The sequence below is a fragment of the Corynebacterium efficiens YS-314 genome (assembly GCF_000011305.1).
GTDB classification, from domain to species: Bacteria; Actinomycetota; Actinomycetes; order Mycobacteriales; family Mycobacteriaceae; genus Corynebacterium; species Corynebacterium efficiens.
In genome coordinates this window covers 746,119-803,789 of sequence record NC_004369.1, presented here as the reverse complement: position 1 = coordinate 803,789, position 57,671 = coordinate 746,119, and the positions used below count along the sequence as shown (strand labels likewise).

47 protein-coding genes (2 of these 47 only partly in view) are annotated in these 57,671 nt (G+C 64.4%); 28 read left to right on the top strand and 19 right to left on the bottom strand.

Annotation, left to right across the window (positions count from 1 at the left end):
• From CE_RS03870 to CE_RS03845, 6 genes are all read left to right on the top strand, one after another.
• On the top strand, positions 1-514 hold the end of the coding sequence (locus CE_RS03870; RefSeq protein WP_006769566.1) for an ABC transporter substrate-binding protein. 791 nt of this gene lie to the left of the window's left edge; 514 of the gene's 1,305 nt are visible here — the last part of the coding sequence; the start codon falls outside the window, past its left edge; its stop codon occupies positions 512-514.
• A 163-nt stretch (positions 515-677) separates the two neighbouring features.
• Positions 678-1,163, top strand: coding sequence for an SRPBCC family protein (locus CE_RS03865; protein ID WP_006769567.1), 486 nt, complete (start codon positions 678-680; stop codon positions 1,161-1,163).
• A 148-nt stretch (positions 1,164-1,311) separates the two neighbouring features.
• The gene (locus CE_RS03860; RefSeq protein ID WP_006769568.1) at positions 1,312-2,358 is read left to right on the top strand and encodes a carbohydrate ABC transporter permease; all 1,047 of its coding nucleotides are present in this window, start codon (positions 1,312-1,314) and stop codon (positions 2,356-2,358) included.
• Complete coding sequence (locus tag CE_RS03855) at positions 2,355-3,191, top strand: carbohydrate ABC transporter permease (RefSeq protein WP_006769569.1); 837 nt, start codon at positions 2,355-2,357, stop codon at positions 3,189-3,191. Before CE_RS03860 ends, CE_RS03855 begins: the two co-directional genes overlap by 4 nt.
• A gap of 10 nt (positions 3,192-3,201) precedes the next feature.
• Positions 3,202-3,435, top strand: coding sequence for a hypothetical protein (locus CE_RS03850; protein ID WP_006769570.1), 234 nt, complete (start codon positions 3,202-3,204; stop codon positions 3,433-3,435).
• A gap of 6 nt (positions 3,436-3,441) precedes the next feature.
• Positions 3,442-3,987: a dihydrofolate reductase family protein gene (locus CE_RS03845; RefSeq protein ID WP_006769571.1), complete on the top strand. Its 546-nt coding sequence runs from the start codon at positions 3,442-3,444 to the stop codon at positions 3,985-3,987.
• Here the strand turns inward: CE_RS03845 and CE_RS03840 are convergent.
• From CE_RS03840 to CE_RS14790, 6 genes are all read right to left on the bottom strand, one after another.
• The gene (locus CE_RS03840) at positions 3,984-4,430 is read right to left on the bottom strand and encodes a YdcF family protein (RefSeq protein WP_006769572.1); all 447 of its coding nucleotides are present in this window, start codon (positions 4,428-4,430) and stop codon (positions 3,984-3,986) included. The two genes, CE_RS03845 and CE_RS03840, sit on opposite strands and share 4 nt — an antisense overlap.
• A 15-nt stretch (positions 4,431-4,445) precedes the next feature.
• A complete protein-coding gene (gene purE, locus CE_RS03835) occupies positions 4,446-4,946 on the bottom strand; it encodes a 5-(carboxyamino)imidazole ribonucleotide mutase (RefSeq protein WP_006769573.1) in 501 nt (166 codons plus the stop codon).
• A gap of 135 nt (positions 4,947-5,081) precedes the next feature.
• Positions 5,082-6,245 carry a 5-(carboxyamino)imidazole ribonucleotide synthase gene (locus CE_RS03830; protein ID WP_041628370.1) on the bottom strand — a complete coding sequence of 388 codons (1,164 nt, stop codon included), beginning with the start codon at positions 6,243-6,245 and terminating at the stop codon, positions 5,082-5,084.
• Positions 6,246-6,362: 117 nt separating this feature from the next.
• Positions 6,363-6,854 carry a hypothetical protein gene (locus tag CE_RS03825; protein ID WP_006769577.1) on the bottom strand — a complete coding sequence of 164 codons (492 nt, stop codon included), beginning with the start codon at positions 6,852-6,854 and terminating at the stop codon, positions 6,363-6,365.
• Between the two features lie 10 nt (positions 6,855-6,864).
• Entirely contained in the window at positions 6,865-7,683 is an 819-nt protein-coding gene (locus CE_RS03820; protein WP_006769578.1) for a biotin--[acetyl-CoA-carboxylase] ligase, read from the bottom strand.
• 5 nt (positions 7,684-7,688) lie between these two features.
• Positions 7,689-8,006, bottom strand: a complete 318-nt coding sequence (locus tag CE_RS14790; protein ID WP_006769579.1) for a hypothetical protein — start codon at positions 8,004-8,006, stop codon at positions 7,689-7,691.
• Positions 8,007-8,107: 101 nt separating this feature from the next.
• On the opposite strand from CE_RS14790, the gene CE_RS03815 reads away from it, so the two are divergent.
• The 5 genes from CE_RS03815 (at position 8,108) to CE_RS03795 (ending at position 13,683) form a co-directional block, all read left to right on the top strand.
• On the top strand, positions 8,108-9,739 hold the full coding sequence (locus CE_RS03815; protein WP_006769580.1) for an acyl-CoA carboxylase subunit beta: 1,632 nt from the start codon (positions 8,108-8,110) through the stop codon (positions 9,737-9,739).
• 491 nt (positions 9,740-10,230) lie between these two features.
• Positions 10,231-11,844: an acyl-CoA carboxylase subunit beta gene (locus CE_RS03810; protein WP_006769581.1), complete on the top strand. Its 1,614-nt coding sequence runs from the start codon at positions 10,231-10,233 to the stop codon at positions 11,842-11,844.
• 75 nt (positions 11,845-11,919) lie between these two features.
• The gene (locus tag CE_RS03805; RefSeq protein WP_006769582.1) at positions 11,920-12,159 is read left to right on the top strand and encodes an acyl-CoA carboxylase subunit epsilon; all 240 of its coding nucleotides are present in this window, start codon (positions 11,920-11,922) and stop codon (positions 12,157-12,159) included.
• A gap of 82 nt (positions 12,160-12,241) precedes the next feature.
• Positions 12,242-12,835, top strand: coding sequence for a Maf family protein (locus CE_RS03800; protein ID WP_006769583.1), 594 nt, complete (start codon positions 12,242-12,244; stop codon positions 12,833-12,835).
• Complete coding sequence (locus tag CE_RS03795) at positions 12,835-13,683, top strand: endonuclease/exonuclease/phosphatase family protein (protein WP_006769584.1); 849 nt, start codon at positions 12,835-12,837, stop codon at positions 13,681-13,683. Before CE_RS03800 ends, CE_RS03795 begins: the two co-directional genes overlap by 1 nt.
• Here the strand turns inward: CE_RS03795 and CE_RS03790 are convergent.
• Positions 13,680-15,791 (bottom strand): acyltransferase family protein, encoded by a 2,112-nt coding sequence (locus CE_RS03790; protein ID WP_006769585.1) that lies wholly within the window; start codon positions 15,789-15,791, stop codon positions 13,680-13,682. The two genes, CE_RS03795 and CE_RS03790, sit on opposite strands and share 4 nt — an antisense overlap.
• Positions 15,792-15,864: 73 nt before the next feature.
• Between CE_RS03790 and CE_RS03785 the strand changes: the two genes are divergently transcribed.
• Positions 15,865-16,281, top strand: a complete 417-nt coding sequence (locus CE_RS03785; protein WP_006769588.1) for a DUF3151 domain-containing protein — start codon at positions 15,865-15,867, stop codon at positions 16,279-16,281.
• 145 nt (positions 16,282-16,426) lie between these two features.
• On the top strand, positions 16,427-17,635 hold the full coding sequence (locus CE_RS03780) for an acetyl-CoA C-acetyltransferase (RefSeq protein WP_006769589.1): 1,209 nt from the start codon (positions 16,427-16,429) through the stop codon (positions 17,633-17,635).
• A gap of 60 nt (positions 17,636-17,695) precedes the next feature.
• On the opposite strand, the gene CE_RS03775 is transcribed toward CE_RS03780, so the two are convergent.
• On the bottom strand, positions 17,696-18,796 hold the full coding sequence (locus CE_RS03775) for an MFS transporter (RefSeq protein WP_006769590.1): 1,101 nt from the start codon (positions 18,794-18,796) through the stop codon (positions 17,696-17,698).
• A 40-nt stretch (positions 18,797-18,836) separates the two neighbouring features.
• Complete coding sequence (locus CE_RS03770) at positions 18,837-20,099, bottom strand: acyl-CoA dehydrogenase family protein (RefSeq protein ID WP_006769591.1); 1,263 nt, start codon at positions 20,097-20,099, stop codon at positions 18,837-18,839.
• Between the two features lie 311 nt (positions 20,100-20,410).
• On the opposite strand from CE_RS03770, the gene CE_RS03765 reads away from it, so the two are divergent.
• Together CE_RS03765 and CE_RS03760 are read left to right on the top strand one after the other, a co-directional pair.
• A complete protein-coding gene (locus CE_RS03765; protein ID WP_011075120.1) occupies positions 20,411-21,592 on the top strand; it encodes a TAXI family TRAP transporter solute-binding subunit in 1,182 nt (393 codons plus the stop codon).
• A gap of 17 nt (positions 21,593-21,609) precedes the next feature.
• Positions 21,610-23,763 carry a TRAP transporter permease gene (locus CE_RS03760; RefSeq protein WP_011075119.1) on the top strand — a complete coding sequence of 718 codons (2,154 nt, stop codon included), beginning with the start codon at positions 21,610-21,612 and terminating at the stop codon, positions 23,761-23,763.
• 30 nt (positions 23,764-23,793) lie between these two features.
• Here the strand turns inward: CE_RS03760 and CE_RS03755 are convergent, their stop codons facing one another.
• Positions 23,794-24,732, bottom strand: a complete 939-nt coding sequence (locus tag CE_RS03755; RefSeq protein ID WP_006769595.1) for a LysR substrate-binding domain-containing protein — start codon at positions 24,730-24,732, stop codon at positions 23,794-23,796.
• Positions 24,733-24,880: 148 nt separating this feature from the next.
• On the opposite strand from CE_RS03755, the gene CE_RS03750 reads away from it, so the two are divergent.
• The 4 genes from CE_RS03750 to CE_RS03735 are packed head-to-tail and all read left to right on the top strand — an operon-like array spanning position 24,881 to position 30,071.
• Complete coding sequence (locus CE_RS03750) at positions 24,881-26,095, top strand: CaiB/BaiF CoA transferase family protein (RefSeq protein ID WP_143758412.1); 1,215 nt, start codon at positions 24,881-24,883, stop codon at positions 26,093-26,095.
• Between the two features lie 7 nt (positions 26,096-26,102).
• Positions 26,103-26,519 carry an acyl-CoA thioesterase gene (locus CE_RS03745; protein ID WP_006769597.1) on the top strand — a complete coding sequence of 139 codons (417 nt, stop codon included), beginning with the start codon at positions 26,103-26,105 and terminating at the stop codon, positions 26,517-26,519.
• A gap of 39 nt (positions 26,520-26,558) precedes the next feature.
• Entirely contained in the window at positions 26,559-27,791 is a 1,233-nt protein-coding gene (locus CE_RS03740; protein WP_006769598.1) for an acyl-CoA dehydrogenase family protein, read from the top strand.
• 33 nt (positions 27,792-27,824) lie between these two features.
• Positions 27,825-30,071, top strand: coding sequence for a 3-hydroxyacyl-CoA dehydrogenase/enoyl-CoA hydratase family protein (locus tag CE_RS03735; protein WP_006769599.1), 2,247 nt, complete (start codon positions 27,825-27,827; stop codon positions 30,069-30,071).
• A gap of 86 nt (positions 30,072-30,157) precedes the next feature.
• Here the strand turns inward: CE_RS03735 and CE_RS03730 are convergent, their stop codons facing one another.
• Positions 30,158-31,219 (bottom strand): Cj0069 family protein, encoded by a 1,062-nt coding sequence (locus CE_RS03730; RefSeq protein WP_006769600.1) that lies wholly within the window; start codon positions 31,217-31,219, stop codon positions 30,158-30,160.
• Between the two features lie 339 nt (positions 31,220-31,558).
• Here CE_RS03730 and CE_RS03725 point away from each other — a divergent pair, with 339 nt between their 5' ends.
• The 3 genes from CE_RS03725 to CE_RS03715 all read left to right on the top strand — a co-directional run bounded on the left by CE_RS03725 (position 31,559) and on the right by CE_RS03715 (position 35,067).
• Positions 31,559-32,452: a sulfurtransferase gene (locus CE_RS03725; protein WP_006769601.1), complete on the top strand. Its 894-nt coding sequence runs from the start codon at positions 31,559-31,561 to the stop codon at positions 32,450-32,452.
• Positions 32,453-32,780: 328 nt separating this feature from the next.
• Positions 32,781-34,556 carry an acetyl/propionyl/methylcrotonyl-CoA carboxylase subunit alpha gene (locus CE_RS03720; RefSeq protein ID WP_035109694.1) on the top strand — a complete coding sequence of 592 codons (1,776 nt, stop codon included), beginning with the start codon at positions 32,781-32,783 and terminating at the stop codon, positions 34,554-34,556.
• Between the two features lie 124 nt (positions 34,557-34,680).
• Entirely contained in the window at positions 34,681-35,067 is a 387-nt protein-coding gene (locus CE_RS03715) for a hypothetical protein (RefSeq protein WP_006769603.1), read from the top strand.
• A gap of 17 nt (positions 35,068-35,084) precedes the next feature.
• Here CE_RS03715 and CE_RS03710 read toward each other — a convergent pair whose 3' ends face one another.
• From CE_RS03710 to prpD, 3 genes are read right to left on the bottom strand one after another with little or no spacing between them, the layout of a single operon-like run.
• Positions 35,085-36,233: a bifunctional 2-methylcitrate synthase/citrate synthase gene (locus CE_RS03710; protein ID WP_006769604.1), complete on the bottom strand. Its 1,149-nt coding sequence runs from the start codon at positions 36,231-36,233 to the stop codon at positions 35,085-35,087.
• 28 nt (positions 36,234-36,261) lie between these two features.
• Positions 36,262-37,170 carry a methylisocitrate lyase gene (gene prpB / locus CE_RS03705; protein ID WP_006769605.1) on the bottom strand — a complete coding sequence of 303 codons (909 nt, stop codon included), beginning with the start codon at positions 37,168-37,170 and terminating at the stop codon, positions 36,262-36,264.
• Complete coding sequence (gene prpD, locus CE_RS03700; protein WP_006769606.1) at positions 37,167-38,675, bottom strand: 2-methylcitrate dehydratase PrpD; 1,509 nt, start codon at positions 38,673-38,675, stop codon at positions 37,167-37,169. The genes prpB and prpD overlap by 4 nt, the downstream gene beginning before the upstream one ends.
• Positions 38,676-39,060: 385 nt before the next feature.
• Between prpD and CE_RS03695 the strand changes: the two genes are divergently transcribed.
• From CE_RS03695 to uca, 3 genes are read left to right on the top strand one after another with little or no spacing between them, the layout of a single operon-like run.
• Positions 39,061-39,939 carry an urea amidolyase associated protein UAAP1 gene (locus CE_RS03695; protein WP_006769607.1) on the top strand — a complete coding sequence of 293 codons (879 nt, stop codon included), beginning with the start codon at positions 39,061-39,063 and terminating at the stop codon, positions 39,937-39,939.
• Positions 39,940-39,942: 3 nt separating this feature from the next.
• Complete coding sequence (locus CE_RS03690; RefSeq protein WP_006769608.1) at positions 39,943-40,659, top strand: urea amidolyase associated protein UAAP2; 717 nt, start codon at positions 39,943-39,945, stop codon at positions 40,657-40,659.
• 34 nt (positions 40,660-40,693) lie between these two features.
• Positions 40,694-44,302, top strand: a complete 3,609-nt coding sequence (gene uca / locus CE_RS03685) for an urea carboxylase (protein WP_006769609.1) — start codon at positions 40,694-40,696, stop codon at positions 44,300-44,302.
• Positions 44,303-44,375: 73 nt separating this feature from the next.
• Here the strand turns inward: uca and CE_RS03680 are convergent, their stop codons facing one another.
• Positions 44,376-45,245, bottom strand: coding sequence for a putative nucleotidyltransferase substrate binding domain-containing protein (locus CE_RS03680; RefSeq protein WP_011075114.1), 870 nt, complete (start codon positions 45,243-45,245; stop codon positions 44,376-44,378).
• 286 nt (positions 45,246-45,531) lie between these two features.
• On the opposite strand from CE_RS03680, the gene CE_RS03675 reads away from it, so the two are divergent.
• On the top strand, positions 45,532-47,238 hold the full coding sequence (locus CE_RS03675) for an amino acid permease (RefSeq protein WP_006769611.1): 1,707 nt from the start codon (positions 45,532-45,534) through the stop codon (positions 47,236-47,238).
• Positions 47,239-47,277: 39 nt separating this feature from the next.
• Positions 47,278-49,065 carry an allophanate hydrolase gene (gene atzF, locus CE_RS03670; RefSeq protein ID WP_006769612.1) on the top strand — a complete coding sequence of 596 codons (1,788 nt, stop codon included), beginning with the start codon at positions 47,278-47,280 and terminating at the stop codon, positions 49,063-49,065.
• A gap of 82 nt (positions 49,066-49,147) precedes the next feature.
• Here the strand turns inward: atzF and CE_RS03665 are convergent, their stop codons facing one another.
• From CE_RS03665 to CE_RS03655, 3 genes are all read right to left on the bottom strand, one after another.
• Complete coding sequence (locus tag CE_RS03665) at positions 49,148-52,567, bottom strand: pyruvate carboxylase (protein WP_006769613.1); 3,420 nt, start codon at positions 52,565-52,567, stop codon at positions 49,148-49,150.
• A 435-nt stretch (positions 52,568-53,002) separates the two neighbouring features.
• Positions 53,003-54,415 carry an NAD(P)H-quinone dehydrogenase gene (locus CE_RS03660; protein ID WP_006769614.1) on the bottom strand — a complete coding sequence of 471 codons (1,413 nt, stop codon included), beginning with the start codon at positions 54,413-54,415 and terminating at the stop codon, positions 53,003-53,005.
• Positions 54,416-54,557: 142 nt separating this feature from the next.
• Complete coding sequence (locus tag CE_RS03655; protein WP_006769615.1) at positions 54,558-55,712, bottom strand: M20 family metallopeptidase; 1,155 nt, start codon at positions 55,710-55,712, stop codon at positions 54,558-54,560.
• 138 nt (positions 55,713-55,850) lie between these two features.
• Between CE_RS03655 and CE_RS03650 the strand changes: the two genes are divergently transcribed.
• Positions 55,851-57,443: a phospho-sugar mutase gene (locus CE_RS03650; protein ID WP_035109700.1), complete on the top strand. Its 1,593-nt coding sequence runs from the start codon at positions 55,851-55,853 to the stop codon at positions 57,441-57,443.
• On the opposite strand, the gene CE_RS03645 is transcribed toward CE_RS03650, so the two are convergent.
• On the bottom strand, positions 57,440-57,671 hold the 3' portion of the coding sequence (locus CE_RS03645) for a helix-turn-helix domain-containing protein (RefSeq protein WP_035109785.1). It continues 167 nt past the right edge of the window; 232 of the gene's 399 nt are visible here — the last part of the coding sequence; the start codon falls outside the window, past its right edge; it ends in the stop codon at positions 57,440-57,442. The genes CE_RS03650 and CE_RS03645 overlap by 4 nt on opposite strands.

The window sequence follows — 57,671 nt, the reverse complement described above, 5'->3', positions numbered from 1 at the left end:
GTCCACCGCAGCCACCGAGGAGGAGACCAACCTGGCCTTCACCGCCGGTGAGACCGCCTACGCCATCAACTGGCCGTACATGTACACCAACGCCGAGGACTCCGAGGCCACCGCCGGCAAGTTCGAGGTCCAGCCACTCGTGGGCAAGGACGGCGTGGGTGTGTCCACCCTCGGTGGCTACAACAACGCCATCAACATCAACTCGGAGAACAAGGCAACCGCCCGCGACTTCATCGAGTTCATCATCAACGAGGAGAACCAGACCTGGTTCGCCGACAACTCCTTCCCACCGGTGCTCGCCTCCATCTACGACGATGAGGAACTGATCGAGCAGTACCCATACCTGCCCGCGCTGAAGGAATCCCTGGAGAACGCGGCACCGCGTCCGGTCTCCCCGTTCTACACCGCCATCTCCAAGGCCATCCAGGACAACGCCTACGCAGCCATCAACGGCAACGTCGACGTCGACCAGGCCACCGCTGACATGAAGGCAGCAATCGAGAACGCCTCCTAGAGCGACAGGGACACCCCCACCCCATGACACTCCGGTCACCCACCAGGTGACCGGGGTTTTGTCATAGTCTGGGCGGGAACAGGTGTTGTCACCCAACTGCTTTCCCAGTGTCGGATCACGTGTCTGCTCAAGTGTCGGATCCAACGTCCCTGAGGAGGACCCCATGTCACACCAGCGCTCCCCCGAGACACCCGAGATGCTGTCCTACACCATCTCCGGATTCATCTCCCGGTGCCCCGTCCAGGTCTATGAGGCCATCGTCGATCACCGTCAACTCTCCCGACATTTCGCCACCGGCGGGGCACAGGGCAGGATGAGCGCCGGCGCGACGGTGACCTGGGACTTCGACGATGGGTCCGGCCCCTGCACCGTCGAGGTCCTCCAGGCGGCGCATTCCCGGTGTCTGATCCTGGAGTGGTCCAGCCCCGATGCGGGTGAACCCGCCGGGAGCACCACGGTGGAGTTCGCCTTCGAACCCGCCAATGACTTCACCCGCACCAAACTGACCATCACGGAATCAGGGTGGCCTCCCACCACCGCCGGCACCAGGAAAGCGCTGCGCGAATGCCACCGGTGGACCACCATGCTCACCGGTCTGAAGGCCTGGTTGGAACACGGGGTGGTCCTCGGCAGGGATCTACATCGCTAGGGAGCCTTGTTAACCGGAGGTAGAGGGTGGAACGGAGGTGGGGTTACTGTTCCCTCACTGACACCAGGGTTCTATGATCCAAGTAACACTTTTCCTGATTTCTCTTCTTTTCCCATCCATCCCCTCTACCCCAAGGAGCACTGGTGACATGGCCAAGATGAAACAGGCGCGATCAGCCGCATGGTTGATCGCGCCAGCCATGATTGTCCTGACGGTGGTGATCGGCTACCCCATCGTCCGTGCCGTCTGGTTGTCCTTCCAGGCGGACAAGGGTCTCGATCCCACCACCGGGTTGTTCACCGACGGTGGTTTCGCCGGTTTCGACAATTACCTGTACTGGCTCACCCAACGCTGCATGTCCCCCGACGGCACCGTGGGTACCTGTCCGCCCGGTACCCTGGCCACCGACTTCTGGCCGGCCCTGCGCATCACCCTGTTCTTCACCGTGGTCACCGTCACCCTGGAGACCATCCTGGGTATGGTCATGGCCCTGATCATGAGCAAGGAGTTCCGCGGCCGGGCCCTCGTCCGCGCCGCGGTCCTGATCCCGTGGGCGATCCCGACGGCGGTCACCGCGAAGCTGTGGCAGTTCCTGTTCGCCCCACGGGGCATCATCAATGAACTCTTCGGACTCAATATCAGCTGGACCACCGATCCGTGGGCGGCACGCGCCGCGGTCATCCTCGCCGATGTCTGGAAGACCACCCCGTTCATGGCGCTGCTCATCCTCGCCGGGCTGCAGATGATCCCCAAGGGCACCTATGAGGCCGCCCGTGTGGACGGGGCCAGCGCCTGGCAGCAGTTCACCAGGATCACCCTCCCCCTGGTCAAACCGGCCCTGATGGTCGCGGTGCTGTTCCGCACCCTGGATGCCCTGCGCATGTACGACCTGCCGGTGATCATGATCTCCGCCTCCTCGAACTCCCCCACCGCCGTGATCTCCCAGCTGGTGGTCGAGGACATGCGTCAGAACAACTTCAACTCGGCCTCCGCGCTGTCGACGTTGATCTTCCTGCTCATCTTCTTCGTGGCCTTCGTCATGATCCGGTTCCTCGGGGCGGATGTTTCCGGGCAGCGCGGAACGGAGAAGAACAGGCGGCGGTGGCGCAGGCCCGGCCGGAAGGGCGCGGCTGTTGCCGGGGCAGGCGTCGGCATCACCGGTGCCGCGGTGGCAAGTGAGGTGGCATCATCATGAAACGCAAGACCAAGAACCTAATCCTCAACTACGCAGGCGTGGTGTTCATCCTGTTCTGGGGGCTGGCGCCGTTCTACTGGATGGTGGTCACTGCACTGCGGGATTCCCGCCACACCTTCGACACCACCCCCTGGCCCACGCACGTGACCCTGCAGAACTTCCGGGATGCGCTGGCCACCGACAAGGGCAACAACTTCCTGGCGGCGATCGGCAACTCGCTGATCGTCAGTCTCACCACCACCGCCCTCGCGGTGATCGTGGGCGTGTTCACCGCCTATGCGCTGGCACGCCTGGACTTCCCCGGTAAGGGGATCATCACCGGCATCATCCTGGCGGCCTCGATGTTCCCGGGTATCGCCCTGGTGACCCCGCTGTTCCAGCTGTTCGGCAACATCGGCTGGATCGGCACCTACCAGGCGCTGATCATCCCGAACATCTCCTTCGCCCTGCCGCTGACCATCTACACCCTGGTGTCCTTCTTCCGCCAGCTGCCGTGGGAGCTCGAGGAGGCCGCCCGTGTGGACGGCGCGACCCGGGGGCAGGCCTTCCGCAAGATCCTGTTACCCCTGGCCGCCCCGGCGCTGTTCACCACCGCGATCCTGGCGTTCATCGCCTCGTGGAATGAGTTCATGCTGGCCCGTCAGCTGTCCACCACCGCCACCGAACCGGTCACCGTGGCCATCGCCCGCTTCTCCGGGCCGAGTTCCTTCGAGTACCCGTATGCCTCGGTGATGGCAGCCGGTGCCCTGGTCACCGTCCCACTGATCATCATGGTGCTCATCTTCCAGCGACGCATCGTCTCCGGCCTGACCGCGGGTGGTGTGAAGGCCTAGACTGTCGGTCATGAGCACGAACGAACCCAGGGACCAGTCCGAACACAAACGCCGAGCCCTCCAGCTCGATGCATTCATCGGGTTCCTGGGGTTCTTCGCCTTCCTGTCGGTGATCCAGGCCGTGATCAATGTGCTCCAGCCCGAACCGAAGGTCTGGCCGGCACTGCTGGCCCTGCTGCTGGTGCTGGCGACGGTGAGCCTGTGGCGGGCCCGGCGCGACCGATCTCCCCGGACGGGGGCTTAAGCACCCATGGCCATCGTCTACAACGCCGCCACCACGGTCAACGGCTTTCTCGCAGATGACCGTGATTCCCTGCAGTGGCTCTTCGACGTCCCCGGATCCGCCGAGACGGAAGCGGATATCACCACATTCCTCGATAGCGTCGGCGCTGTAGTCATGGGCTCCACCACCTATGAATGGTTGCTGGACGCCCTCGACTCCCCCACCCGGTTGAACGAGAGTTATGGTGACCGCCCGATCTGGGTGTTCTCCTCCAGGACACTGCCGACCCACCCGGACACCCACGTCCGCGTGGTCAACTCACCGGTGTCCGGGGTGCTACCCCGGATCCGGGAGACCCCGGGGGATATCTGGGTGATGGGTGGCGGTGATCTGGCGGGTCAGTTCCTGGACACCGGAGCCCTGGACCGGATCATCCTCACCATCGCGCCGGTGTTTCTGCCGTCCGGCAGGCCGACGCTGCCCAGACGCCTGGAAAGTGACCGTCTCACACTGGTGGGTACCCGCCCCCTGGGTCAGTTCGTTGAGGTGACCTACGACGTGACGGGTGGCTAACCCACGATCTTCCGCCACAGCACACGCAGGGCGGAATGCGGCAGGGCCAGGCATTCACGGAGGAACATCTGGGTACGCACGCTCAGGGGTGTGGGGGCGGTGACCACGGTGATGGGGATGCCCAGGTGCCAGGCCCACAGGTAGGTGCGCCAGGCGTGGAAGTCACTGGTGACCACGGTCCACCGCCGGGTGTCCGGCAGGAGTGCGTGGGCGTTTTCCAGGTTTTCATTGGTGCTGGTGGCGTGGGGTTCCTCGATGATGGTCTCCACCCCGAGGTCGCGCAGGTAGTCGGCCATCGCGGCGGCCTCACCCCGTCCACTGACCACCACCGCAACCGCCCCGGACGCGCCCGCCAGCTCGGCAGCGCGATCCAGCCGGGAGGCCAGGAGCGCATTGACGTGCCCGTTGACCACCCTGGAGCCGAGCACGAGAATCGGGTTCACGGTGTCGGGGGTGATCTATTCGCCCATGAGGCGCTGTTTGAGCGCCTCGTCCTTGGCCTCCACCTGGGCTGCCATGTCAGCCTGGTAGTCGGCCATCTTCTGCACCAGTGCGGGGTCACCCGCACCGAGGATCCGCACGGCGAGCAGGCCGGCGTTCTTGGCACCACCGATGGAGACGGTCGCCACGGGCACACCGGCGGGCATCTGCACGATGGACAGCAGGGAGTCCATGCCGTCGAGGTCCTTCAGTGCCCGCGGGATGCCGATGACGGGCAGCGGGGTGGCGGCAGCGACCATGCCGGGCAGGTGGGCGGCCCCGCCGGCGCAGGCGATGATGACCTTGAGGCCACGCTCGTGGGCTGACTTGGCGTAGGCCAGCATGCGTTCCGGGGTGCGGTGGGCGGAGAGCACGCCGACCTCGAAGGGGATGCCGAATTCGGCGAGGGCCTCGGCGGCCGGGGCGACGGTGTCCCAGTCCGAATCAGATCCCATGATGAGCCCGACGAGTGGTGTCATTGTGTTCTTCCTCCAGTTACGCCATGAAAGGTTTGTCACGGGAAAGTCTAACCGGCCCGCCGGGCCCACCGGCAACCGTGCCACCCGTGGCACGCCCGACCCCGTGGGTGGGGGTGGGCGTCGACAAGCGTGGTTCTACGCCCAGGTGGCGTTGACCAGGTAGTTGGCCGCGGCGCGGGCCTCGGCGCGCACGGTCGCCAGATCCTCACCGACCATGTTGACGTGTCCGATCTTGCGGCCCGGGCGGAACCCCTTGCCGTAGAGGTGGATCTTGGCATTCGGGTACCGCTTCCACACCTCGGCCATGCGGCGCGCCATCGGCTCGGCCGGATCCACGTCGGCGGCCAGGACATTGGCCATGACGGTGTAGGTGGCGAGCGTGTCGGTGGAGCCGAGCGGGTAATCGAGCACGGCGCGCAGGTGCTGCTCGAACTGGCTGGTCACACACCCGTCCTGGGTCCAGTGGCCGGTGTTGTGCGGGCGCATGGCCAGCTCATTGACAAAGATCTCCGGCTGGCCGTTGGCATCGCGGGTCTCGAACAGCTCGACGGCGAGGACACCGGTGACACCCAGTTCGGTGGCGATGCGCTCGGCCAGCCCGCGGGTGGAGTCCTGCAGCTGCGGCGACAGCTCCGGCGCGGGGGCCACGGCCTCGGCGCACACCCCACCGCGCTGCACCGATTCCACAACCGGCCACGCGGCCGTCTCCCCGGACGGGGTGCGCGCGACCATCGCGGACAGCTCCCGGGCCAGCGTGACCTTCTTCTCCGCCATCAGTGCGGTGCCGGCGTCCAGGAGCTTGACGACGAGTTCCTCCAACTCATCCCGCCCCTCCGGGAACCACACGCCGTGGCCGTCATAACCACCGCGACGGGCCTTGAGGCACACCTGCCCGTCCACGGCCTCGGAGAAGGCGAGTGCATCCTCGAGGCTGTCGATCGCGGCGAACGGTGGCACCGGTGCGCCCAGCTCACGCAGGCGTTTACGCATGACCAGCTTGTCCTGGGCGTTGACCAGGGCATCGGGGCCCGGCTGGACATTGACACCCTCGGAGATCAGCTGGCGCAGGTGCTCGGTGGGCACATGCTCGTGGTCGAAGGTCATGACATCGGCGACCTTGAGTGCACGACGCAGATCATCGATGTTGGTGTAGTCACCGATGACCACGTCGGCGGCGACCTGGGCAGCGGAGGCATCCGCCGCACCGGCGAGCAGGCGGACCGACTGGCCGAGTTCGATGGCCTCGGTGTGCATCATGCGGGCAAGCTGACCGTCGCCGATCACAGCCACGACGGGCATGCCCGGTGCGTGTGCCGCCGGGTTGCCGTCACCGTTGTCTGGACTGGTGTTCGTCTCGTTTAAAGTCACAGTGCCTAACTATAGCCAGCCGGGCACCACGATCCCTACCGGCAATGCCTACCAGCGCTGCAGACCCCTGAGCACCGATTCCACCTTGCGTGCCTTGGGCACATCCGCCATCACATACGGACGGGACTGGCCCCCGACCCCCAGGATGAGGGTGTTGCGTCGGCGCTGCACACCGCGGACATAGTTGATGGGGATGGAATCATAACGGGAGCGCAGGCCGGAGGGGCGGACCAGGAGTTTCCGGTCGGTGACGGTGACCCGGTAGCGACGCTGGCGCAGCAGGGGCAGGAGGAAACGCCACAGTGCGAGCACCGCCCAGATCCCCAGGACCACCTCGCGGGTGCCCTCCGGGAAATCGGTGGCGGGGACATAACCGAACCGGTCGGGCAGACGATCGAGATACCCGATGGCCATCCAGCACACACCGGTGATGAGAATCAGTTCCATCACAGGAAAGAGCATGGCCGACAGTGGGGACGTCAGATCCACATAGACATGTTCCTGATCGGTGATCCTCTTATTCATTACTTTCCCCGACATGTTTTCCACCCTACTGCAGACGCAGGTGGGTCACCTCCCCGGCACTGAGGGTGTGGATCGTCCCCTCCTCATCCCTGACCATCAGCTGTCCCCCCTCCGCGATCCCGACGGCCACGCCGAGCAGTTCCCGGTCGCCGGGCAGGATCACCCGGACATCCTGCCCGAGGCTGGAGCACACCGCACGGTAGTCATCCAGCCATACGGTCTCCCCGCGTTCCCAGTCACTGATCCGGGCGTGGATGTGCCCGAGCACCCTGATGAGCAGATCGGTGCGGTCGATGTCATAGCCCTCCAACGCCAGGGAGGTGGCATGGGGAACCGGCAGTTCCCCCGTGGTGAGGTTCAGGTTGATGCCGATGCCGATGACCACGGCGGGCGTGGTGTCCAGGGAGGTCGCCTCCACCAGGATGCCGCAGAGTTTACGTCCGTTGATGAGGACATCATTGGGCCATTTCAACCCCACCCCATCCACACCGAAAGACCGGAGGGTGTCGATGAGCGCCAACCCGCAGGCCAGTGGGACGGTGCCCAGGTGTTCGAGGAGGGAGGGACGGGGGCGGAACAGTACGGAGAAGATCGCCTGCGATCCCTCCGGCGCGGTCCACGGCCGGCCCAGACGCCCACGTCCGCGGTCCTGGTAATCGGTGGTGGCCACGGTCCAGTCCGGGGCCCCCTCCCGGTCCGCATCCAGGAGATCCCCATTCGTGGATCCCGTCGTCGGGGTGTAATCCACCCGGGTATAGGGACCGTGGTCCACCAGGGCCGCGCGGAGCCGGGTGATGTCGAGTGGCTGACGGGAGGGCGGAAAGTCGCCGGTGCTGGAAGTCATAGGGGTCAATCTAGTCCCGCAGCTGAGCGGTGTTCAATCGGGAGTCCATCAGCAGCGAACCGTGTCCCACATCCCCTGCCGCCGGGGCTGTCATTCCGACCACATTCGCCCCGGGATCCGGGCTCCACCACCTCCCGGACCCATGCCCCATACCTGCGGAAACCACGGGAAACACGGGAAAAACCGATCTCATTCAGACCGGCGGGATCCACCTGTGGAACAGGCAGCGGCGCGGCCATGGAGGGCAGCGACAGGTGACGTCCGAGCACCCGGTTCCCCACCGTGGACACGGCATTGCTCCGACACGGTGGGGATAGTTTCATGCTGAAAAACTATCGCTGTGCAGGGAGGATCCGGAATGTGACCTATTTCATGGAGAAATGATTGTGGACGATACCCCCGGGTACGGCTACCATTCCAAAACATGACCATTTCCTCACCTTTGATTGACGTCGCTAACCTGCCAGACATCAACACCACCGCCGGCAAGATCGCCGACCTGAAGGCCCGCCGGGCGGAAGCCCACTTCCCCATGGGTGAAAAGGCCGTAGAGAAGGTCCACGCGGCCAACCGCCTCACCGCGCGCGAACGACTTGACTACCTGCTCGATGAAGGCTCCTTCATCGAAACCGATCAGCTCGCACGCCACCGCACCACCGCGTTCGGCCTGGGCAACAAGCGACCGGCCACCGACGGCATCGTCACCGGCTGGGGCACCATCGACGGCCGCGAGGTCTGCATCTTCTCCCAGGACGGCACCGTCTTCGGTGGCGCACTCGGTGAGGTCTACGGCGAGAAGATGATCAAGATCATGGAGCTGGCCATCGACACCGGCCGCCCACTCATCGGCCTGTACGAGGGTGCAGGTGCCCGCATCCAGGACGGTGCGGTCTCCCTCGACTTCATCTCCCAGACCTTCTATCAGAACATCCAGGCCTCCGGCGTGATCCCGCAGATCTCCGTGATCATGGGTGCCTGCGCCGGTGGCAACGCCTACGGCCCGGCCCTGACCGACTTCGTGGTCATGGTGGACAAGACCTCGAAGATGTTCGTCACCGGCCCCGATGTGATCAAGACCGTCACCGGCGAGGAGATCACCCAGGAGGAGCTCGGCGGAGCAACCACCCACATGGTCACCGCCGGCAACTCCCACTACACCGCCGCCACCGATGAGGAGGCCCTCGACTGGGTCCAGGACCTCATCTCCTTCCTGCCCTCCAACAATCGCTCCTACGCCCCGGTGGAGGAGTTCGACGAGGAGGACGGTGGCATCGCCGAGAACATCACCGCCGATGACCTGAAGCTGGATGAGATCATCCCGGATTCCGCCACCGTGCCCTATGATGTCCGCGACGTCATCCAGTGCCTGACCGACGACGGTGAGTACCTGGAGATCCAGGCCGACCGAGCCGAGAATGTCGTCATCGCCTTCGGCCGCATCGAGGGCCAGTCCGTCGGTTTCGTCGCCAACCAGCCGACCCAGTTCGCCGGCTGCCTGGACATCGACTCCTCCGAGAAGGCAGCCCGCTTCGTCCGCACCTGCGATGCCTTCAACATCCCGATCGTCATGCTTGTCGACGTCCCCGGCTTCCTCCCCGGTGCCGGCCAGGAGTACGGCGGCATCCTGCGTCGTGGCGCCAAACTGCTCTACGCCTACGGTGAGGCCACCGTCCCGAAGATCACCGTGACCATGCGCAAGGCCTACGGCGGTGCGTACTGTGTCATGGGATCCAAGGGTCTGGGCGCAGACATCAACCTGGCCTGGCCGACCGCGCAGATCGCCGTCATGGGTGCCGCCGGCGCGGTCCAGTTCATCTACCGCAAGGAGCTCATGGCCGCTGATGCCAAGGGCCTGGACACCGTCGCCCTGGCCCAGTCCTTCGAGCGTGAGTACGAGGACCACATGCTCAACCCGTACCTGGCGGCCGAGCGTGGCCTCATCGACGCGGTGATCCTGCCGTCCGAGACCCGTGGCCAGATCGCACGCAACCTGCGTCTGCTCAAGCACAAGAATGTCTCCCGCCCTGCCCGCAAGCACGGCAACATGCCACTGTAAGCACCCGGGACCACCCCCTACGCCCGCACCCACGGCCCTTTGCTGGCAGGTGCGGGCGCTGTGCGTTTTCCGCGCCTGCCGACGCCCGGCCCCCTGCCCTGTGATGCGATCTGCGGATGTGATCTGCGCCCGCGCCAACTCCCCTGGTTGAACCCTGCCACATACCCTGAGTCGCACCTGGGTGGGGTCACTTTCCACCTCACGGGGGGGAGGAGGTCACATAGGCCATACGCTGCACTTTTGATGAAGTGTGGGCAGATCGACCGGGCAAATCTGGGAAATAAGGGGCCTGGTGAACTAGCATTCCCCTTAGCGAAGGGTGAGCATCGCGGACCCCGCGATGTCCCAACCGGTCGTAAATTCATGTGCCGCCACAGTCCCCTCACCAGGGGATCGGAACCAGCCCAGCCTGATTCCGGCGTGACGGACCTCACCGTGAACAAGTCCCCGCATTACTCACGAACTCACACCAGGATTTAGACTAAGAAACCATGACTGCAGCAACGACAGCACCTGATCTGACCACCACCGCCGGCAAACTCGCGGATCTCCGCGCCCGCCTTTCCGAGACCCAGGCCCCCATGGGTCAGGCCTCCGTGGAGAAGGTGCACGAGGCAGGGAAGAAGACCGCACGCGAGCGCATCGAGTACCTGCTCGATGAGGGCTCCTTCGTTGAGGTCGATGCCCTCGCCCGCCACCGTTCCAAGAACTTCGGCCTGGACTCCAAGCGCCCGGTCACCGACGGTGTGGTCACCGGTTACGGCACCATCGACGGACGCAAGGTCTGCGTCTTCTCCCAGGACGGCGCTATCTTCGGCGGTGCCCTCGGTGAGGTCTACGGCGAGAAGATCGTCAAGATCATGGACCTGGCCATCAAGACCGGTGTCCCCCTCATCGGCATCAACGAGGGCGCCGGCGCCCGCATCCAGGAAGGCGTTGTCTCCCTGGGCCTGTACTCCCAGATCTTCTACCGCAACACCCAGGCATCCGGTGTCATCCCACAGATCTCCCTCATCATGGGTGCCTGCGCCGGTGGCCATGTGTACTCCCCCGCCCTGACCGACTTCATCATCATGGTGGACAAGACCTCCAAGATGTTCATCACCGGCCCCGACGTGATCAAGACCGTCACCGGCGAGGAGGTCACCCAGGAGGAACTGGGTGGTGCCTACACCCACATGGCCCAGTCCGGCACCTCGCACTACACCGCAGCCGATGACTCCGATGCCCTCGACTGGGTCCGTGAGCTGGTCAGCTACCTGCCGTCCAACAACCGTGCGGAGACCCCACGCCAGGACGCCGACATCATGGTGGGCTCCATCAAGGAGAACATCACCGAGACCGACCTCGAACTCGACACCCTGATCCCGGATTCCCCGAACCAGCCGTACGACATGAAGGACGTCATCACCCGCATCGTCGATGATGCCGAGTTCTTCGAGATCCAGGAGGGTTACGCCGAGAACATCATCTGCGGTTTCGCCCGCGTCGAGGGTCGTGCCGTGGGTATCGTGGCCAACCAGCCGATGCAGTTCGCCGGCTGCCTGGACATCAAGGCATCCGAGAAGGCCGCCCGCTTCATCCGCACCTGTGACGCCTTCAACATCCCGATCATCGAGCTTGTCGACGTCCCAGGCTTCCTCCCGGGCACCAACCAGGAGTTCGACGGCATCATCCGTCGCGGCGCGAAGCTGCTCTACGCCTACGCCGAGGCCACCGTCGGCAAGATCACCGTGATCACCCGCAAGTCCTACGGCGGTGCCTACTGCGTGATGGGCTCCAAGGACATGGGTGCGGACCTCGTCTTCGCATGGCCCACCGCGCAGATCGCCGTCATGGGTGCCTCCGGTGCCGTCGGCTTCATCTACCGCAAGGAGCTCAAGCAGGCTGCAGCGGCCGGCGAGGATGTCACCGCGCTGATGAAGAAGTACGAGCAGGAGTACGAGGAGACCCTGGTCAACCCGTACATGGCTGCAGAGCGTGGCTACGTCGACGCCGTCATCCCACCATCCGAGACCCGTGGTCAGATCATCGAGGGTCTGCGTCTGCTCGACCGCAAGGTGGTCAACGTCCCGGCCAAGAAGCACGGTAACATCCCGCTGTAAACCGTCTTCCCCTCCGGCACCACGCCGGAGAAGGCTTTGTCCGCAGCTGTCCACAGATTTTCTTGAAGGAGAACCATGTCCGAAGAGACCACCCCCGAGGCACCACAGAAGCCCGTCCTCCAGGTGCTGTCCGGCAACCCGGATGATTCCCAGGTGGCCGCACTGACCGTCCTGTTCGCGGGGTTGGCCTCCGCGGCCGCGGCCTCCGCTGACACCGTGGAGAGGGACCGCAACCGGTGGGGCAGCCTGGAGGAGCGTCTGCAGCGCCCGGCGACCTACAACCCGAGCGCCTTCCAGAACGTGAGCTTCTACTAGAGTCCCACCGCCCGGGACCAGGGACACCGTGATCCGAACAGGATCACGGTGTCCTTTGTCGTTATGACTAGACTCTGTCCTCATGCAGATCGTCCTCGCCTCCCAGTCCCCCTCCCGTCTCATGATCCTCCGGCAGGCCGGTGTGGAACCGGTGATCCACCCCGCCCACGTGGACGAGGATGCGATCATCGCGCAGCTGGCGGGGGCGGAACCGGATGAGATCGTCACCCGCCTGGCCCTGGCCAAGGCCCAGGCCATCGCCCCGGAGCACCCCGGTGATGTGGTGATCGGCGGGGATTCCATGCTGCTCCTGGACGGGCAGCTGCAGGGCAAACCCCACACCCCGGAGGCCACCATCGAGCGGTGGCGGCAGCAGCGTGGCCGGACCGCCCACCTGATCACCGGGCATGCCATCTGCCTGGGGGAGCGTCGCGTGGTGGAGGCGTCACGCACGACGATCCACTTCGCCGATGCCAGCGACACCGACATCGAGGCCTACGCCCGGTCCGGTGAACCCCTCCAGTGCGCCGGGGCCTTCACCCTGGAGGCCCTCGGTGGGTGGTTCATCGACGCCATCGAGGGTGATCCCTCCTCGGTCATCGGGCTCTCACTGCCGGTGGTGCGCCGGGCACTCTACAGTTTCGGGCTCAACGCCAGCGACTTCTGGACGAAGTGATGCTGCGGGGGATCCTCACATCCATCGCCATCCTGTGGCTGCTCACCCCGATCATCCCGTTCATCCACCCGATCATGATCGCCATCCAGGCAACCGCCTGGATCGGCGGGGCACTGCTGGTTCTCCTCATCCTGCCCGGGTGGCGCACACGGCTGGCTGCCGTGGTGGTGTTGCTGGTGTTCCTGGAAGTGCCCCACCTGCGCCCGGTGCCCGACGCCCCGGATGGGGCCATCCGGGTGGCGGTGATGAACACCCAGTATCAGCGCACCGATCCGGATGAGCTGTCCGCCGAGATCACCGCGGTCACCCCCGATGTGGTGGTGCTCGCGGAGACCACCCGCGATGAGGCCACCGCCGTGGCCTCAGCCACCGGGCTGACCATCACCGGTCCCCCGATCAAGACCGGTGGTTCCGGGGTGGCGGTCCTCATGCGGGAGGCGGCGACGGTGGGCCCGCAGCTGCGGGCCGGACTGCACCAGCTACCGGTCGTCGACAAGCAGGGGGTGACGGTGGTGGGTGTGCACACCGTCGCGCCGGTCAACGGGCGTCAGATCCAGCTGTGGACCCATGATTTCGAGCAGTTGCGCAGCGTGACGGAGGGGACCGCGCCGCTGATCATGGCCGGTGACTTCAACGCCGGTGTCCTCCACCCGACGTTCCGGTCGCTGGGGCTGCGAGACTGTGCACCGCTGACACCCACCTGGCCGTCATTCGCGGCGGTGCTCAGGATTGATCACATCCTGGTGCGTCCGGAGGCCAGCTGTGGTGCCTCGGGGGCGTTCCGGGTGTCCGGCACCGATCATGTGGGGGTGTGGGCGGATGTCATCCCCCGGTCTGACATCGCCTAGCGCAGGACCATCCTGATCTGCTCCCCCAGCAGCGGGGCCAGGGACAGGGCGTAGTCATCGGACATGTGGTTGCCGTCGCGGTAGACGTAGATATTGCCGATCACCGGGGGGCAGAAATCATCGATACAGAACCAGTTGGAGGTGTCCACCGCGAGCATGCCCGGTCGGGCCCCCAGCTCGCCTGCGGCCGGATCCTGGGGCGCGTAGAACAGATCCCGTTCCAGCCCACAGGCACGCAGGTCACGCTCCTCGTCGTAGCACTGCGACACCATCCAGGGAGCGCCACCCTCCTGGATGAACCAGGGATTGTCCCGCAGCCCCAGGAAGGGGATGGCGCGGTTCTCCAGGAAGTCCCACAGCGTGGGATAGGAGGCGGGGACCTCATCGATACCACTGCCCTTCTCCAGGAGGGGACGCGTGGAATTGGAGATCACCAGGTCGGGACGGACCTCATCGAGACGCTGGGCCACATTCTCGTTGAACCGGGCGCACTCATCGGAGAAGATCCCATCCAGGTCCTCGATGAAGGCCGGGCACGACTGACGCACCAGCGGGATGACCCGGAAACCGTGTTGCCTGCCCAGGGAATCCAGCGGGGCCATCCACTGCTCGGCGTGCGAGCCACCCACCAGATAGACCTCGCGGTCGCCGGAGAGATCACCGAAGGTGCAGAAATCCGGGTCATAACGGTCCGGGGGCAGCTCATCGGGATCATCGCCGATCACCGACATGCAGCCCTTCGCCCACGCCGGGGAGACCGTATCGGCCAGGATATAGGGATCGGGTGCGGGTTCCGCGTCAGGTACCGGCACGCCGGCCAGTGCCATCGCACCGGGGTGGAGCCGCGGATCCAGGGTGGCGTCCTGGGATTCCAGGACACGGTTGTAGAAGATCTGTGGCGTGGTGGTCATGGAGGCGGCCACCACCACGATGGCCACACCCACCACCGCCCGCCAGCGGGCAGCCGGCACGGTGCGCAGCTGCTCCAGTGCCGCGGCGGTGCGGTGCTCCCGGAACACCGGACGCTTACCGCGCTGCTGGAGGGGCTTCTCCACATACTTATTGGTCAGCCACGCCAGCACCACCGACACCGCGATCACGGCCGTGCCGAAGAGGACATTCACCTCGTCGAGTTCGAAGAAGGCCAGGCCCACGATGAGCAACGGCCAGTGCCAGAGGTAGAGCGGGTAGGCGATATCCCCCAGCCACCGCATGAACGGTGAGGCCAGGAACACCGACACCCGCCCGTCACCGAGAATGATGAGGCAGGCACCGATCAGTGGGTACAGGGCCGGTGGGCCGGGGAAGGTCTGGGCACCGTCCATGATCAACCCGGTGGACAGCACCATGAACAGACCCACGAACCCGAGGATCTCCCGGGTGCGGGCGGACAGGATCACCCGGGGTGCGTAGAGGACAAACAGGGCACCCAGGCCGAGTTCCCAGAAGCGGGTGAAGGTGGAGTAGTAGTTGACGGGCTGGTCGATGAAGTGCCACAGCATCGCGGCAAAGAAGGACACGGAGGTCAACACCGCCAGCACCGGGGTGGCGAGCTGCATGGAGTTGAGTTCCGGGCGGTACCGCCTGATGAGCACGATCGCAATGCCGAGCGCGATGGCGAACAGGTAGAACTGGCCCTGCACCGACATCGACCACAGGTGCTGGAACGGGCTGACCGAGGCGGAGGCCGCCCCGTAATCCGCCCCCTGGCTGGCCAGTTCCCAGTTCTGCACATAGAACAGGCTGGCCACCACCTGGTTGGCCACGTGGATCCGCTGGAGGCTGGGCACAAACGCCAGGATCACCGCGAGGGTGACACCCAGGACGAGAACCAGGGCGGGCACCAGCCGGCGCAGGGTCCGCCAGAACGGCCACCACGGGTTGATGGAGGCGTTGTCACGGTCGGCGTAGCGCAGCTGGGATCCGAGGAAGAAATACCCGGACAGTAATAGGAACACATCCACGCCACCGGAGACGCGGCCCACGAAAACGTGGAAGATCACCACGAATGCAATGGCGATGCCACGGAGACCATCGAGATCGTACCGGTACGAGGAGCGGGGAACCCTGGGTAACGGTGCGGCCTTATGACGGACGTCCCTGATCACTCCACAACCTCTTCCTCTAACCTTCACAACCCATCGATCATCCCATACTCGGCAGAATAGCTAGTATGTGGGCATGGTTCAGATCAATGACATGCTCGCCCCACCGCCCGTGAAACTGCCCGAGGATCCCGCCCAGGGGGAGGATCCCACCCTCACCCAGACCGCGCTGCGGCACCCGGACAGCCCGCTCGTGTGGGCTGTGCGTGCCGAGGAGGCGATCGGTGCGGCCACCACCGACGAGGAGAAAATCACCGCGTATGCATTTGCGCGGACCGGTTACCACCGCAGCCTCGACCGTCTGCGCGCCAACGGGTGGAAGGGTTGGGGCCCGGTCCCCTACGCCCACGAACCCAACCGCGGCGTGCTGCGCGCGATCGCCTCGCTGGCCCGTGCGGCACAGCTGATCGGTGAAACCCCCGAATATGACCGCTGCCGCCAGATGCTCTCGGACGCCGATCCGGAGTCGGTGGCGGTCCTGCTGGACAACTAGCACGCTTGTCGACGCCCCACCGCCGCCCCTCCCGCACGTTCCGTGCGGGCTTTTTCCTTACGGGGTGGGTATCAATCGGAGACCGCGTTGATATCAATGTGACGGGCGCTACATCCTGACCCCCGGGGCGAATAGAGTCACTTTCATGACTACATCTTCCAAGACACCCAATGACCCATCCGACATCGTCATCCTCGGCGCCCGGCGAACACCCCAGGGGAAACTGCTCGGCCAGCTCTCCACACTGACCGCCACCCAGCTGGGTGGGCGTGCCATCGCTGCGGCACTGGAATCCGCCGGTGTCCGGCCCGATCAGGTGGACCAGGTGATCATGGGCCAGGTGGTGCAGTCGGATGCCGGACAGAACCCGGCGCGCCAGGCCGCCGTCGAGGCCGGTATCGGCCTGGATGTCCCAGCGGTGACGGTCAACAGCGTGTGCCTGTCGGGGCTGCGCGCCATCACCGACGCAGCACGTCTCCTCCGCCTCGGTGAGGCCGAGGTGGTGGTCGCCGGTGGGCAGGAGTCCATGTCCGGTGCCCCGCATCTGCTGCCCGGTGCCCGCCGGGGTGTGGCCTACGGTTCCGTCACCGCGGTGGATTCCCTGGAGCGCGACGCACTCACCGATGCCTTCGATCAGCGTTCGATGGGTGTCAACACCGATGAGGGTAATGGCCAGTTCACCATCTCCCGTGAGCAACAGGATGAGGTCGCCGCATTATCGCATCAGCGCGCGGCGGCCGCCTGGGAGGAAGGCGCCTTCGATGCCGAGATCACCCCGGTGGAGGTGACGGTGCGAAAGAAGGGCACCATCACCATCGACCGTGATGAGGGCATCCGTCCCGAGACCACCGTGGACAGCCTCGCCGGGCTGCGCCCCGCCTTCACCCCGGATGGTTCCATCACCGCGGGCAACTCCTCCCCCATCTCCGATGGTGCGGCGGCCACCGTGCTGAGCACCCGGGCCTTCGCCGAGGCGCACGGTCTGGAACCACTGGCCACCATCGTGGGGTGGGCCAACACCGCGGGACCCGATACCCTCTTGCACGCCCAGCCCGCACGCGCCACCCGGGCGGTCCTGGAACGCGCAGGCTGGAGCACCGGGGACCTGGACTTCCTGGAGATCAACGAGGCCTTCGGTGCGGTGGCCGTGGAATCCCTGCGTGAGCTGGACTACCCCCTCGAGCGCACCAACATCCACGGTGGCGCCATCGCCCTTGGACATCCGGTGGGGACATCCGGTGCCCGCATCGTGGTGCATGCGGCGCATGAACTCGCCCGGCGTGGCGGGGGACGTGCCGCGGTGTCCATCTGCGGTGGCGGCGGCCAGGGTGATGCGCTTCTGCTCGCCCGCTGATCAACTACCTCCACACACCAGACCCCGCCCGTATGAGATACGGGCGGGGTCTGGTCGTCGTCACGCATCCACCGGCCGGGTGGAGACCTGGAGCAGGAGGATCACGGCGAGCACCAGGGCCGGAACCCAGAACGCCCAGGTGGCGGAGGTGGTGTAGATCGGCAGCAGGATCAGCGGGGTAAGCGAGGAGCCGTAGAAGCGGAACGCCTGCACCGTGGAGATCAAGGAGGTCCCACCCGGGGACTGCAGCACCGACAGGTTGATGCTCATCTGCATGCCCTGGGCCGCCAGGGTGGTGATCGACCAGACCGCGGCGAGCAGGCCGACCGCGGGGGCGAGCGGGATGATGAGCAGCGCGATGGCGCCGACCACGATGCTGGTGAGCAGCACCGTCCGGGCACCCCACCGATCCGCCAGTCGTCCGATGCTGCGGGAGAACACGAAGGCGGCCAGACCGCCGCACATGATCACCGCTCCCCTGGCGGGGGCATCCAGACCGAAGGCGTCACCGGCCCACAGGGAGGTGATCACCCCCATCCCGATGAGACCGAACCCGATGCCCAGGCAGCTGATCATGTGCGCGATCACCGGCCACCACCTGATCCGTACATCACCGGCACCGGGGTGATCACCCGGCGGTGGGATGTCCGGGGTACGGATGATGAGCACCCACAGTGCGGCGAGGAAGACCACCAGGAACATGTTCTGCCACCCGACCAGCGTGGAGACGCCTGCCACCAGCGGAGCCGACAGCATCCCCAGGGACTGCATGGCGGCGTAGGTCCCCAGGGCGGATCCGAGGCGGTCCGGTGGGATGATCTGACGCAACATCACCTGCAGCACCGGCAGCGTGAAGGCATTCGAGATGCCCATGATGACATACCCCACCAGGAATAACCCCCACACCGGGGTGAGGATGCAGGTCAGGGCACCCAGCAGCGTCATCACATAGGCGGCGATGATCACCCGCGCGGGCCGCAGATTGCGCACCAGGCGGGTGGAGACGAGCATCACCGTGGCGAAGGGGACCAGATAGGCGGCCATGGTGAAAGCCGCCTGTTCCAGGGAGATATCAAAGGTCTCCGCCACATCGGGCAGGATCACCGCGATCGCCTGACCCGAGAACGGGCCGATGAAGCCACCGACATAGATGGCACTCATGCGTAGTTTGTTCACGGACCCACCCTGCCGCACAGGGGTACTAACGGAACGCGCTCTCACCGGTGAGTTTCTGACCGATGATGAGTGTGTGGACCTCATCGGTGCCCTCATAGGTGCGCACGGACTCCAGGTTGTTGGCGTGGCGCAGCGGTGAGTAGTCCAGGGAGATGCCATTGCCACCGAGGATGGTGCGGGCCTCACGGCAGATCTCGATGGCGGTGCGGCAGTTGGCCAGCTTACCCACGGAGATCTGGTGGTTCTCCAGGGTGCCGGCATCATGGGCGCGACCCAGCTGGAGGGCCAGCAGCTGCCCCTTATTCAGCTCCACGGTCATATCGGCGAGTTTCTTCTGGGTGAGCTGGAAGCTGCTCAGCGGGCGGTCGAATTGCATGCGGGTGCTGGAGTACTCGATGGCAGCCTCGATGGAATCGCGGGCAGCGCCCAGTGCACCCCAGGCGATGCCGAAGCGGGCCTCATTCAGGCACATGAACGGCCCCTTCAGCCCCGGGTTCTTCGGCAGGATCGCATCCCCGTCCAGTCGCACATTGTCCATGTGGATCTCGCACTGGATGGAGGCGCGCATGGACAGCTTCTGGGTGATCGCCTCGGCGTGGAAACCGTCGGTGCCGGTGGGAACGATGAAACCGCGGACCTTCTCACCGTTGTCGCTGCCGGGACCTGCGAGCACGCCGGCGGCGCGGGCGTCCTCATCGGAGACCTTGGCCCAGATGATGGCCACATCGGCGATATTGGCCAGACCGATCCAGCGCTTCTCACCGTTGAGCACCCATTCACCGTTCTCCCAGGTAGCGCGGGTGCCCATGGAAGCCGGGTCGGAGCCCGCGGTGGGTTCGGTGAGTCCGAAGCATCCGATGATCTCACCCTTGGCCATCCCGGGCAGCCAGGTCTGCTTCTGCTCCTCGGAACCGTGCTTGGCGATGGCGGTCATGGCCAGGGACCCTTGGACGGAGACCACGGTGCGCAGACCGGAATCCCCGGCCTCGAGTTCCTGCATGGCGATGCCGTATTCCGTGGCGGTGCGCCCACCGCAGCCATAACCCTCGATGTGCATGCCGAAGAGGCCCTCCGCGGCCATCTCCGGGAGCAGCTCCCGTGGCAGGACCGCATTGTCGTACCACTCGGCGATGTTGGGGCGGATCCGGCGGTCGACGAACGCGGCGATCCGGTCGCGGACCTCGATTTCCCCCGGGGTGAGCAGGCCCTCAATGTTCATCAGGTCGGTGACGTGCTTGGGGGTGGTCGTGGTGGGTTTGGCGGTCTGGTCGGCGAGGTGCGTGGTCATGGAAAACTCCTTGCAGGCGGGATCGACTGTGGCATAAACGTCGATCAGGTAAATGTGTGTGTGTGATCACAAGATCAACACCAAATCCCGGCGGTTGCAACGGATTTGAGCCAGGAAAGTTGATTACCGCTATCAATGGTCCGCCATTGTTACCGGAACGGTATTAATTTGCCACACATATATCCCAAAACACATATCCCGACCAGAATGACCCGCATCACATATCATTCCGGGGTGACGCCTTCCATCCGGTAACCCCATCCACACATCTCAATCCTTTAGCCCACCAGCCACACCAGGAGAACCGACCGATGTCACACACAGTCTCTCGACGAAACTTCCTCAAGGGAATCGGAGCCCTCGGCATGCTCACCGTGCTCTCCAGCTGTGCCCGAACCCCGCAGCAGGCGGCACCAGTAGGCGGAGGACTGCCGGCCATCTCGGTCTGGGCCACCTACCCCACCGGAACCGGCACCTACAATGACCTGGCGGCGCTGGCCAACATGGTCTCCGCCAACGGCGGTACCCGCGTCAGGCTCATGACCGACAACACCGGCATCGGCCGCCTCGGCCCCGTGATCAACGGCACCGCCCAGTACGGCCGTGTAGGCGATGAGTACTACTACGCCTTCGAGGGCAATGACGAATACACCTCGGAGAACTGGGGCCCCACCCCCATCCGCCTGGTCTGGACCCCGCCTGGAAACTACGGCATCCTCACCCGCAGGGATTCCGGCATTGAGACGGTGGCCGACATCAAGGGCAAGCGCTATCCCCGCCTGATCTCCTCCACCTCAATGAACCGCAAACTCGAAGTCGCCCTCGCCCTGGGCGGGCTCACCACCGATGACGTGGAGATGGTGGACATCGCCTACTCCGAACAGGCCGAGGCCATGAAGACCGGCCACCTGGATGTGATGTACCAGAACGTCGTCGGTGGCACCATCGAGGAACTGAACTCCCAGTATCCGATCCGCTGGCTCGACCTTAGCGGGGGCACTCCGGAGCAGTACAAGTTCTGGGAGGAGCTTTCCCCGATGTCGATCCCGGGGGAATTCCAGGACGGTGTGGGCATGAAACCCGGTGAGAGCTGCGTGAACATGCGCTACTCCCTCCCAATCATCGCCTTGGAGGACCGCCCCAGGGACGAGGTCAAGGCCATCCTCGACCTGCTGCGCAACAACATTGACGGTCACCTCAATGACACCCCGGACATGGAAAATTTCACCCCTGACAGCGTGATGCTGGTTCCCATGACCGTGCCCTTCCACGAGGGATCAATCGAATTCTTCAAGGAGATCGGCCGATGGACACCCGGACTCCAACGCCGGCAGGACGCCCTGCTTGAACGTGAGAAGGCCATGCAGAAGCAATGGCCGATCTTCTGGAAGGAAAACCGTGACAAGGACAACGCCCGGGAGCTCTGGGTCGAATGGAAACGCGAGAACCTCCCCGCCCTGCCCGAAGTCACCGACGTAGAGACAACCACCTAAGGCCTTAAGGAACGATCATGACCATCAGCATCAATGAGGACACGACCAACTCCTCCACCACAGTGGCACCCATAACAATGGCAACTGAACCCTCCCCCGGAACCACCACCGACAAACTCATCGTCGCCCCCGACAAGCCGAATCCCCGGCTGACCACCTTCTGGAAATCAGTGGTGGTCGCCCTGGCGGTGCTGGGCATCGGAGGGACCATGAATCAGGTCTTCTTCTGGGAACTCTTCGGGCTCAATCTTCCCACCAACTCCTTCCTGTTCCTTATCTCCGCCTGTTTCCTGCCGATCATCTTCATCGTCTACCCCGCCCGGAAATCCTCCGCCGACACCAACAAGGTGGGAGTCCCCTGGTACGACGTCCTCCTGGGGGTGTTGTTCATCGGTGCCGCACTCTGGCTCAGTTCCAGCGGCCCGGAGATCTCCGAGTACGGATGGACGATGATCGCCCCGGTCACCGCCCAGGTGCTCAGCGTGTTCTACTGGGTGGCCGTCCTGGAGATCCTGCGCCGGTGCGCCGGTCCCATCGTCGCCGGTCTCGCGCTGGCTGTGTCCATCTACCCGATGTTCGCCGACATCATCCCCGTCGGTTTCCTGCAGGGCATCTCCTATGACCCGGTCACCCTGGCCCAGGTGCATGTCATGGGCACCGAATCCATCCACGGGCTCCCCCTGCAGACCGCGGCCACCATCCTCGTCGGTTTCATGCTCTTCGGTGTGACCCTCCAGCACACCGGCGGTGCGGAGTTCTTCAATGATCTTTCCCGCGCCATCTTCGGCAGATACCGTGGTGGTTCCGCCAAGGTCTCGGTGGCCAGTTCCGCATCGATGGGTATGATGTCCGGTTCCGCGGTCTCCAACGTGTTGACCACGGGCCCCATGACCATACCCGCGATGATCCGATCCGGTTTCACGCCGAAGACTGCCGGCGCGATCGAGGCCACCGCCTCCTCCGGTGGTTCCATCACCCCACCGATCATGGGTACCGCGGCCTTCCTCATGGTGTCTTTTCTGGGCATCCCGTATACCGAGATCATCATCGCCGCGACAATCCCTGCGGCACTGTACTTCATAGGCATCTTCCTGCAGGTGGACGGTTACGCCGCCCTCCGCAACCTCCATGGTGAGGACAGGAAGCTGCTGCCCCGCGTCAGCCAGGCCCTGCGTGACGGGTGGCCCTATGTGATCGCCCTGGGCATCCTCACCGGCATGCTGCTGACCATGCCGTCCGAGGCCCAGGTGCCCTTCTATATCGTGGCCCTGCTGCTCGGCATCGCACTGGTGCGCCCATCCGTCAAGTTCGGGTTCAAGGAACTGTTCGAGATGATGCTGGATGCCGGCAAGTCACTGGGTCAGATCATCGCCATCATTGCCGGTGTGGGGCTGATCCTGGGTGGTCTCTCCTCCACCGGCGTGGCCCTCTCCCTGTCCCGCGACCTACTGATGCTGGTGGGCGGAAACCTCATCCTCCTGCTCATCGCCGCAGCCTTGGCCTGCTTCATCCTCGGCATGGGCCTGACCATCTCTGCGGCGTATGTCTTCCTGGCCATCGTCATGGTCCCGGCCATCATCGCCATGGATGTCAACCCCATCGCAGCCCATCTGTTCATCATCTACTGGGCATCCATCTCTTACATCACGCCCCCGGTGGGACTGGCCGCCTTCGCTGCGGCGGGCATCTCCAAGGCCTCACCGATGGCCACCAGTTTCGAGGCCATGCGCTTCGGTGCCGTGAAATATGTTGTCCCGTTCGGTTTCGTCCTCAACCCCGCACTGGTCGCCCAGGATTCCCTGCCGAACATCATCACGTCCGGACTGGCCTCCATCGTCGCGGTGTTCGCGATCTCCGCAACTTTCTCCGGCTACCTCCAGTTCATCGAGGCACGGGTGAACCTCGTCCTCCGGGTTGCCCTCGGTATCGGTGGTTTCATGGTATTCCTGCCGCAGTGGTCGATCACCCTGTCCGGTCTGGCCATCATCGTGGCGGTCGCCGTGCTGGCACTGGTGTTGAAACGACGTCACCGGGCACACACCTCCGCCGAGGATGTCGTGCTCAACCGGGTGGACACCACCCCGATGACCCCGGTCGTCGCATCCGATCAGGTAACCCCCACCATCACCCCAACCCCCACCACCGAAAACTACCCCGACAACAGGGGTTGATCACCTGACCGGCATCCCCGACGCTGATCGTCAGCGCGGGGATGCGGTGGATGATCCGGCCTTCCCATCCGGGGAGGCGAACGCAGCGAAGGTCCGGCGCGCAGTCTCGAGAACAGACTGCAGCGCCGGATTCGTGTTTGAGCGGTCCCAGATCAGGCGGACATCCAGATGTTTATTCGTGGCCACGATGGGCAGGAAGGTCACGTTCTCCCCCTGGACATAGTTGCGCACCGAGTCCAGGGTGAGGGTGCAGCCCATCTCCGCGCCCACGAGGACCATGAGGGTGGAGGAATCCGGGGCGGTGTAGATCACGTTGGGGATGAAGCCTGCCGACATGCTCAGGGAACTCATCCGGCTATACAGGGCTGAGCCGAAACCACTGGGCAGCACGATCCAGTCCTCGCCGGCCAGTTCGCGGAAGGACACCTCGGAGCGGTCGGCCAACCGGTGGGTGGAGGGCACGGCCACGAGCAGTTCCTCGACCCCGACCACGAGCGAGTCGATCTCGGTGGGCAGGAAATCCCAGCGGCCGATTACCGCATCGAGGGTGCCGTCGAGCACCCGCTGTAGCCCGACGTGGGCGAACTGGGAGGATTCCAGCTCGAGGGTGATCCGGGGGCATTCCTTCTTCACGCGGCGGACCAGGTCGCCGATGCTCTGATGGACCGAGGCGCCGGCGAAGCCGAGTTTCACCACCCCGATCTCGCCGTGGACGGCCTCGTGGACGGTGCGACGGGCGGCCTCGGAGGCATCGACAAGCTTCTTGGCGGGTTCGACCAGGGCGGCGCCGGCGGCGGTGAGCTCGACGCTGCGGGTGCTGCGGATGAACAGTTCGGCCTTGAGGCTCTGTTCCAGTTTCTTGATGATCCGGCTCAGCGGCGGCTGGGCGATTCGGAGCCGATCGGCGGCCCGCCCGAAGTGGAGCTCCTCCGCTACCGCGAGGAATGCCCTCGCCTGTTCAACTTCCACGACAAAACGCCTCCTACCTGCATGAATACACCCAGATGATTATGTACTAACAAGTATCAATGACCCTAGCATTAAGTATTGGACAGCGCGCAATGTCGATGCTTTTATGAGTCATGTCGCTAAAAGCCAAATGGAAGAGGTCGATCACATGACAATCCAGGACAGGCCCGTCCGCACCGGGCACGGCCCCCTCGAGGGCATAGTCGTTGCAGACTTCTCCCGCGTGCTCGCCGGCCCCTACGGCACCATGCTGCTCGCGGATCTGGGCGCCACCGTGATCAAGGTGGAAGCCCCCAACGGGGATGACACCCGCGCCTGGGTCCCCCCGGCGCGCGACGGGGTGGGCACCTACTACCTCTCGGTCAACCGCAACAAGGATTCGGTGGTGCTGGATCTGAAGGATCCGGTGGATCTCGAGACCGCCTATGACATCATCGACCGCGCCGATGTCTTCGTGGAGAATTTCAAGCCGGGCGGTCTGGCCCAGTACGGCCTGGATCCGGAGTCCGTCGCGCGTCGCTGGCCGCACCTGGTGCATGCCTCCATCACCGGTTTCGGCCTTGAGGGCGGCGCCCACATGCCGGGTTATGACCTGCTGGTCCAGGCGATGTCCGGTCTCATGCACGTCACCGGCAGCCAACACGGTCCCCCGCAGCGCACGGGTGTGGCCATCTTCGATGTGGTAACGGGTATGCACGCCGTCATCGGTATCCTCGCCGCCCTGCGTGAGCGCACGGTCTCCGGTCTGGGCCAGCACATCGTGCTTGATCTGTTGTCGTCCGCCCAGTCCAGCCTGGTCAACCAGTCCACCGGGTACGCCGCCTGTGGGAACGAGCCGATGCGCATGGGCAATGAGCACCCCAGCCTCTACCCCTATGGCCCGTTCATGGCCGCCGACCGCGAGGTGGTCATCTGCGTGGGCAATGACTCCCAGTTCACCCGCCTGGTGACGCTGCTGGGTCTGCCTGAGCTGGCCGATGATCCGCGCTACTCCACCATGCGGGGCCGCAATCTCAACCGCACCACCCTGGAACCGTTGATCACGCAGGCGCTGGCCTCCCGGACCGCCGATGAGTGGTTCGAGGCCTTCCAGTCCATCAATGTCCCCTCCGCCCCCATTCTCACCGTTGGGGAGGGTGTGCGCTTCGCCCAGAAACTCGGGCTGGAGACCGTCGTGGAGGTCGGTGACGGTGAGGCAGCGGTCCCCCTGATCAAGAACCCGATCTCCTTCAGCCGCAGCGAGGTGAGCTACCACAAGGCCCCGCCGGCACTGGATCAGGACGGGGAGGCGGTGCGCACCTGGCTGGCCAACACCGCCCCCACCACCGCCGCCGCAGTCCGTCTCTCCCGAGTGGAGGTGTAACACCAACATGTCCCGTGCACCCGCCAACTGTTTCAGCACTGACCTCGATGTGCGCTGGTCCGATCAGGACCTCAACGGTCATGTCAATAACGCCCAGGTGATCACCCTCGTCGAGGAGGCCCGAGTCCGCGCCGTCCTGTCGTGGTCCGGCACCTCCCCGTCCGCCACCACCCCACGGGTGGTGCGCGCCGTGAACACGCTTTACGACGAAGAACTCAGCTACGGCACAGTCACCGCCCGCGTGTGGATCTCCCGCCTGGGCACCACCTCCTACACCGTCTGCCATGAACTGGTCCAGAATGACCGGCCCTGCGTGTACAGCGAGGCCGTCATCGTCGTCCTCGACCCGGAGACCCGCACACCGACCCCGATCTCGCCTGAGCTGCGTGCCCAGCTCGAACAGCAACAACCCGCCTACCTCTAGCTACCCCGAGAATCCCACCCCCACAACCGGAGAATAATCATGAGCGCACCGACCCTGTCCCCTGCCACCGTTCCACCTGTCACCGAGCACCCCGACTTCCTACTCCTGGATTCGGACCTGTCCGCCGAGGACATCGCCCTGCGTGACCGCATCCGCGCCTTCGGGCAGGAACATATCCTGCCCATCATCAATGAGTACTGGGAGCGTGCCGAGTTCCCCATGGAGGTCCTGGAACCACTGGCGGACCTGGGCATTGTGGGCACGTTCATCCAGGGCTACGGGTGCCCCGGTCTGTCGCGTCAGGCCGCCGGGATCGTCGCCCGTGAACTGGGGCGTATCGACGGTTCGGTGAACACCTTCTTCGGTGTCCACTCCAACCTGGGCATGGGTGCGATCTACACCCTGGGTAATGAGGAGCAGCGCCAGCGGTGGCTGCCGGACATGGCGAAGCTGAAGAAGATCGGTGCCTTCGCCCTGACCGAACCCAACCACGGTTCCGATTCGGTGGCACTGGAGACCTCCGCCCGGCGCGAGGGTGACCACTGGGTGCTCAACGGACACAAGCGCTGGATCGGCAACGGACATGCCGCCGATGTCATCGTGGTCTTCGCCCGCGATGAGGCCGACGGCAACGTCAAGGCCTTCGTGGTGGAGAAGAACGAGGACGGCACCTACCCGGAGGGTTACCAGCCGGAGGTGATCACCGGAAAGGTGGGCAAGCGTGCCATCCTGCAGGGCGACATCGTCATTGACAACCTGCGGGTACCTGTGGAGAACCGCCTGGAGAACTGCGAGTCCTTCGCCGGGGTGAACCGGGTACTCTCCGCCACCCGCGGTGGGGCGTCCTGGGAGGCCGTCGGCCACGGGATGGCAGCCTTCGAGCTGGCCTCCCAGTATGCGCTGAGCCGGGAGCAGTTCGGTGCCCCCATCGCCGGGTACCAGCTGGTGCAGGAGAAACTGGCCACCATGCTCTCCGATGTCACCCAGATGCAGCTGCTGTGTACCCGCATGGCCCAGCTGCAGGAACGCGGTGAGTTCACCGGGTCCATGGCCGCCATGATCAAGATGGTCACCTCCCGCAAGGCGCTGGCCGCCTGCCGCGAGGCCCGTGACATGTTCGGTGGCAACGGTCTGCTCCTGGAAAACCACATCGCCCGGCACCTGACCGACATGGAGGTGGTGTCCACCTACGAGGGCACCGATTCCATCCAGGCCCTGCTGGTCGGCCGGGAGATCACCGGCATCTCCGCATTCACCACCAAGAAGCGATAAACACCCGCCCCTTTGGTACCGAAAGGACACATCATGACTTCCCAGATCAACCAGGCCGTGGTCATCGGCGCAGGCTCCATGGGCGCGGGTATCGCCACCCTGCTGGCCAACGCCGGCATCACCGTCACCCTCCTCGACCGGCACTCCGGTGATCCGGAGGACCCCAACCGCCTGGCGGAGAGCGGTCTGGAACGCCAGATCCAGCGCGGGGCCTTCTACCGCCCCGAGTTCTCCTCCCGCATCCAGACCGGCAACATCGTCGATGACACCGCAGCCCTGACCCGGGCCGACTGGATCATCGAGGCCGTCTTCGAGGACCTCACGGTCAAACACGACACCTTCCGCCTCATCGAGGAGCACCGCTCCCCCGGTTCCCTGGTCTCCTCCAACACCTCCACCATCCCCCTGGCCCAGCTGACCGAGGTCATGGGCACCCCGATGCGCCTGGATTTCGCCATCGTGCACTTCTTCAACCCGCCCACCACGATGCGGTTGGTGGAACTGGTCACCGGCCCCGACACCACCCCGAAGACCGCCACCGACCTGACCCGGATCATCGAACAGCAGCTGGGCAAGGTGGTGCTGCACTGCCGCGACACCCCGGGATTCATCGCCAACCGCATCGGCAACCTGTGGATGGCCGCCGGTGCCCGGCACGCCCTGGACAACAACATCCCCATCGAGCTGGCCGACGCCCTGTTCGGTCGTCCCTTCGGGGTACCCCGCACCGGTATCTTCGGACTCTTCGACTACATCGGACTCCAGCTCGTACCCGGCATCTGGGGTGGCCTGACCACCGCCCTGCCCGTCGATGATGCCTACCACCGCTTCACCATCACCGACCACCCCCTGTTCACCGGGCTGCTGGAACGCGGATGGACCGGGCGCACCGGCCCCTCCGGGTTCTACCGGGGCCGCGACGAGGTGGTCACCCCGGGCTTCGACTACCGCAACGCCATCTCCTTCCCCGACCCCGCCCTGGAACAGCGCACCGCAGCGGGAGTCATCACCACCGACAGCCCCGGTGGCCGCTTCGCCCGGGATACCTTCCTCACGCTGCTGACATACTGCTGTGACACCGCCGCGGAGATCGCCGGAACCGTGGAGGAGATCGACCTGGCCATGCAGCTGGGTTACGGCTGGAAGAAGGGCCCGTTCGCGCTGGCCGATGACATCGGGCTGGACACCCTCCGGGAGCTGCTGGAGACCCAGGGCACCGATCGCGTTCCAGCCCTGCTCACCACCGCGATTGACCGCGGTGGCTTCTACCCCGCAACCGGCACCACCCTCACCACCGACGGCGAGCCGGTTGCCACCCGGGACCGCGAGGGCGTGCTCACCGCAGCTCAGGTGAAGAAGCAGGGCACGGTGATCTTCTCCACCGACGGTGGCACCGTCACCCTCCTGGAGGATGGTGTGGCGCTGCTCGACCTGGCCACGCCCCTGAACTCATGCACCCGGGATGCCCTCGAGCTGATCGCCATGACCGGCCGGGAGGGTGCCGCACGCGGCATCAGGGCCCTGGTGATCGGCAATGACGAGGCCCGGGCCTTCTGCGCCGGCGCCGATCTGTCCACCCTGGCCGGGGCCGCCGCCGACGGTGACGCCCACACCGCCGCGGATCTGTTCCGCATCGGCCGGGAATCCTTCGAAACCCTCCTGCACGCAGAGTTCCCCGTGGTGGCCGCGGTCCGGGGTGTGGCTCTCGGCGGTGGTGCCGAACTGCTCCTGCACTGCGATGCCGCCGTCCTCCACGCCGAGAGCCGTATCGGTTTCCCCGAACGCACCGTGGGACTGATCCCGGCCTGGGGTGGTACGGCCCGCACCATCGACCGCCTCACCCGGGCCGGCAAACCCAACCCGGTGAACCGGGCGTTCCAGTTGTTCATGGACGCCCAGCCCTTCCCCTCCGCGTTTGATGCCCGCGACTTCGGCCTCCTGCAGATGGACGATCCGATCATCATGTCCACCGACCATGTCCTGGCGGAGGCCTTCCGCCTGGCACGGGATCTGATGGACGATTACCACCCGGCACCCGAAGCCCGCATCACCCTGGCCGCACCGGGGACACTGACCACACCGGCCGGGGACTTCACCGACAATGACCTGATCATCGCCGAGGCACTGAAGAACCTGCTGACCTCACCCGACCGCGAAATCCTCACCGCGGAGGAACTGGGATCCAGGGAGGCCACCACCGCCGGTGAGGTGATCATCCTGCCGTCGAATGTCGCCCGCACCGCCCACATGGCCAAGGCCAGGAAACCACTGCGGAACTGAGCCGGGCACACCGGCGGCCTGACACACCACCACCCCCGGCCCGGGTTCATCCCGCGCCGGGGGTGGTGCGTCGATAAGCATCCCGGTTACCCGGCGTGCGCGGCCTCGATGCGCTGGATGGCCTCCCGGGCGACCAGCTGCTGGATGCCCATGTCCAACTCGGAGGTGAAACCGACGCAGGAACAGTTGATCTCGCCGAGGACATAGGTGTCGGAGCCGTCGGGGGCGGTGTCGAGCATGAAGTCGGCGGTCCAGATCAGGGGGATGTTGTCGCCGCCGAGTTTCTCCGCGATGACCGGGCGCGCGGCGGCGAACATGTCGATGAGGTCCTGCCACTCCTCAGGCCGGTCATAGGTGTAGTGCGCCCCGGAGAAGAGGGTGGCGGAGAAGTTGTCCTCGCCCTCGGCCGGCTTCTTGTGCACCACGAACACCGGGTGCGGGCCGACGAGCAGGATGCGGATCTCGCCCTCGACGATGCGGGGCATGAACCGCATGTCCACCAGCATGCCGTTGTCACCGACGATGTACTGGTCGCAGAAATCCATGAATTCGCCCAGCTGGCGGATCTCGGTGTGGTTGTCCACCGCCTCGGTGCATTTGATCTCGGTGTCCAGGGGCAGCGCGGTACCCGGTTCGATGGCGGCAGCCAGCTGCTTGTCGCGCAGCTGCACCCGCCAGATACCGGAGCCGGTGGACCCGCGGTTCTGTTTGAGCACCCGTTCGCCGTAGGACAGCGAGGTGGGGAACGTGGCGTGGAAGGTCTCCACATCGTAGTAGGCGTGGGTGTCGGTGGGCACCAGGTCGGTTGATGACAGCTTCACCAGCGCGTCCTTGGCGCCGTAGGCCATCATCTCCTCCGGGGTGGACATACCGACCAGACCGGCGTCCGACAGGCGGGTGAGCAGATCGAAATAACCGCGTTCCCCACCGGGGATGTTGCCGGGGTTCACCCGGGAGATGTAGCCGTCGAAGGCACCGGTGACATAGTCGAAGATGTCCTCGGTCCACTCGGGCCGGTAATAGACCACCTCGGCGTGCCACCCGTGTTCGGTGAGGGAGTTGATGATCGGCATGGTGTCCCTGCGGTGACCGTCGAGGTACTTGTCGGAGCCGCCTTCGACCTCAAAAACAACGATGCTCTTGAACATGGTGGTGGATGTCACTTTCTCGTGAACCCCGGTGTCTGGCGGATGCCTGGGGTGTGGCATGGATGCACGCCCTCACGGGGCGGTGCAGACGCAACCGGGGTGGAATCAACAGGATCAAAAATGGGGGGCAACATGGGAAACCCTCATGGCAGTCGATTCGCAGAGCAGCTTCGGTAGTCAGGTTCTTTCACGTTGACACCAATGACTTTAAAGCACGCGCCGGAAACCCGTGCATCGGGAGAACGCACAAGTAATTAAGGACACAGGCGGGTGGAAGGAATATGCTGGGTAACGCAGTAATAAAAGAATCACCTAATACACGGAAGGCAGCGACCTCACATGGCAGCACCGTTCGACCCGTTCCCCCCATTCCAGGAGTACGCACATCCTGAGAGACTCGTCTCAGCATCCTGGCTCTCAGCGCGGCTGGGTTCACCGGGTCTGAAAGTGGTCGAGTCCAACGAGGATTCCATCCTGTACGACATCGGGCACCTCCCCGGCGCCGTGCGCATCGACTGGGACAAGGATCTCAATGACCCGGTCACCCGTGACTTCATCGACGGCAAGGCTTTCGCTGATCTGATGAACCGCAAGGGCATCCACCGCGATGACACCGTGGTCATCTACGGTGACAAATCCAACTGGTGGGCGGCGTTCACCCTCTGGGTGTTCGAACTCTTCGGGCACGCCGATGTCCGACTCCTCAACGGTGGCCGTGATGCCTGGATGTCCGAGGAACGCGACACCTCCTACGCGGTGCCCGCCTACCCTCCGACCAACTACCCGGTGGTCGAGCGTGTCGACGAGGGCCACCGCGCCTTCGTCGCCGAGGTGCTGGAGAGCCTGCGCGGTGGTGCCGGCACGAAGCTTGTCGACGTCCGCACCGCCGAGGAGTACCGGGGCCGTGATGATGAGGGCAATCCCGTCGCCGGCGAGGGTGTGCTGCGTGGCGGACACATCCCCGGTGCCGTCCACATCGAATGGGAGCAGGCCGTGTTGCCGAACGGCAACTTCCGCAGCCGCAAGGAGATCGAGGAGGTGTACTCGCACCTCAACCCTGCCGAGGACACCGTGGTGTACTGCCGCGTGGGTGACCGCGCGGCCCACACCTGGTTCGTGTTGAAGTACCTGCTGGGGTTTGAAAACGTCCGCAACTATGACGGTTCCTGGTCCGAGTGGGGCAACATGGTGCGCATGCCCATCGTCCAGGGTGATGAGCCGGGCTCACTCTAGTCACCCCGGGGTCACCTCCCTGGTCACCCCCGTACCCTCCCGGGTACACCCCGGGGACGGGGTGTGACCTGGATCTCCCCTGCATGTGGACACCGGGAAACTTTGCCTGGGAAATGACCATCCAGTACCGTAATGCGGGTATGTTAACGCGGTCACAGGGTACACCAGAATCCGGATCGTCTAACCCCCTTAGCGGGATTCGCTAAAAGATCACCGAGTTAGTGTGCAAGAATAATGCTGATCGCAGGGGCACTGTCATACGCTGTCATGCAGTCAATGAACAGTGCGGTGCTCTGTCGTGAAGAAAATCAAAACCAGGAGGGTTTTAGTGTCAGTCGAGACCAGGAAGATCACCAAGGTACTTGTCGCCAACCGTGGTGAAATCGCAATCCGTGTTTTCCGCGCAGCACGGGATGAAGGCATCGCCTCTGTCGCCGTCTACGCGGAGCCGGACGCAGATGCCCCTTTCGTCGAGTATGCCGATGAGGCCTTCGCACTCGGTGGCCAGACTTCCGCAGAGTCCTACCTCGTCATTGACAAGATCATTGACGCAGCACGCAAGTCCGGTGCAGACGCTGTCCACCCCGGCTACGGCTTCCTCGCCGAGAACGCCGATTTCGCTGAAGCTGTCATCAACGAGGGCCTGATCTGGATCGGACCATCCCCTGAGTCCATCCGTTCCCTCGGTGACAAGGTCACCGCACGCCACATCGCCAACAACGCCAACGCACCGATGGCACCGGGCACCAAGGAGCCTGTCAAGGACGCCGCTGAGGTTGTCGCCTTCGCCGAGGAGTTCGGTCTCCCCATCGCCATCAAGGCTGCCTTCGGTGGCGGCGGACGTGGCATGAAGGTCGCCTACGAGATGGACGAGGTCGCCGACCTCTTCGAATCCGCCACCCGTGAGGCCACCGCCGCCTTCGGTCGTGGTGAGTGCTTCGTGGAGCGCTACCTGGACAAGGCCCGCCACGTCGAGGCACAGGTCATCGCCGACAAGCACGGCAACGTTGTGGTCGCCGGTACCCGTGACTGCTCCCTGCAGCGTCGTTTCCAGAAGCTCGTCGAGGAGGCACCGGCACCGTTCCTCACCGATGAGCAGCGTGACCGCATCCACTCCTCCGCCAAGGCTATCTGCCGCGAGGCCGGTTACTACGGTGCCGGCACCGTGGAGTACCTGGTCGGTTCCGACGGACTGATCTCCTTCCTGGAGGTCAACACCCGCCTGCAGGTGGAGCACCCCGTCACCGAGGAGACCACCGGCATCGACCTGGTGCGCGAGATGTTCCGCATCGCCGAGGGCGCCGAGCTCTCCATCAAGGAGGACCCGACCCCACGCGGCCACGCCTTCGAGTTCCGCATCAACGGCGAGGACGCAGGCTCCAACTTCATGCCCGCACCGGGCAAGATCACCCGCTACCGTGAGCCCGCCGGCCCGGGTGTCCGCATGGACTCCGGCGTTGTCGAGGGTTCCGAGATCTCCGGCCAGTTCGACTCCATGCTGGCCAAGCTGATCGTCTGGGGCCAGACCCGTGAGCAGGCCCTGGAGCGTTCCCGTCGTGCGCTCGGCGAGTACATCGTCGAGGGCATGCCGACCGTCATCCCGTTCCACTCCCACATCGTCTCCAACCCGGCATTCGTCGGTGACGGCGAGGGCTTCGAGGTCTACACCAAGTGGATCGAGGAGGTCTGGGACAACCCGATCGAGCCGTTCGTCGATGCAGCCGACCTCGACGACGAGGAGAAGACCCCGTCGCAGAAGGTCATCGTCGAGATCGACGGCCGCCGCGTCGAGGTGGCTCTCCCGGGCGACCTCGCTCTCGGCGGTGGCGCAGGTGCCGCCAAGAAGAAGCCGAAGAAGCGTCGCGCAGGTGGCGCCAAGGCCGGTGTCTCCGGTGACTCCGTCGCAGCCCCGATGCAGGGCACCGTCATCAAGGTCAACGTTGAGGACGGCGCCGAGGTCTCCGAGGGTGACACCGTCGTGGTTCTCGAGGCCATGAAGATGGAGAACCCGGTCAAGGCCCACAAGTCCGGTACCGTCTCCGGTCTGACCATCGCCGCGGGTGAGGGCGTGACCAAGGGTCAGGTTCTCCTGGAGATCAAGTAATCCCTTCAGGGAACAGACAGCCCTGTTCTGAGTTGAAGCACCCCGCCTGAACGCGGGGTGCTTCACTCGTTTCGCCTGCCCTCCCCCGTGGCCGGGCACCCCACTCTCTGCTAAAGGACCTTTCATGGAACCGATGGATATCAACGGCGGGCGTTTCTACGCCCGGAAACTCACAGCCGATGAGCGCATCAACGATCTGCCCGCCCTGGCCACCGCGCTCGGACACCCGGTGGATGGGGAAGCTGTGGCCCGCAGCTACCGGGACTGGGCGGAGGACACCGTCTACACCTGGGCGATCTGTGAGCAGACCAGCGTGGAGATGCTGGCACTGGCCCGCCTGCGCCGCGGCGATGATGACACCGCCGACCTGGAGGTCCTCCCCGTCGGGGATCCCGCCACCTCTGTGCCCAATGACCCGATGCTCACCCCGGTCACCATCTCGGACGCCGTTGAACAGGGCGGGGCGACCATCCGACGGTGGGCCAGGGGGTTCCTGGGCATCACCGTCTGAGACTGTCCGGCTGCCATTCAGCGCTGATCGATCGGCACCACCTCCCGCTGCTCCACACCGTTGTAGGCCGCCAGCGGACGGATGAGGGAGTTGTTCTCATACTGTTCGACGATGTGGGCGGTCCACCCGGCCAGACGGGCCAGGACGAACAACGGGGTGAAGAAATCCACCGGGAAACCGAGGATGTGATAGGCCGGGCCGGCGGGGAAATCCAGGTTGGGTTTGATGCCGGTGCGGTCCTCCATCACCTGCTGCATCTGCTCATACATGCGCACCCACTTCTCCGCATCATGCCGCTGCGCCAACGCCCGCATGGACTTCTCCATCGACGGCACCCGGCTGTCACCGCTCTTGTACACGCGGTGGCCGAAGCCCATGATCAGGTCCTTGTTGTCCAGGGCCCGGTGCACCCAGGCCGCCGCATTGTCCGGATCGTCGATGTCCAGCATGGTGTGCATGACGAATTCATTGGCACCACCGTGCAGCGGGCCCTTGAGAGCACCGATGGCCCCGGCGATCGCGGAGTAGGCATCCGAGCGGGTGGAGGTGATCACCCTGGAGGTGAAGGTGGAGGCGTTGAAGGAGTGTTCCGCATACAGGATGAGGGATTTCTCGAAATCGCGGACATCCTCCGGGTTGGTGGCCACGGACGCGGAGGCGGTACCGAAGACCATGGACAGGAAGTTCTCGGCGATCCCCTTGTCCGGGTCGGGTGCGATGATGTCCGCCCCGCTGCGGCGTCGGATGTCCATGGCCACCACCATCGGCAGCTGGGCGAGGAGATTGTGGCCGATCCGCAGCACGTGATCGGCACCGGTGGTGAAGGGTTCCGGATCCTTGGTACCCATGTAGGACACCGCGGTGCGCAGCACATCCATGGGGTGGCAACCCATGGGCAGGGAATGGATCAGGGCGATCAGCCCGGCATCGAGCACCCGGTAGGAACGACCCCGGGTGTTGAACTCCCGCAGCTGCTCTGCGGTGGGCAGTTCACCGTTCCACAGCAGGTAGATCACCTCCTCGAAGGAACAGTGTTCCACCAGGTCCTGCACCGGGTATCCGCGGTAGGTCAGGGAGTTGGTTTCGGGCATCACCTTGGAGATGGCGGTGTAGTCGGAGACCACCCCGTAGAGACCCCGGCGGACCTCCACGTTCTTGTCATTCATGTCTGGGTTCCTTCCCGTGAGTTGTTGGTCAGGTTTTCGGCCGGTAGGTGAACAGGTTCTGGTCGAAGACGTTGAAATCGGCGTAGCGGACCAGCTCATAGAGGCGACTGCGGTGCTGCATGCGGTCGACCCAGCCCGCCTGGGTGCCGGCATCCGCCATCTCCCACAGGGCCTGCTCCACATGTCCCATGGCGATGCGCAGGGTGGTCACGGGGTAGATCACGGCGTCATATCCGATCTCCTCGAGTTCCCGGGTGGTGAGCAGTTCGGTTTTGCCGAATTCCGTCATGTTGGCCAGCAGGGGCACCTCGGGCACCGCGCGTCGGAACATCTCGAACTCCTCGCGGGTGTGCAGGGCCTCGGGGAAGATGACATCCGCCCCGGCGGCGGCGTATTCGTGGGCGCGGTCAATGGCGGCGGCCATGCCCTCGATACCCGCGGCGTCGGTCCGGGCGCAGATAAGGAAGTCCGGGTCGCGGCGGGCGGAGACCGCGGCACCGATCCGCCGGACCATCTGCTCGGTGGTCACCACCTCCTTGCCGTCCAGGTGGCCGCAGCGTTTGGGGTTGACCTGGTCCTCGAGCTGGCATCCGGCAACGCCGGCGTCCTCGAGTTCGGTGACGGTGCGGGCGGCGTTGATGGGTTCGCCGAAGCCGGTGTCGGCGTCGACAAGCACCGGCAGGTCCGTGGCACGGGCGATCTGGCGGGCACGCCCGGCCACCTCGGTGAGGGTGGTCAGGCCGATGTCGGGCAGCGCGAGGTCGGCGGCGACCACCGCGCCGCTGACGTAGACCCCCTCGAAACCGGCCTCCTCGATGGAGCGGGCGACCAGCGGGGAGAAGGCTCCCGGGAGTCGCACGATGGGTTCGGCCTCCAGGGCCGCGCGGAGAGCTTTACGACGCTCCGATGGTGTCTTAGCCGTTGAGAACATGTTCATAACAATCCCTTTCCGATGTTCGGGGCGGTGGCCAGGGTGGCGCTATCAAGCACGATGTTGAGCTCGGCGAGATCACCCAGATCCGGCAGGGTCTGGGCGGCGGTGAGGAACCGGTCCTGTTCCGCCTCGGGGAGAATGCCGTGGGCCAGCGTCCGGAATTTCTCGATGTACTGTTCGCGTCCGAAGGGTCGTGCCCCGAGAGGATGGGCGTCGGCCACGCCGAGTTCCCCCTCGATCACCTCACCACTGCGCATGGTGATCACCGCCCGCGCACCGAAGGCCTTCTCCGAGGGGTCCTCGGAGTGGTAGCGGCGGGTCCACTCGGGTTCCTCCACCGTGGTGATCTTCTGCCACAGCTCGACAGTGTCCGGGCGGGTGGCGCGCTTGCGGCTGTAGGAGTGTTCGTGGTGCCACACCCCGTCCTGCAGGGCGACGGCAAAGATGTACATGATGGAGTGATCCAGTGTCTCCCGGGATGCCTGCGGATCCATCTTCTGCGGATCATTGGCACCGGTGCCGATGACATGGTGGGTGTGGTGACTGGTGTGCAGCACCACCGAGTCCACCTCCGTGATGCCACCGGCGGCCTCCACCTGCGGTTTGAGGCTGCGCGCCAGGTCGATCGGGGCCTGGGACTGGTACTCCGCGGAGTGCTCCTTGGTGTAGGTCTCCAGGATGCCGCGTTTGGGTTCCCCCTGTTCCGGCAGCGGGACATGGTAGATGTGATCCCTGCCGGACAGCAGCCAGGCGATGACACCGTCCTCCCCCTCCCAGATCGGTGCCGGGGCCCCCTCTCCGCGCATGGCACGGTCCACCGCCTCGATGGCCATCTTGCCGGCGAACGCGGGGGCAAACGCCTTCCAGGAGGAGATCTCCCCCTTGCGGGACTGGCGGGTGGCGGTGGTGGTGTGCAGGGCCTGACCGATGGCCTGGTAGATCACCTCCGGGGGCAGGTGCAGCAGTGTGCCCAGACCCGCCGCGGCCGCCGGACCCAGATGCGCCACATGGTCGATCTTGTGCTCATGCAGGCAGATCCCCTTGACCAGGTCCACGTGGATCTCATAGGCGGTGGTGATCGCCCGGATCAGATCCTCCCCGGTGCTGCCCTGGGACTGGGCCACCGCCAGGATCGGTGGGATGTTGTCGCCCGGGTGGGAGTAGTCCGCCGCCAGGAAGGTGTCATGGAAATCCAGTTCCCGCACCGCGGTGCCATTGGCCCAGGCCGCCCATTCCGGGGAATACCGTCCCGGGATCCCGAACACCGTCGCCCCGCGGGCATCACGTGGGTGGGCCTGTGCCTGGGCGCGGGCGGTGGTGACCGGGCGACGCAACAGGGAGGCCACCGCCACCGCGGCGTTGTCGATGATCCTGTTGATCACCATCTCCCGCACCTCAGGGACCACCTCCACCGGATCCACCGCCACCTGCGCGATCTTCCAGGCCAGATGATCCTCTAGCGGGAACGGCTCCGCCGAGGCATGGGTACGGACTTCGTGGATACGCATGGTGGGCTCCTAACAGGTCACTCAACCTTCAAGGGCTCACCTTCCCACACCATCCACGCGCCCTCGGAGGTAATGAAACTCGTTTCTCTTTCCTCCACCTTAAGCCCTAATTGTGCTGTGGGCCACAGTGAGTTTTCACACCCTGGAGAGAAGTTGCGCCTGCGCCCCAAGAGACAAAACCGACATAGTCCCGGATACATAACTCCCCAAATGGGGGTGCGCCCAGGCGCTTCCTGCTGGCATTTTCCACTTACAGCACCCCTCTCAGCGATTGCTATCTGTAATTATCGGTCGATCTATAGATAAACTATGCGCCGTACTTCCCCTCAGTTTCCGCCTGCGGAAGTTCTGATCATCACCCCAGTTTCGAAGGAGGACTATTCACATGCTTCGTATCACCGAGACAGAATCCGACGTGGATGACGAGCGGGGGCTGCATTCGACCGGCACCGTGACTAGTGCGCGTGAGAATGCCCGCTCCCGGAGTAAACAGACCTCCCCGTATCAGCCGTATCTGCCGGCCAGTTCCACCCCGTACCCGCCCGAAGGCGTTTCCCCCGAGCTCCTCACCTGGGCGGAGACGGTTGCCCCGGGGGGTTACACCCACAAGGTCGTTCAGCGTGGCACCCGCATCCGTCTCGAGGATGTCTCCGGTAATGCGTGCGCCCATGTACTGCTCTTCAACGCCGATGCCCCCTGGGAGCGTTTCAACGCAGCGGATACCATCAAAATCCCCTGGCAGGCGTACCCGACCGAGGGACATCCCCTGTTATCGGGCGAGGGTCGAGTCCTCGCCACGGTGGTCGGGGATACCTCCCATCACCACGACGCCCTGTGTGGTGTGATGAGTGACACCATGACCCGAGAGAAATACGGCGACCCGCGGATCCACGGCGTGTATCCATCAGGCCAGTCCCTGTTCGAACAGGCCGGTGTCAAGCATGGCCTCACGTCACGGGACATCCCGCCGTCGATCGCGTTCTTCAAGGGAACCACCATCGCCGCAGACGGTGGGATGCACTTCACCGGTGGAGCCGGTGCAGGGACAACGGTGGATCTGCTTGCTGAACTTCCGTTGATCATCCTCGTGGCCAATTCCCCCCACCCGCTTGATCCCCACACCGATTACGTCTCCGGGCCACTGCGCGTCCATGCGTGGCGCTCGGACCCCACCGGCCCTTCCTCCCCGTGGTACGCCGCCTCGCCGGAACGACAGCGCGCCTACCTCAACACCATCGACTATGCAGAAGCGAAGGGACACTGATCAATGACCACCCATCTCCAGGCTGACACCACCCCCGCATCCAGCGTCCCCCGTGGCGCGGTCTACCAGCCGGAAACAGTCCTCGACATGTCACAACCGGTCATTGCAGGAGACATCCTCCTCGACGATCTGGTGGAACCACGTGATGCCTGGTCAGCCACCGTGCGCGCCGGAGACATCCTGACCATCGTGGATGTCGGCGGTAATCAGTCAGCCGATTGCCTGATCTACAACGCCTACAACATCGATGAACGCTACAGCGTCCCCCAGACCATCTCCTGGCAGCGAAATGTCTATGTTCGCACCGGCACCGTACTGCGCTCAAACCTGGGGCACCCGCTGATGACCGTCATCGAAAACGAAGTTGATCGTCAGGACACCATCGGTGGTGCGTGCAGCAAGGAATCCAACACCCTCCGCTACGGACATCACACCCATAACGACCACGGTTGTCGTGAGAATTTCCTGGCCGAGGCCCGCAGATACGGCATGGGTCCACGCGACATCGTCTCCAACCTCAACTGGTTCATGAACGTCCCGGTGGAGGCTGATGGTTCCCTCGGAATCGTCGATGGGATGTCCGCCCCGGGCCGCCGGGTCGGTCTCCGTGCGGAGATGGACACCCTGGTCATCGTGTCCAACTGCCCGCAGATGAACAACCCGTGCAATGACTTCAACTGCACACCACTGCGCATGATCATCACACGCCCGACCTCCTGACCGTCCACCCCACCACATTTCGAGGACAACCCACATGTTTGACAGCATTCTGATCGCAAACCGCGGCGAGATCGCGCGCCGCATCATCCGCACCGCCCGCCGCATGGGACTTAGAACGATCGCCATTTATTCCGAGGCTGATGCCGCGGCCCCACACGTCCGTGAGGCTGACGAAGCCCACCTCCTGGGCCCGGCACCAGCTGCCCAGTCCTACCTCGACATCGACCGTGTACTCGATATCGCCGTGAAGTCCGGTGCCGGTGCTATCCACCCGGGTTACGGCTTTCTGTCGGAAAACGCAGAGTTCGCCCGTCTTGTCGAAGCTGCAGGCATCGCCTTTGTCGGACCGACCCCCGAACAGTTGGACAAGTTCGGCATCAAGCACACGGCCCGGCAGCTGGCGGAGGCAGCCGGCGTTCCGCTTCTGCCCGGTACCGGCCTGCTTTCCTCTGCTGACGAGGCCGTGGCAAAAGCTCAGGAGATCGGCCTGCCGGTGATGGTCAAGGCCAGTAACGGCGGTGGTGGCATCGGTATGCAGTCCTGCACGGGCCTGGATCAGGTCCGTGAGGCATTCACCCGGGTGCAGCGTCTGGCGGAACAGAACTTCGGCTCCGGAGGGGTGTTCCTGGAACGTCTGGTGCGCCCGGCCCGGCACATCGAGGTACAGGTTTTCGGTGATGGTGCTGGCGCCGTTGCTGTATTCGGCGACCGTGACTGTTCCCTCCAGCGCCGAAACCAGAAGGTGGTGGAAGAAGCCCCCGCACCGGATCTGCCCCCGGTAGTCCGCCAGACCATCCACCAGGCATCCCGGGCGTTGGCTGCCTCCGTTGATTACCGCTCAGCCGGCACGGTGGAATTCATCTACGATCCCCATCGCGAGGAAGCCTACTTCCTGGAGATGAACACCCGATTGCAGGTGGAGCATCCGGTCACTGAGGCGGTTTTCGACGTCGATCTGGTTGAGCTCATGCTGCGTCAGGCGGGTGCACGTGACGAGGGGGAAGCTGGTGTCAACCGGTCCATCTTTGAAGCTAATCTCACGCCCCGCGGTGTGGCCGTGGAAGCCCGTGTCTACGCAGAAGACCCCGCCAAGGAATGCGCGCCCAGCTCAGGTGTTGTCACCCGGGCTGTCTTTCCCGGTCAGGGTGGGGACCCGATGGAGAACGTGCGTATCGACGGATGGATCGAAACCGGCCTGGAGGTATCCCCCCATTACGATCCGATGCTCGCCAAGATCATCACCCATGCCGCCACGAGAAACGATGCGCTGGATCTGCTTCACGGTGCGCTAGCGGTCAGTCGTGTCGATGGCATCGTCACCAACCTGCCCCTGCTCCGGGCACTCGTCATGGAGCCCACGCTGCGGGCCGCGGACCACTCCACCTCGACATTGGAGGTCACCAGCGATCCGGAACCACGCATCGATGTCCTCGAACCCGGCATGCTGACCACCGTGCAGGACTGGCCCGGTCGCCGCGGATTCTGGAAGGTCGGGGTCCCGCCATCAGGCCCCATGGATTCGGTGTCCTTCCGCCTGGCCAATGAGGCCCTCGGCAACGATGCCAGCGCCCCCGGTCTGGAATGCACATCCACCGGGCCGGTGCTGAGATTCTCGCACGCCACCCGCATCTGCATCACTGGTGCCCCGGCCCTGTGCATGCTCTCGGGTCAGCCCATTCCCCAGTGGGTTCCCATTGATGTCCGCTCCGGTGATGAACTGCACATCGGAGAGACCAGCAGTGTTGGCCTGCGCACCTACCTCGCTGTTGAAGGCGGGTTAGATGTCCCGGACTACCTGGGGTCGGCCTCAACCTTCACCCTCGGTCAATTCGGTGGGCACGCCGGACGCGCGCTGCTCAGCGGTGATGTCCTTCGTCCGGTGGGGGCGGATCCACATCAGGCCGTGCGCGCCCGCCCCATCCCCGAGGATCAACGGCCGGTGTTCTCCCACCATTGGCGCATCGCCGTCACGGAAGGACCCCACGAGGCACCGGACTTTTTCACCCCGGAGGATATCGAGGTCTTCTACAGTTCCGATTATGTCGTGCACCTGAACTCGGCGCGCTCGGGTGTGCGGCTTGACGGGCCGAATCCGACCTGGGCGCGAACCGACGGTGGCGAGGCAGGCATGCATCCCTCCAATATCCACGACAACGCCTATGCCATCGGCGCAATCGACTTCACCGGGGACACCCCTATCATCCTGGGGCCCGACGGCCCCAGCCTCGGCGGATTTGTCTGTCCGGCTGTGGTGACCAGTGGCGATCTGTGGAAGCTGGGTCAGTTACGGCCGGGTGACACGGTACGCTTCGTCCCGGTCCGGGAGGCGGATGCAGCCGACACCATCGACTTGCGGGCCACCCCGGAGCTGTTGACTCCGTCGGGGGACGGAGACCACGGGGTGCTCGCTCGGGTCCCGGAAGACGGTGATCGACCGTCTGTAACCTACCGTCGTGCGGGAGACACCAACCTGCTCATTGAATACGGTGAGCAGGTGCTCGACATCGGGTTACGCATGCGTGTCCATGTGCTTCACACGGAGATTGAGAAACGGGAGATTCCCGGAGTCACCGACCTGACGCCCGGCATCCGTTCACTGCAGCTCCAGGTGGATCCGGCTGTCATCCGCCCCTCGCAATTGGTGGAACTCATGATGTCCATCGAGGAGGATCTACCCGCCACCGAGGAACTAGCGGTCCCTTCACGGACAGTGCGTTTGCCCCTGTCGTGGGATGACCCCCAGACGCGCCTGGCAATCGAACGGTATATGAATGGTGTCCGCGATGACGCCCCCTGGTGCCCGTGGAACATCGAGTTCATCCGCCGGGTTAACGGCCTGGACACCGTAGATGATGTGTACCGCACGGTCTTCAACGCCTCTTACCTCGTGCTGGGTCTGGGTGATGTCTACCTGGGTGCACCGGTAGCAACTCCCCTTGATCCCCGCCACCGTCTGGTGACAACCAAATACAACCCGGCGCGTACCTGGACACCGGAAAACGCCGTGGGCATCGGTGGCGCCTACCTCTGCGTATACGGAATGGAGGGGCCCGGTGGCTACCAGTTCGTCGGTCGCACCACCCAGATGTGGAACAGGTACCGGACGGGGGGCCTCTTCCAGGATGCCCCCTGGGCCCTGCGTTTCTTCGACCGCATCGAGTGGTACCCGGTCAGTGCGGAAGAACTTTTGGAGATGCGTACCGAGACCGATGCCGGTCGGGGCCGCGTCGAGGTCGAGGAGGGAACATTCTCCTTCGCTGAGTACCGGGAGTTCCTGGACACCCACGCCGATTCCATCCGGGAGTTCCAGGAGAGTCAGACCGCGGCATTCGACGAGGAGAAGCAACGGTGGCGGGAATCCGGTGAATTCGACATCAAACCGGAACCAGCAGCCAATACCGAAGAGGCGGTCATACCTGAGGGGTCCATCGGTGTCAGCGCCCCGTTGATGTCCACACTGTGGCAGTTCTCCGTCACCCTGGGGGACAGGGTATCCACCGGTGACCAGTTGTTGTCCCTGGAGGCCATGAAGATGGAGACCGCGGTATCGTCCCCGGTCGACGGTGTGGTCACCGCAATCCATGCCAGCCCGGGTGATCAGGTTACCCAGGGGCAGATCCTCATCAGTGTGGCATCCGAGTAGGAAAACCCGGTACCGCCGCCACCAAGCGGGGGATGTAGGTGGAGCGCAACCCGGATCAGCTGCATCCGTCCCCTCACCGGGAACCGCTGAACGAGGACGTCGACAAGTTATAGGCGAGGACCTTGTGCACCCCGCGTAGAGTCCTGGCGACCTTGGACAGATCAGTTACTGTGTCGGTGGCGAGGGAGGAGAGAACGATGCCACCCCGCCTGTCGACGGCCATGTGCGGAACCAGGCCCAGGTCCAGATCCACCTGCAGGCTGAGGACAGTCTCAAAGGCCCGCTGGAGATCAGCAACCTGAGCCGATGAGAGAAAATGGGGATCAGCGGCCATCAGGCGGTCGGGCGTCGACAGTGCGTCCGCCCCGGATGCGAGAGCCGCCCAGCGGGCGAGCTTGACAACAGGGGTGAGCAGCTCACTCTTCAACCCCACCGTGCCACGGGATAACACACCGGTGATCCTGGGCACCCTCGTCGACAAGGCATCGCGGAGCATGTCCGCCACAATCGGGCTGTCCGGGACCACGCGTCCCGCCACCTGCCGGACAGGGTGGGCGGCATCGGCTAGGAGGCCGGTCAGGACGACCCCCCGGTTCTCTGCTGGGTGGGTCACCCAGTCGTGCACCTGTGCTGTCCACTCATCGGCGGAACGCGGAAGGATTCCGGAGTGGGGACCAACACCCTGCCGATCTACCTCGATGCCGGCATCCACAAGTGCCTGCAGCCGGGGCACCGGCCCCTCGTCCAACCGGATGACATCCAGATCTGAGTGCACAGTGCCCTCGCCCCGACCGATTGAGCCGGTGGCTGCCAGATGATCATCCAGGCGTTCCCGGATGACACCAGACCACAGCGCAGTGATGTCAGGGGTGGACATACCATCGCGACGTTCAGCACGGATGTGGTCAATGACGGAGCCTAACCACGGGTTGTGTTCACTCATGTGATCGGGCTCCTTTTGAGCGGTTGGTTCTTAACGTCTTCCCTGTAAGTCTGCCCTATGGGTTTGTGCCGCCAGCCCCTTTCGAATCCACCTGTGAATTCCACTTTCCACCATTACCTATCGATCGATAGATAAAAATGTTAGTGTGTTGACTGCGGCGGGGAGGTTCCTCCCCCGAACTGCTAGACCACTGGTCTGCAGGACACCGCCACCCTCTTGAGAAAGAAGCATGATGACTGCCCAAAATCACCTGGTTGACACCACCACACGGTCCGTACCCCCAGATATGAAAAACCGTGCAGCCGATTCCGATGACCTCAGCAGCTTCGGGTATGAACAACAGCTGCAAAGAAATCTGGGCCGGTTCGCCTCCTTCGCCGCCGGCTTCAGCTTCGTGTCCATCCTGACAACCATCTTCCAGTTGTTCGGACTGGGTTTCGGTTTCGGCGGCCCTGCGTTCTTTTGGACATGGGTGGCTGTGTTCATCGGTCAGTACATGGTGGCCCTGTGTTTCGCCGAATTGGCTGCGAGGTTTCCCGTCTCCGGCGCCATATACCAGTGGTCCCGTCGGATGGGTGGGGAATTCATCGGCTGGTTCGCCGGCTGGTTCATGATCCTCGCCCAGATCGTCACCGCAGCAGCAGCTGCTATCGCACTGCAGGTCGTCCTGCCCAACATCTGGTCCGGCTTCCAGATCATCGGTGATGACCCCACCCTGACATCACCGTCCGGCGCAGCCAACGCCGTCCTGCTGGGTTCAGTCCTCATTGTCCTCACCACCGTCATCAACTGCATCGGCGTGAGGTGGATGAGCTATGTCACCACCATCGGTGTCGTCTGTGAACTCGTGGGGGTCGTGGCCATCATCGGTGTGCTCTTTGCCCACGCCCAACGTGGTCCGCAGGTGGTGTTCGAAACCAACTGGACCGGCGACTCCTCCGGTTACATAGGTGCCTGGATCGCCTCCGCCCTGATGGCGGCCTACGTCATGGTCGGTTTCGGCAGTGCCGGTGAACTTGCGGAGGAAACCCGCAATCCCCGGGCCGTCGCACCGAAGACCATCCGACAGGCACTGTCTGTCTCCGCACTCGGTGGTGGCCTACTCATCCTGGGTGCTCTCATGGCTGCCCCATCGCTCACCGACGGTCGCCTCAGCGTTGAGGGTCTGCCCTACGTACTCAACACCGTCCTCGAATCCCCGTGGGGAACGGTGCTACTCATCGACGTGGCGATCGCCATTTTGATCTGCACGCTCGCGATCCAGACCGCTGCGTCTCGGCTGATGTTCTCCATGGCACGTGACCACCGCCTTCCGGCCTCGCGAATGCTGTCCAGGGTCAACACAACGACGGGCACCCCGATTCTCCCCTCCATCGTGGTCGGTGTCGCCTGCATTCTCATTCTGCTCATCAATGTAGGCAACGATGCCCTCTTCGCCACCATCACCAGTGTCTGCATCATCCTGATCTACCTGGCCTACCTCCTGGTCACCGCCCCCCTGCTGCTTCGACGAATCCAGGGTTGGCCCTATGACCGAGGCACCAGCACCGATGCCAATGGCAAGCAGTTGTTCACCCTGGGGCGGTGGGGGCTGCCTGTCAATATTTGTGCCGTCGTCTACGGCACCGTCATGGTCGTGAACCTCTCCTGGCCACGCGCCGAGATCTACAACCCGTCAGGCGATACGCCGATCATGCAGTGGGCCGGACCGATCGCCGTTGGTGCCGTGATCATCCTCGGCCTGATGGCCTTCCCCCGGAACCGGGCCCACCCACACCCGGTTGCCCTGGAGTCTCCCCGAAACTCCCACACCGCAGCTGCGCCCCCAGCCACCATGACCATAACCCCCGATCCCACAGATGTGGTCACGGGTACAGAGGCCACCGGAATCCATGCAGAATCCGCCCGGACTTCAACCCGAACTTCAACCGGGACTTCAACCGGGGCTGTGGTACCCCAGTCAGCAATCCCCGACCGTTCCACCCATTTTTGACCGCCACACCGGGATAACCATCAGAAAGAAAGGACCATCATGCCCTTCCGGACGCATACAGACGCCCTGCAGAAGCTGGAACGCTTCTTCCATTCTCTACGTCACTCTGGTCGCGACGAGATCTTCATCTCCCTCCTTGATAAGAAATCAGCAGCTGAACAGCTCGCGGAGCAGTATGAACGTCACCCCCGGGGTCGCCTGACCGGCATGTTGATAGCAGTGAAGGATAATATCGATGTCGTTGGTTTCGACACGACCGCCGCTGCTCCCGGATTCGCCTACACTCCGGATCGTGATTCCGCAGTGGTCGCCCAATTGAGGTCTGAGGGGGCCCTTGTCGTGGGCAAAACCAACCTCGATCAGTTCGCCACCGGCCTCGTGGGGACCCGCTCCCCGTACGGCGCGGTCAGGGATGCCATCGTTCCCGAGCGGATATCCGGTGGTTCATCCTCAGGTTCAGCAGTCGCTGTCTCCCTGGGGTTGGTCGATGCCGCCCTGGGCACTGATACTGCGGGTTCAGGTCGGATTCCGGCTGGTTTGCAGGGAATAGTCGGCATCAAACCCACAATCGGATTGGTGTCCAATGACGGGGTTGTGCCAGCCTGCGCCAGTTACGATTGCGTGACTGTGCTGGCACCCGATCTTCCCATCGCCGAGCTCGTCATGCAGATCATGGCACAATCCGGCCACCGGGAACTCCCCCACGACCTGGCCATGAAACCCCCCGTATCCCCGGTGGTCGGCATTCCCACGACGCTGCCCTCAATGTCAGAAACGTGGGTCAGGGCTTTTCACGCCGCTGTCATGCGCCTGGAGGAGCGGGGATTTCTCATCCGTGAAATCAACCTGGATCCCAGTCTCGAGGCCGCGAAGATGCTCTATGATTCGCCGTTGGTCGCCGAGCGCGCCGAGGCAGTCGGAGAGTTTGTCACGGCTGCAGGGGACGATGACAATATCGACCCCACCGTGCGGGGGATCATCACCGGGGCCACCCGATTCAGTGCCCCGGAGGTCCTGGAGGCACAGCGGGACCTCGCGACCCGTCGGGAGGCTGCGCTGCGGGAGTGGTCGGCATGCGATGTCATCATGGTCCCCACCGCCCCGTTCCATCCCGACATAGAAACGGTTCAACACGACCCGATTGGCGTGAACGCAGCAATGGGCACCTTCACCAACTTCTGCAATCTCTTCGACCTATGTGCCGTTGCTGTGCCGGCGGGAATCGTTTCCGACGGTGGATCCCTGGGCAGTCATCTTCCTGCGAGCTTCGGTGTCACTTTCCTGTCCACCGCATTCCGGGATGACATCGTGGGGGCTGTGGCAAGGACATTTACCGGTCCCCCGACTCCCACGAACGATCCAGCACCGGGTTGGTTGGCCGAGAACGCACGCGAGGGTGACAGGGTGGTATCGCTCGCGGTGTTCGGCGCCCACCTGAGAGGTCAACCACTCAATCGTGAATTGCTTAATCTGGGCGCGGTGTACCTCGGGAACATCACCACCACGAGTGATTACAGGCTCTTCGCACTGGATACAACCCCACCCAAGCCTGGACTGACCGGGCCACTGCCGTCCGGGGCGGACGGGCAGTCCGTAGACGGCGAGGAATGGCTGCTCTCCCACGACTCGCTTGCCAGGCTCCTCACCGCTCTACCGGAGCCGATGACGCTTGGTTCCGTCTCGCTGTCCGATGGCCGTTCCATCACTGGTTTTTCTTTCCAACCGGCCTGCCTGGGATCAGCACGGGACATCACGGAGTGGGGTGGTTGGCGTTCCTACCTGGAGCATTCTCTCCAGCAGGACGATATACATGCACCGTCACGGTGAGGTACGTAGAGCCTCCCCCTGAGAACATCATCAGGGGGAGGTTGATAACAAGGCACCCGGGACGGGTTGTGGCTCTCAGTCGCTAGGACACGACCACGATGAGGTCGCCGCCCTCGACCTTGGTGGCGGCGGGCACCACGACGCGGTCGATGACACCGTCGACAGGCGCGGTGATGGTGGCCTCCATCTTCATGGCCTCAATGATGGCCACGGCGTCGCCAGCCTTGATCTCATCACCCTCGGCGACGGTCACGGTGACCACACCGGCGAATGGTGCGGCGACATGGCCCTTGTTGGTGGCATCGGCCTTCTCCGCGGTGGCGGTGACGGACTCCACGGAACGGTCGCGCACCTTGATCGGGCGGATCTGGCCGTTGACGTTGACCACCACGTTGCGCATGCCTTTGTCATCCGGTTCGGACACCGCATCCAGGCGGACCACCATCGGGGTGGACACACCGGTCAGTCGGATCAGCTCCTCACGTCCCTCCTTCAAGCCGTAGAAGAACTCGCGGTCATCCAGGGCGGAGGTGTTGCCGAAGCGGCGACGGTGCTCAAGGAACTCCTCGGTCGGCTTCGGGAACAGCAGGCGGTTGAGGGTGCCGCGACGCTCCGCGGAATCATCGGAATCCAGGTGGGCCTGCTCCTCGGCGGGGATCTCCGCCAGCGGGGCCTTACCCTGGGAGCGACCCTCGAGTGCACGGGTGCGCAGCGGTTCGGGCCAGCCACCGGGAGGGGTACCCAGTTCGCCGCGGAGGAAGGCGATGACCGAATCGGGGATGTCGTACTTCTGCGGATCGGCGGCGAAATCCTCCGGGCTCACACCGGCACCGACGAGGTGCAGTGCGAGGTCACCGACAACCTTGGAGGACGGGGTGACCTTGGTCGGACGACCCAGCATCTCGTTGACGGCCGCGTAGTAGTCCTCGATGAGCTCGAAGCGGTCGGCCAGACCCAGTGCAACGGCCTGGGCACGCAGGTTGGACAGCTGACCGCCGGGGATCTCGTGGCGGTAAACGCGTCCGGTCGGGCCCGGGGTGCCGGATTCAAACGGCAGGTACAGTCCGCGGACCGCCTCCCAGTACGGTTCCAGGTCGGAGACGGCCTGCAGGTTGAGGCCGGTGTCGCGTCGGGTGTGCGCAAACGCGGCAACCAGAGCGGACATCGACGGCTGGGAGGTGGTACCGGACAGGGGTGCGGAGGCGGCGTCGACGGCATCGGCCCCGGCGTTGGCGGCGGCCAGGTAGGTGGCCAGCTGACCGCCGGCGGTGTCGTGGGTGTGGACATGCACGGGCAGGTCGAATTCACGGCGCAGGGCGGTGACCAGTTTGGTCGCCGCGGCCGGGCGCAGCAGGCCGGCCATGTCCTTGATGGCCAGGATGTGTGCACCGGAGTCGACGATCTGCTCGGCCAGGTTCAGGTAGTAGTCCAGGGTGTAGAGCTTCTCCCCCGGATTGGACAGGTCACCGGAGTACGCCATGGCGACCTCGGCAACACTGGTGCCGGTCTCCAGGACGGCGTCGATGGCCGGGCGCATCTGGGAGATGTCGTTGAGCGCGTCGAAGATGCGGAAGATGTCCACACCGGACTTGGCGGCCTCCTGCACAAACGCGCGGCACACCGAATCGGGGTACGGGGTGTACCCGACGGTGTTGCGACCACGCAGCAGCATCTGGATGTTCACATTCGGCATCGCCTCACGCAGCTCATCCAGGCGTGCCCACGGATCCTCGAAGAGGAAGCGCATGGCCACGTCGTAGGTGGCACCGCCCCAGGCCTCCACCGACAGCAGCTCGGGGGTGAGCTTTGCGACGGCGCGCGCCGCCGGGGTCAGCGCGAAGGAGCGCACGCGGGTGGCCAGGAGGGACTGGTGGGCATCGCGGAAGGTGGTGTCGGTGACGGCCAGGGCATCCTGTTCGCGCAGATCGCGGGCGAAACCCTCCGGGCCGAGCTGCTTCAGGCGGTCGCGGGAGCCGCGTGGCAGCGGGATGTTCTCCACCTCGGGCAGCTTCTCTATCGGACGGGCTGTCTCGGGGCGTTCACCGTGGGGTTTGTTCACGGTGACATCCGCCAGGTATTCCAGGATCCGCCCCTGCTCATCGTCGGCCGGTGGGGCCTGGAGCAGGTGCTGGTGGGAGCCGATGAAGCCGGTGTCGATGCGCCTCTTGGTGAAGTCTTCCTCGCGCAGCAGCGCACGCAGGAAGCCGATGTTGGTGGCCACGCCGGAGACGTTGAACTCCGCCAGGGCGCGCTGGGCTCGGGACACGGCGGTCTCGAAATCGGAACCGCGGCAGGTCATCTTGACCAGCATGGAATCGAAATGTGCGGTGATCTCGCCGCCGAGCTGGGCTGCGCCGTCGAGACGCACACCCGCACCACCCGGGGAGCGGTAGGCGGTGATCACACCGGTGTCGGGCCGGAAGTTGTTGGACGGGTCCTCCGTGGTGATGCGGCACTGCAGGGCGGCACCGTGGGTGGTGATCTTGTCCTGGGTCAGGCCCAGTTCCTTCAGGGTGGCACCGGCGGCCAGGTGCATCTGCGCCTTGACCAGGTCGACGGAGGTGACCTCCTCGGTCACGGTGTGTTCCACCTGGATGCGGGGGTTCATCTCAATGAAGACGTGGTTGCCCGCCTCGTCGACGAGGAACTCCACGGTGCCGGCGCCCTGGTATCCGATGGATTTGCAGAACTTCACGGCATCGGCACAGATGCGGTCGCGCAGCTCCGGGTCGAGGTGCTGGGCAGGTGCGATCTCCACGACCTTCTGGTGGCGGCGCTGCAGGGAACAGTCGCGTTCATACAGGTGGATGACATCGCCGGTGTGATCACCGAGGATCTGCACCTCGATGTGCTGGGGTTTGATCACGGCCCGTTCGACGTAGACGGATCCGTCACCGAAAGCGGCCTCCGCCTCGCGGGAGGCCTCCCTGGCCAGCTCACGCAGGTCCTCGGGCTTCTCGACGAACCGCATACCACGCCCGCCACCACCTGCGACGGCCTTGACGAAGATCGGGTAGGTCTGCCCCTCGGCACTCTTGACGATCTCATCGATGTCGGTGCTGGGGGTGGATTCCGCCAGCACCGGCAGCCCGGCCTTCTTCGCGGCGGACACAGCCTTGGACTTGTCGCCCGTGAGGTCGAGCACCTCCGGGGTGGGACCGATGAAGGTAATGCCGTTCTCCGCGCATTCACGCGCGAGCTGGGCATTTTCCGAAAGGAAACCATACCCCGGGTAGACCGCGTCCGCTTTCACCTTCTTGGCGGCGTTGATGATCTCATCAATATCGAGGTACGCCTTGACGGGTGAGCCCTCGGTTCCGATCCTCACCGCCTCGGAGGCGAAGGAGCGGTGGAAGGAGCCACGGTCCTCCCGGGGGTAGATGGCCACGGTTGCGGCCCCGGTCTCGTAGGCGGCGCGGAATGCTCGCACCGCGATTTCACCTCGGTTGGCCACCAGGATCTTTTTGAACGCCGGCAGCGTGGAGGGTGTTGTTGTAACCACAGTTTTTGTTCCTTTCGACGAGGACCAGCCTGTTGGGTGATGGCAGTCACTCTTCAGAACATCGTAACGGCCAGTCCGGAAAACCACGTATTGCTTTCCGTTTTCGCTCCGTTCTCTACCGCCGGCCGGGGAGTGACCTGCGGAATTTCACCACCTTGCCGTGAAAAGAATGCCCCCCGCCCGAGACCCCCATTGCCGTTTAGCTACATCCCAGGGGGAAGGTTAATGTTGCCCCCAACGGCTCCACTTTCCTCACAGAAATCGGACCGACCTGCTGACATCTGACCTCTACCCACTTTGCAGAATTTGCAAAAAGGACGCAGACACTCGCAGAATGCCACTTCCCCACCCCAACCGACCTCTGAAAAAAACAAACCGGGCATGATCACAGATCAATCTGCGATCATGCCCGGTTGAAGGCCGAGGCGGCGGGAACTATCCCAGATCGTCGTGCTGCACCAGCTGGCGCGCCGCCTCGGTGATGGAACCCGACAGCGACGGATACACCGCGAAGGTCTCCGCCAGGTCGGCGACGGTGAGACGGTTGGTTACCGCCACCGCAATCGGCAGGATCAACTCGGAAGCGGTCGGGGCGACCACGACACCGCCGACAATGAGACCGGAGTTGCGGCGACAGAAGAGTTTGACAAAACCGTGACGCAGGGACCGCATCTTGGCGCGCGGGTTGGTCACCAGTGGCAGGACCACGGTGCGGGCAGTGACCTCACCGGCATCCACCTGGGCGTGGGTGACACCGACAGCGGCGATCTCCGGGCGGGTGAACACCGCGGTGGCGACGGTCTTCAGGCGGATCGGCGAGACACCCTCACCCAGGGCGTGGTACATCGCGATACGGCCCTGCATGGCCGCCACAGAGGCCAGGGGGAACAGATCGGTGCAGTCACCCGCAGCGTAGACACCGGCCACGGAGGTGCGCGACACACGGTCAACCTTGATGTGACCGGAGGGGGCGAGCTCGACACCGATGTTCTCCAGGCCGAGGTTCTGGGTGTTCGGGATGGAACCAACCGTCATCAGCGCGTGGGAACCGTAGATCTCACGGCCATCGGCGGTACGCACGCACACGCCACCGTCCGGGGTGCGGGTGACTGAATCCACGCGGGCATGCTTCTCCAGGGAGACACCACGCTCCGCGAGGACGGTCTCCAGGACATCGGCGGCATCGGCATCATCGTGGGGCAGGATGCGGTCACGGGAGGCCACCATGGTGACCTTGACGCCGAGTTCGGCGAAGGCGGAGACGAACTCCGCACCGGTGACACCGGAACCGACCACGATGAGGTGGGTGGGCAGCTCATCGATGTCATAGACCTGACGCCAGGTGAGGATGCGCTCCCCGTCCGGTTCCGCCCCCTTGAGGATTCGGGGGGTGGCGCCGGTGGCGATGAGCACAAGATCACATTCCAGGCTCTCCGTCTCCCCGGTCCCGTTGTGGGTGACCTGGACATAGTGGGTGGTCTGCTTGGTGTTGTAGTCATCGAAACGGCCATAACCGTCGATCATGCGGACACCGGCGCGCTTGAGCTGACCTGCGATATCACCGGACTGGTGGTTCGCCAGTGCCTTCACACGCTTGTTCAGCGCATCGATCTCCAGGTGTGCCTTGCCCAGTCCACGGTTGAGACCCATATCATCCGCACGGCGGAGGTCTGTCTTGATCCCGGTGCCGGCGATGAAGGACTTGGAGGGGACACAGTCGAGAGTGACCGCCGCCCCACCGATTCCAAAATCCTCGATGAGGGTGACATCGGCGCCATACTTTGCACCTGCCAGCGCCGCCTCGTAGCCTGCAGGGCCTCCGCCGATGATAACGATCCTCTTTGCCATGAATGGCACCTCCACACGTGTGAGCTGGGTGAATGCTAGTTGGAATCACTGATGCGTGACCCAAGTCTAAATCAAAGAGGCCAGACTCGTGCCGGGTTGGGCAAGACTGGCCGTTTAGATCCAGCCCTTGATACTACCCACACTAGGGGTGAAGAAAAGCCTCAGATTTGCTGCTGTACTGCTGCACCAGACTACCGAAAAGTTTCACGCCCACACCGATGCAGCGTTCATCGACGTTGAGGTCCGATTGGTGCAGGTCCTGCCTGGGTCCCTGTCCCGACCAACACCCCAGGCGGGCCATGGAACCGGGGACGTGTTCGAGGTACCAGGAGAAGTCCTCACCACCGGATGACTGCGGCGCCTGAACCACGGATTGGGGATCCAGATCCCGCGCGGCGCTCGCCAGCAGCGCGGTGGCCACATCATCGTTGAGCACCGGGGGCACACCCGGGTTGTAGATGAGTTCGTGTTCCACCCCGGTGGGTGCCAGAACCTGGGCCACCAGCTCACTGATCAGCGGCCGCATGCTGCGCCAGGTGCCGATGTCGGCGGTACGCAGGGTGCCGCTGACGATCCCGGATTCGGGGATGGCGTTGGAGGCGAAACCGGCATTGATGGTGCCGAAGACCAGCACCGTTCCGGTGCGGGGATCCACCCGGCGGGAGAGCAGGGCGGGCAGCTCGGTGACCAGTTTGCCCAGGGCGTAGACCACGTCCTTGGCCAGGTGCGGGCGGGAGGTGTGTCCGCCCTCGCCGCGGACGCGGACCTCGATGACGTCGGAGGCCGAGGTGATCGCACCCGCCCGGACACCGACGCGACCGACCTTGAGTTTGGGTTCCACGTGGAGGGCGTAGATCGCGTGGACCCCCTCCAGCCCACCGAACTGGATGACGTCGGTGGCACCACCGGTCATCACCTCCTCCGCGGGTTGGAAGATCACGCGGATCCCCAGGGGCAGGTCGATGGAGTTGAGGGCACAGGCGAGCGCCAGGGCGATGACGGTGTGGATGTCATGCCCACAGGAATGCGCGACCCCGGGAACCGTGGAACTGTAGTCCAGGCCGGTGGTCTCGGTGAGGGGCAGCGCGTCGATATCGGCCCGGAAGGCCAGACGTTCCCCCTCCGACGGGCCGATGTCCACCATGAGCCCCGTGCCGGGGAACAACGTCGGTGTCATGCCGTGCTCTGTCAACACCCCGGCGAGGTACTCCGTGGTGTTGTACTCCAGGTGGGAGAGCTCGGGGTGGCTGTGCAGGTGTCTGCGCCATCCGATCACCTCGTCATGGTGGCGGTCCATCCATGAGGCAACCAGCGCACCAATATCCGTCACAAGAAGGCCCTTCCTAACTCTTCGGCGGGCATGTCCCGCAATACCCGCATAGCGGTAGAGTCAAGTCTAGTAGCGAATCCAACCCTATTGAGGATCGGGGTGTTCATGGACGAGTCCCGTCAGCTCTCCTTCGGCACGGCAGGCATGCGGGCGCCGGTGGGTCCCGCTGCGCATCAGATGAATGTTCTCCAGGTCACACGCACCACCGCGGGTGTCGCCAGCTGGTTGGCCGCACGGGCTGCGGAACGTCGGGTGCCCCACCTCGTGCCTGAGGATGAGGCCGGTATCGGGCGTGCCCTGTACCCGCAGGACGGTCCCCTGCGGGTGGTGGTCGGTTATGACGCCCGCTATGGTTCCCACACCTTCGCCGCCACCACCGCGGAGGTGTTCGCCGGTGCCGGGTTCGAGGTGATGCTGCTGCCCACCCCGGGCCCCACCCCGCTGATCCCCTGGTTGGTGCAGAACCGGCGGATGGATGCCGGTGTCCAGATCACCGCATCACACAATGGTGCCGCGGACAACGGTTACAAGGTGTTCCTGGCCAACGGGCGGCAGCTGTATTCGGAGATGGAGGCCGATCTGGAGTCACATATCCAGGCGGTGGAGGATCCGGTGCAGGCCCCCCGGGTGACCGTGCGCCCGGCCGGGGATCAGCTGCGCCGGTACATCGATGAGATCGTCTCCCTGGTCACCCCCGGGCAGGCGGATCTGTTGCGGGTGAATTCGGAACGGGCGAATCTGCGCATCGTCTACACCGCCCTGCACGGGGTGGGTGGTCGGGCGATGTCGAATGCCTTCCAGTTCGCCGGGTTCCCCCTGGCCCATCCGGTGCGTGAACAACAGCACCCGGACCCGACCTTCCCGACGGTGCCGTTTCCCAATCCGGAGGAACCCTCGGCGATTGAACTGCTGCTGGCCCGGGCGGCGGAGGAGGATGCGGATATCCTGTTCGCCCTCGACCCGGACGCCGACCGGTGTGCGGTGGGTATCCGCACCCCCGACGGTGGCCACCGGATGCTGACAGGTGATGAGACCGGCACGCTGCTGGCCACGCGCATCGTGCCCGAATGGGACGGGCGGGGGGCTCCACCGGTCGTGGCGACCACGGTGGTCAGCTCCCAGCTGCTGCGCGTGATCGCTGAGGACAGGGGGTGGGATTACCAGGAGACCCTGACCGGTTTCAAACACCTCTCCCGCGCGGCGGATGACCGACCGGGCCGACTGGCCTTCGCCTATGAGGAGGCGGTGGGCACGTGCCCGGCACCGGATATCGTCCCGGACAAGGACGGGATCGCCACGGCGCTGTTCACCGCGGCGTGGGCAGCCGAGCTCAAGTCCGCCGGCGTCAGTCTGCAGGACCGGCTCGACGAGCTCTACCGTCGCCACGGGTACTTCGCGTCCACGCAGGTCGCGGTCCGCACCACCAGCCCCAGGGAGCTTGTCGACGCCTGGTGCACCACACCCCCGACCGAACTGATCGGTGTGGCACTGGACAGTTCCGCCCTCCCGGAGAACCAGGGCGTGGTGCTCAGGGGGTATCTCGGCGGCACCCAGCTGCGGGTGATTGTCCGGGTCTCCGGCACGGAGGCGAAGGCAAAGATCTACATCGAGATCGCCCAGGCCAACTCCCATGCGGAGGCCACCCAGCTGCTGGAGAAACTCCAGGACGAGGTGGAGGACTGGGGTCGGAGTCTCTAACGCGGGGGCTGGCGGTCGGCCCGTCTGGGGTGCTCCGGGGGTGTGAGGGGGACGTCGAAAAGCACCTCGTCCCGGGGCGCGGGCCAGCGCACATCGACGGGGAGGGACTCGTCGACGCAGATGCCCTGGGGTTTCTCCCCCACCGCGGGCAGCAGTGCCGCGGGTGGCACATCCAGCGCCCAGGACAGTTTGTACACGGTGCTCAGGCGCGGATCACCCGGTTTGCCG

What these genes read in the sequence shown, in the direction of transcription:
- CE_RS03695 (WP_006769607.1), top strand. Translation starts at nt 39,061, where the DNA reads ATGCTTCGTATCACCGAGACAGAATCCGACGTGGATGACGAGCGGGGG.
- CE_RS03675 (WP_006769611.1), top strand. Translation starts at nt 45,532, where the DNA reads ATGAAAAACCGTGCAGCCGATTCCGATGACCTCAGCAGCTTCGGGTAT.
- CE_RS03660 (WP_006769614.1), bottom strand. Translation starts at nt 54,415, where the DNA reads ATGGCAAAGAGGATCGTTATCATCGGCGGAGGCCCTGCAGGCTACGAG.
- CE_RS03765 (WP_011075120.1), top strand. Translation starts at nt 20,411, where the DNA reads ATGTCACACACAGTCTCTCGACGAAACTTCCTCAAGGGAATCGGAGCC.
- CE_RS03735 (WP_006769599.1), top strand. Translation starts at nt 27,825, where the DNA reads ATGACTTCCCAGATCAACCAGGCCGTGGTCATCGGCGCAGGCTCCATG.
- CE_RS03855 (WP_006769569.1), top strand. Translation starts at nt 2,355, where the DNA reads ATGAAACGCAAGACCAAGAACCTAATCCTCAACTACGCAGGCGTGGTG.
- CE_RS03750 (WP_143758412.1), top strand. Translation starts at nt 24,881, where the DNA reads ATGACAATCCAGGACAGGCCCGTCCGCACCGGGCACGGCCCCCTCGAG.
- CE_RS03795 (WP_006769584.1), top strand. Translation starts at nt 12,835, where the DNA reads ATGCTGCGGGGGATCCTCACATCCATCGCCATCCTGTGGCTGCTCACC.
- CE_RS03730 (WP_006769600.1), bottom strand. Translation starts at nt 31,219, where the DNA reads ATGTTCAAGAGCATCGTTGTTTTTGAGGTCGAAGGCGGCTCCGACAAG.
- CE_RS03830 (WP_041628370.1), bottom strand. Translation starts at nt 6,245, where the DNA reads ATGCCCGTCGTGGCTGTGATCGGCGACGGTCAGCTTGCCCGCATGATG.
- uca (WP_006769609.1), top strand. Translation starts at nt 40,694, where the DNA reads ATGTTTGACAGCATTCTGATCGCAAACCGCGGCGAGATCGCGCGCCGC.
- CE_RS03820 (WP_006769578.1), bottom strand. Translation starts at nt 7,683, where the DNA reads ATGACTTCCAGCACCGGCGACTTTCCGCCCTCCCGTCAGCCACTCGAC.
- CE_RS03745 (WP_006769597.1), top strand. Translation starts at nt 26,103, where the DNA reads ATGTCCCGTGCACCCGCCAACTGTTTCAGCACTGACCTCGATGTGCGC.
- CE_RS03775 (WP_006769590.1), bottom strand. Translation starts at nt 18,796, where the DNA reads ATGAGTGCCATCTATGTCGGTGGCTTCATCGGCCCGTTCTCGGGTCAG.
- prpD (WP_006769606.1), bottom strand. Translation starts at nt 38,675, where the DNA reads ATGCGTATCCACGAAGTCCGTACCCATGCCTCGGCGGAGCCGTTCCCG.
- CE_RS03785 (WP_006769588.1), top strand. Translation starts at nt 15,865, where the DNA reads ATGGTTCAGATCAATGACATGCTCGCCCCACCGCCCGTGAAACTGCCC.
- CE_RS03860 (WP_006769568.1), top strand. Translation starts at nt 1,312, where the DNA reads ATGGCCAAGATGAAACAGGCGCGATCAGCCGCATGGTTGATCGCGCCA.
- atzF (WP_006769612.1), top strand. Translation starts at nt 47,278, where the DNA reads ATGCCCTTCCGGACGCATACAGACGCCCTGCAGAAGCTGGAACGCTTC.
- CE_RS03850 (WP_006769570.1), top strand. Translation starts at nt 3,202, where the DNA reads ATGAGCACGAACGAACCCAGGGACCAGTCCGAACACAAACGCCGAGCC.
- CE_RS03780 (WP_006769589.1), top strand. Translation starts at nt 16,427, where the DNA reads ATGACTACATCTTCCAAGACACCCAATGACCCATCCGACATCGTCATC.
- CE_RS03800 (WP_006769583.1), top strand. Translation starts at nt 12,242, where the DNA reads ATGCAGATCGTCCTCGCCTCCCAGTCCCCCTCCCGTCTCATGATCCTC.
- CE_RS03760 (WP_011075119.1), top strand. Translation starts at nt 21,610, where the DNA reads ATGACCATCAGCATCAATGAGGACACGACCAACTCCTCCACCACAGTG.
- CE_RS03740 (WP_006769598.1), top strand. Translation starts at nt 26,559, where the DNA reads ATGAGCGCACCGACCCTGTCCCCTGCCACCGTTCCACCTGTCACCGAG.
- CE_RS03805 (WP_006769582.1), top strand. Translation starts at nt 11,920, where the DNA reads ATGTCCGAAGAGACCACCCCCGAGGCACCACAGAAGCCCGTCCTCCAG.
- CE_RS03725 (WP_006769601.1), top strand. Translation starts at nt 31,559, where the DNA reads ATGGCAGCACCGTTCGACCCGTTCCCCCCATTCCAGGAGTACGCACAT.
- CE_RS03680 (WP_011075114.1), bottom strand. Translation starts at nt 45,245, where the DNA reads ATGAGTGAACACAACCCGTGGTTAGGCTCCGTCATTGACCACATCCGT.
- CE_RS03710 (WP_006769604.1), bottom strand. Translation starts at nt 36,233, where the DNA reads ATGAATGACAAGAACGTGGAGGTCCGCCGGGGTCTCTACGGGGTGGTC.
- CE_RS03845 (WP_006769571.1), top strand. Translation starts at nt 3,442, where the DNA reads ATGGCCATCGTCTACAACGCCGCCACCACGGTCAACGGCTTTCTCGCA.
- CE_RS03770 (WP_006769591.1), bottom strand. Translation starts at nt 20,099, where the DNA reads ATGACCACGCACCTCGCCGACCAGACCGCCAAACCCACCACGACCACC.
- CE_RS03650 (WP_035109700.1), top strand. Translation starts at nt 55,851, where the DNA reads ATGGACGAGTCCCGTCAGCTCTCCTTCGGCACGGCAGGCATGCGGGCG.
- CE_RS03815 (WP_006769580.1), top strand. Translation starts at nt 8,108, where the DNA reads ATGACCATTTCCTCACCTTTGATTGACGTCGCTAACCTGCCAGACATC.
- CE_RS03715 (WP_006769603.1), top strand. Translation starts at nt 34,681, where the DNA reads ATGGAACCGATGGATATCAACGGCGGGCGTTTCTACGCCCGGAAACTC.
- CE_RS03690 (WP_006769608.1), top strand. Translation starts at nt 39,943, where the DNA reads ATGACCACCCATCTCCAGGCTGACACCACCCCCGCATCCAGCGTCCCC.
- CE_RS03810 (WP_006769581.1), top strand. Translation starts at nt 10,231, where the DNA reads ATGACTGCAGCAACGACAGCACCTGATCTGACCACCACCGCCGGCAAA.
- purE (WP_006769573.1), bottom strand. Translation starts at nt 4,946, where the DNA reads ATGACACCACTCGTCGGGCTCATCATGGGATCTGATTCGGACTGGGAC.
- CE_RS03655 (WP_006769615.1), bottom strand. Translation starts at nt 55,712, where the DNA reads ATGGACCGCCACCATGACGAGGTGATCGGATGGCGCAGACACCTGCAC.
- CE_RS03825 (WP_006769577.1), bottom strand. Translation starts at nt 6,854, where the DNA reads ATGTCGGGGAAAGTAATGAATAAGAGGATCACCGATCAGGAACATGTC.
- CE_RS14790 (WP_006769579.1), bottom strand. Translation starts at nt 8,006, where the DNA reads ATGAAACTATCCCCACCGTGTCGGAGCAATGCCGTGTCCACGGTGGGG.
- prpB (WP_006769605.1), bottom strand. Translation starts at nt 37,170, where the DNA reads ATGAACATGTTCTCAACGGCTAAGACACCATCGGAGCGTCGTAAAGCT.
- CE_RS03865 (WP_006769567.1), top strand. Translation starts at nt 678, where the DNA reads ATGTCACACCAGCGCTCCCCCGAGACACCCGAGATGCTGTCCTACACC.